The 55,549-nt window shown below is 76.3% G+C and carries 57 protein-coding genes, 2 pseudogenes and 2 riboswitches (2 of these 61 cut by a window edge); of the genes and pseudogenes, 29 read left to right on the forward strand and 30 right to left on the reverse strand.

All coding sequences use genetic code 11. From position 1 onward, the window contains the following. Positions 1-697 carry the 5' portion of a 3-hydroxybutyrate dehydrogenase gene (locus HL054_RS08215; RefSeq protein ID WP_369138409.1) on the reverse strand. The gene continues 53 nt to the left of window position 1, outside the view, so the window shows 697 of its 750 coding nt (coding positions 1-697); its start codon is at positions 695-697; its stop codon lies beyond the left edge, outside the window. 60 nt (positions 698-757) lie between these two features. On the opposite strand from HL054_RS08215, the gene HL054_RS08220 reads away from it, so the two are divergent. From HL054_RS08220 to HL054_RS08245, 6 genes are all read left to right on the forward strand, one after another. Next, complete coding sequence (locus HL054_RS08220) at positions 758-2,104, forward strand: M20 family metallopeptidase (protein WP_369138410.1); 1,347 nt, start codon at positions 758-760, stop codon at positions 2,102-2,104. Next, positions 2,101-3,411: a glucose-6-phosphate dehydrogenase gene (locus HL054_RS08225; protein ID WP_369138411.1), complete on the forward strand. Its 1,311-nt coding sequence runs from the start codon at positions 2,101-2,103 to the stop codon at positions 3,409-3,411. Before HL054_RS08220 ends, HL054_RS08225 begins: the two co-directional genes overlap by 4 nt. Before the next feature lie 115 nt (positions 3,412-3,526). After that, positions 3,527-4,387: an NAD-dependent epimerase/dehydratase family protein gene (locus tag HL054_RS08230; protein ID WP_369138413.1), complete on the forward strand. Its 861-nt coding sequence runs from the start codon at positions 3,527-3,529 to the stop codon at positions 4,385-4,387. 2 nt (positions 4,388-4,389) lie between these two features. Then, complete coding sequence (locus HL054_RS08235) at positions 4,390-4,959, forward strand: histidine phosphatase family protein (protein ID WP_369138414.1); 570 nt, start codon at positions 4,390-4,392, stop codon at positions 4,957-4,959. 89 nt (positions 4,960-5,048) lie between these two features. Continuing rightward, positions 5,049-5,723 (forward strand): DUF4333 domain-containing protein, encoded by a 675-nt coding sequence (locus HL054_RS08240; protein WP_369138415.1) that lies wholly within the window; start codon positions 5,049-5,051, stop codon positions 5,721-5,723. Between the two features lie 174 nt (positions 5,724-5,897). Next, the gene (locus HL054_RS08245; protein ID WP_369138416.1) at positions 5,898-6,068 is read left to right on the forward strand and encodes a hypothetical protein; all 171 of its coding nucleotides are present in this window, start codon (positions 5,898-5,900) and stop codon (positions 6,066-6,068) included. Between the two features lie 49 nt (positions 6,069-6,117). On the opposite strand, the gene HL054_RS08250 is transcribed toward HL054_RS08245, so the two are convergent. Both HL054_RS08250 and HL054_RS08255 read right to left on the reverse strand, forming a co-directional pair. Continuing rightward, entirely contained in the window at positions 6,118-7,203 is a 1,086-nt protein-coding gene (locus HL054_RS08250; protein WP_369138417.1) for a zinc-dependent alcohol dehydrogenase, read from the reverse strand. Continuing rightward, positions 7,200-8,159 carry a Gfo/Idh/MocA family protein gene (locus HL054_RS08255; protein ID WP_369138418.1) on the reverse strand — a complete coding sequence of 320 codons (960 nt, stop codon included), beginning with the start codon at positions 8,157-8,159 and terminating at the stop codon, positions 7,200-7,202. Before HL054_RS08255 ends, HL054_RS08250 begins: the two co-directional genes overlap by 4 nt. 196 nt (positions 8,160-8,355) lie before the next feature. Between HL054_RS08255 and HL054_RS08260 the strand changes: the two genes are divergently transcribed. Then, positions 8,356-9,651, forward strand: coding sequence for a glycosyltransferase (locus tag HL054_RS08260; RefSeq protein WP_369138419.1), 1,296 nt, complete (start codon positions 8,356-8,358; stop codon positions 9,649-9,651). A gap of 7 nt (positions 9,652-9,658) precedes the next feature. On the opposite strand, the gene HL054_RS08265 is transcribed toward HL054_RS08260, so the two are convergent. The 5 genes from HL054_RS08265 to HL054_RS08285 form a co-directional block, all read right to left on the reverse strand. Then, a complete protein-coding gene (locus HL054_RS08265; protein WP_369138420.1) occupies positions 9,659-9,976 on the reverse strand; it encodes a hypothetical protein in 318 nt (105 codons plus the stop codon). Between the two features lie 31 nt (positions 9,977-10,007). Further along, positions 10,008-10,166 carry a hypothetical protein gene (locus HL054_RS08270; protein WP_369138421.1) on the reverse strand — a complete coding sequence of 53 codons (159 nt, stop codon included), beginning with the start codon at positions 10,164-10,166 and terminating at the stop codon, positions 10,008-10,010. Positions 10,167-10,300: 134 nt separating this feature from the next. Continuing rightward, a complete protein-coding gene (locus tag HL054_RS08275) occupies positions 10,301-10,549 on the reverse strand; it encodes a hypothetical protein (RefSeq protein ID WP_369138422.1) in 249 nt (82 codons plus the stop codon). Positions 10,550-10,586: 37 nt separating this feature from the next. Beyond that, the gene (locus HL054_RS08280) at positions 10,587-11,189 is read right to left on the reverse strand and encodes a hypothetical protein (RefSeq protein WP_369138423.1); all 603 of its coding nucleotides are present in this window, start codon (positions 11,187-11,189) and stop codon (positions 10,587-10,589) included. A gap of 13 nt (positions 11,190-11,202) precedes the next feature. After that, the gene (locus HL054_RS08285; RefSeq protein WP_369138424.1) at positions 11,203-12,351 is read right to left on the reverse strand and encodes a zinc-dependent alcohol dehydrogenase; all 1,149 of its coding nucleotides are present in this window, start codon (positions 12,349-12,351) and stop codon (positions 11,203-11,205) included. Between the two features lie 103 nt (positions 12,352-12,454). On the opposite strand from HL054_RS08285, the gene HL054_RS08290 reads away from it, so the two are divergent. Then, positions 12,455-12,724, forward strand: a complete 270-nt coding sequence (locus HL054_RS08290; RefSeq protein ID WP_369138425.1) for a YciI-like protein — start codon at positions 12,455-12,457, stop codon at positions 12,722-12,724. Positions 12,725-12,729: 5 nt separating this feature from the next. Here HL054_RS08290 and HL054_RS08295 read toward each other — a convergent pair whose 3' ends face one another. Beyond that, the gene (locus tag HL054_RS08295) at positions 12,730-13,335 is read right to left on the reverse strand and encodes a hypothetical protein (RefSeq protein WP_369138426.1); all 606 of its coding nucleotides are present in this window, start codon (positions 13,333-13,335) and stop codon (positions 12,730-12,732) included. Between the two features lie 163 nt (positions 13,336-13,498). Here HL054_RS08295 and HL054_RS08300 point away from each other — a divergent pair, with 163 nt between their 5' ends. Continuing rightward, complete coding sequence (locus HL054_RS08300) at positions 13,499-14,857, forward strand: cytochrome P450 (RefSeq protein ID WP_369138427.1); 1,359 nt, start codon at positions 13,499-13,501, stop codon at positions 14,855-14,857. A 22-nt stretch (positions 14,858-14,879) separates the two neighbouring features. On the opposite strand, the gene HL054_RS08305 is transcribed toward HL054_RS08300, so the two are convergent. Next, a complete protein-coding gene (locus tag HL054_RS08305) occupies positions 14,880-15,989 on the reverse strand; it encodes an L-dopachrome tautomerase-related protein (RefSeq protein ID WP_369138428.1) in 1,110 nt (369 codons plus the stop codon). 189 nt (positions 15,990-16,178) lie between these two features. Between HL054_RS08305 and HL054_RS08310 the strand changes: the two genes are divergently transcribed. The 4 genes from HL054_RS08310 to HL054_RS08325 all read left to right on the forward strand — a co-directional run bounded on the left by HL054_RS08310 (position 16,179) and on the right by HL054_RS08325 (position 22,085). Next, positions 16,179-17,396: an esterase-like activity of phytase family protein gene (locus HL054_RS08310; RefSeq protein WP_369138429.1), complete on the forward strand. Its 1,218-nt coding sequence runs from the start codon at positions 16,179-16,181 to the stop codon at positions 17,394-17,396. 182 nt (positions 17,397-17,578) lie between these two features. After that, positions 17,579-18,604 carry a 3-oxoacyl-ACP synthase III gene (locus HL054_RS08315; protein ID WP_369138430.1) on the forward strand — a complete coding sequence of 342 codons (1,026 nt, stop codon included), beginning with the start codon at positions 17,579-17,581 and terminating at the stop codon, positions 18,602-18,604. Further along, the gene (locus HL054_RS08320) at positions 18,601-21,129 is read left to right on the forward strand and encodes an alpha/beta fold hydrolase (RefSeq protein WP_369138431.1); all 2,529 of its coding nucleotides are present in this window, start codon (positions 18,601-18,603) and stop codon (positions 21,127-21,129) included. Before HL054_RS08315 ends, HL054_RS08320 begins: the two co-directional genes overlap by 4 nt. Beyond that, a complete protein-coding gene (locus tag HL054_RS08325) occupies positions 21,126-22,085 on the forward strand; it encodes an NAD-dependent epimerase/dehydratase family protein (RefSeq protein ID WP_369138432.1) in 960 nt (319 codons plus the stop codon). The genes HL054_RS08320 and HL054_RS08325 overlap by 4 nt, the downstream gene beginning before the upstream one ends. A gap of 4 nt (positions 22,086-22,089) precedes the next feature. Here the strand turns inward: HL054_RS08325 and HL054_RS08330 are convergent, their stop codons facing one another. After that, positions 22,090-22,851, reverse strand: coding sequence for a group II truncated hemoglobin (locus HL054_RS08330; protein WP_369138433.1), 762 nt, complete (start codon positions 22,849-22,851; stop codon positions 22,090-22,092). Positions 22,852-22,970: 119 nt separating this feature from the next. On the opposite strand from HL054_RS08330, the gene HL054_RS08335 reads away from it, so the two are divergent. Beyond that, entirely contained in the window at positions 22,971-24,848 is a 1,878-nt protein-coding gene (locus HL054_RS08335; RefSeq protein WP_369138434.1) for a hypothetical protein, read from the forward strand. Between the two features lie 4 nt (positions 24,849-24,852). Here the strand turns inward: HL054_RS08335 and HL054_RS08340 are convergent, their stop codons facing one another. The 3 genes from HL054_RS08340 to HL054_RS08365 all read right to left on the reverse strand — a co-directional run bounded on the left by HL054_RS08340 (position 24,853) and on the right by HL054_RS08365 (position 27,309). Next, positions 24,853-25,578: a DUF72 domain-containing protein gene (locus tag HL054_RS08340; protein WP_369138435.1), complete on the reverse strand. Its 726-nt coding sequence runs from the start codon at positions 25,576-25,578 to the stop codon at positions 24,853-24,855. An 18-nt stretch (positions 25,579-25,596) separates the two neighbouring features. After that, the gene (locus HL054_RS22320; RefSeq protein WP_440347926.1) at positions 25,597-26,712 is read right to left on the reverse strand and encodes a cold-shock protein; all 1,116 of its coding nucleotides are present in this window, start codon (positions 26,710-26,712) and stop codon (positions 25,597-25,599) included. Positions 26,713-26,808: 96 nt separating this feature from the next. Beyond that, positions 26,809-27,309: an Lrp/AsnC family transcriptional regulator gene (locus tag HL054_RS08365; RefSeq protein ID WP_369138436.1), complete on the reverse strand. Its 501-nt coding sequence runs from the start codon at positions 27,307-27,309 to the stop codon at positions 26,809-26,811. 172 nt (positions 27,310-27,481) lie between these two features. Between HL054_RS08365 and hppD the strand changes: the two genes are divergently transcribed. Next, positions 27,482-28,687 carry a 4-hydroxyphenylpyruvate dioxygenase gene (gene hppD, locus HL054_RS08370; protein WP_369138437.1) on the forward strand — a complete coding sequence of 402 codons (1,206 nt, stop codon included), beginning with the start codon at positions 27,482-27,484 and terminating at the stop codon, positions 28,685-28,687. Between the two features lie 80 nt (positions 28,688-28,767). Here the strand turns inward: hppD and HL054_RS08375 are convergent, their stop codons facing one another. From HL054_RS08375 to HL054_RS08415, 8 genes and pseudogenes are all read right to left on the reverse strand, one after another. Beyond that, entirely contained in the window at positions 28,768-29,523 is a 756-nt protein-coding gene (locus tag HL054_RS08375) for a nitrilase-related carbon-nitrogen hydrolase (protein ID WP_369138438.1), read from the reverse strand. Further along, entirely contained in the window at positions 29,520-30,740 is a 1,221-nt protein-coding gene (locus HL054_RS08380) for a pyridoxal phosphate-dependent aminotransferase (RefSeq protein ID WP_369138439.1), read from the reverse strand. Before HL054_RS08380 ends, HL054_RS08375 begins: the two co-directional genes overlap by 4 nt. Positions 30,741-30,766: 26 nt before the next feature. Further along, positions 30,767-31,591 carry an IclR family transcriptional regulator domain-containing protein gene (locus HL054_RS08385; RefSeq protein ID WP_369138440.1) on the reverse strand — a complete coding sequence of 275 codons (825 nt, stop codon included), beginning with the start codon at positions 31,589-31,591 and terminating at the stop codon, positions 30,767-30,769. Between the two features lie 84 nt (positions 31,592-31,675). Continuing rightward, a pseudogene (locus HL054_RS22325) lies at positions 31,676-32,209 on the reverse strand (UGSC family (seleno)protein). Position 32,210: 1 nt separating this feature from the next. After that, positions 32,211-32,492 carry a hypothetical protein gene (locus HL054_RS08400; protein WP_369138445.1) on the reverse strand — a complete coding sequence of 94 codons (282 nt, stop codon included), beginning with the start codon at positions 32,490-32,492 and terminating at the stop codon, positions 32,211-32,213. A 27-nt stretch (positions 32,493-32,519) separates the two neighbouring features. Beyond that, the gene (locus tag HL054_RS08405) at positions 32,520-33,632 is read right to left on the reverse strand and encodes a hypothetical protein (RefSeq protein ID WP_369138447.1); all 1,113 of its coding nucleotides are present in this window, start codon (positions 33,630-33,632) and stop codon (positions 32,520-32,522) included. 208 nt (positions 33,633-33,840) lie between these two features. Further along, complete coding sequence (locus HL054_RS08410; RefSeq protein ID WP_369138448.1) at positions 33,841-34,686, reverse strand: SDR family oxidoreductase; 846 nt, start codon at positions 34,684-34,686, stop codon at positions 33,841-33,843. 27 nt (positions 34,687-34,713) lie between these two features. Then, entirely contained in the window at positions 34,714-35,304 is a 591-nt protein-coding gene (locus tag HL054_RS08415) for a DUF1349 domain-containing protein (RefSeq protein ID WP_369138451.1), read from the reverse strand. 99 nt (positions 35,305-35,403) lie between these two features. On the opposite strand from HL054_RS08415, the gene HL054_RS08420 reads away from it, so the two are divergent. Then, a complete protein-coding gene (locus HL054_RS08420) occupies positions 35,404-36,252 on the forward strand; it encodes a fumarylacetoacetate hydrolase family protein (RefSeq protein ID WP_369138453.1) in 849 nt (282 codons plus the stop codon). 21 nt (positions 36,253-36,273) lie between these two features. Here the strand turns inward: HL054_RS08420 and HL054_RS08425 are convergent, their stop codons facing one another. Continuing rightward, a complete protein-coding gene (locus HL054_RS08425) occupies positions 36,274-36,390 on the reverse strand; it encodes a DUF4287 domain-containing protein (RefSeq protein WP_369139080.1) in 117 nt (38 codons plus the stop codon). A 128-nt stretch (positions 36,391-36,518) separates the two neighbouring features. Here HL054_RS08425 and HL054_RS08430 point away from each other — a divergent pair, with 128 nt between their 5' ends. From HL054_RS08430 to HL054_RS08440, 3 genes are read left to right on the forward strand one after another with little or no spacing between them, the layout of a single operon-like run. Beyond that, positions 36,519-37,589, forward strand: coding sequence for a Gfo/Idh/MocA family protein (locus tag HL054_RS08430; protein ID WP_369138454.1), 1,071 nt, complete (start codon positions 36,519-36,521; stop codon positions 37,587-37,589). A 42-nt stretch (positions 37,590-37,631) separates the two neighbouring features. Then, positions 37,632-38,588, forward strand: coding sequence for a PfkB family carbohydrate kinase (locus HL054_RS08435; RefSeq protein WP_369138455.1), 957 nt, complete (start codon positions 37,632-37,634; stop codon positions 38,586-38,588). Between the two features lie 47 nt (positions 38,589-38,635). Then, positions 38,636-40,288: a Na+/H+ antiporter gene (locus HL054_RS08440; protein ID WP_369138456.1), complete on the forward strand. Its 1,653-nt coding sequence runs from the start codon at positions 38,636-38,638 to the stop codon at positions 40,286-40,288. 55 nt (positions 40,289-40,343) lie between these two features. On the opposite strand, the gene HL054_RS08445 is transcribed toward HL054_RS08440, so the two are convergent. The 4 genes from HL054_RS08445 to HL054_RS08460 are packed head-to-tail and all read right to left on the reverse strand — an operon-like array spanning position 40,344 to position 44,940. Further along, positions 40,344-41,681, reverse strand: coding sequence for an NtaA/DmoA family FMN-dependent monooxygenase (locus tag HL054_RS08445; RefSeq protein ID WP_369138457.1), 1,338 nt, complete (start codon positions 41,679-41,681; stop codon positions 40,344-40,346). A gap of 9 nt (positions 41,682-41,690) precedes the next feature. Further along, a complete protein-coding gene (locus HL054_RS08450; protein WP_369138458.1) occupies positions 41,691-42,887 on the reverse strand; it encodes an LLM class flavin-dependent oxidoreductase in 1,197 nt (398 codons plus the stop codon). A gap of 16 nt (positions 42,888-42,903) precedes the next feature. Continuing rightward, positions 42,904-44,820, reverse strand: a complete 1,917-nt coding sequence (locus HL054_RS08455) for an FAD/NAD(P)-binding protein (protein WP_369138459.1) — start codon at positions 44,818-44,820, stop codon at positions 42,904-42,906. Between the two features lie 24 nt (positions 44,821-44,844). Beyond that, complete coding sequence (locus tag HL054_RS08460) at positions 44,845-44,940, reverse strand: putative leader peptide (protein ID WP_369138460.1); 96 nt, start codon at positions 44,938-44,940, stop codon at positions 44,845-44,847. Between the two features lie 147 nt (positions 44,941-45,087). After that, positions 45,088-45,199: riboswitch (SAM riboswitch) on the forward strand. A 243-nt stretch (positions 45,200-45,442) separates the two neighbouring features. Between HL054_RS08460 and HL054_RS08465 the strand changes: the two genes are divergently transcribed. The 7 genes and pseudogenes from HL054_RS08465 (at position 45,443) to HL054_RS08495 (ending at position 51,574) form a co-directional block, all read left to right on the forward strand. Further along, positions 45,443-45,997, forward strand: coding sequence for a GNAT family N-acetyltransferase (locus tag HL054_RS08465; RefSeq protein ID WP_369138461.1), 555 nt, complete (start codon positions 45,443-45,445; stop codon positions 45,995-45,997). After that, entirely contained in the window at positions 45,994-46,962 is a 969-nt protein-coding gene (locus HL054_RS08470) for an amino acid ABC transporter permease (RefSeq protein WP_369138462.1), read from the forward strand. The genes HL054_RS08465 and HL054_RS08470 overlap by 4 nt, the downstream gene beginning before the upstream one ends. After that, entirely contained in the window at positions 46,959-47,738 is a 780-nt protein-coding gene (locus tag HL054_RS08475) for an amino acid ABC transporter ATP-binding protein (protein WP_369138463.1), read from the forward strand. The genes HL054_RS08470 and HL054_RS08475 overlap by 4 nt, the downstream gene beginning before the upstream one ends. Before the next feature lie 105 nt (positions 47,739-47,843). Then, positions 47,844-48,830 carry an ABC transporter substrate-binding protein gene (locus tag HL054_RS08480; protein WP_369138464.1) on the forward strand — a complete coding sequence of 329 codons (987 nt, stop codon included), beginning with the start codon at positions 47,844-47,846 and terminating at the stop codon, positions 48,828-48,830. A gap of 38 nt (positions 48,831-48,868) precedes the next feature. Beyond that, positions 48,869-49,093: pseudogene (locus tag HL054_RS08485) on the forward strand (FAD-dependent oxidoreductase); the annotation flags it as partial. Next, complete coding sequence (locus HL054_RS08490; RefSeq protein WP_369138465.1) at positions 49,060-49,959, forward strand: FAD-dependent oxidoreductase; 900 nt, start codon at positions 49,060-49,062, stop codon at positions 49,957-49,959. The pseudogene HL054_RS08485 and the gene HL054_RS08490, both read left to right, overlap by 34 nt. A gap of 73 nt (positions 49,960-50,032) precedes the next feature. Continuing rightward, positions 50,033-51,574 (forward strand): HNH endonuclease signature motif containing protein, encoded by a 1,542-nt coding sequence (locus HL054_RS08495; protein ID WP_369138466.1) that lies wholly within the window; start codon positions 50,033-50,035, stop codon positions 51,572-51,574. 43 nt (positions 51,575-51,617) lie between these two features. Here HL054_RS08495 and HL054_RS08500 read toward each other — a convergent pair whose 3' ends face one another. Together HL054_RS08500 and HL054_RS08505 are read right to left on the reverse strand one after the other, a co-directional pair. Then, positions 51,618-52,418 carry a DUF1684 domain-containing protein gene (locus HL054_RS08500; RefSeq protein WP_369138467.1) on the reverse strand — a complete coding sequence of 267 codons (801 nt, stop codon included), beginning with the start codon at positions 52,416-52,418 and terminating at the stop codon, positions 51,618-51,620. A 42-nt stretch (positions 52,419-52,460) separates the two neighbouring features. Further along, a complete protein-coding gene (locus HL054_RS08505) occupies positions 52,461-52,955 on the reverse strand; it encodes a hypothetical protein (protein ID WP_369138468.1) in 495 nt (164 codons plus the stop codon). Here HL054_RS08505 and HL054_RS08510 point away from each other — a divergent pair. Next, positions 52,944-53,405 (forward strand): hypothetical protein, encoded by a 462-nt coding sequence (locus HL054_RS08510; protein ID WP_369138470.1) that lies wholly within the window; start codon positions 52,944-52,946, stop codon positions 53,403-53,405. The genes HL054_RS08505 and HL054_RS08510 overlap by 12 nt on opposite strands. Before the next feature lie 8 nt (positions 53,406-53,413). On the opposite strand, the gene HL054_RS08515 is transcribed toward HL054_RS08510, so the two are convergent. Then, complete coding sequence (locus tag HL054_RS08515; RefSeq protein ID WP_369138472.1) at positions 53,414-54,796, reverse strand: aminotransferase class V-fold PLP-dependent enzyme; 1,383 nt, start codon at positions 54,794-54,796, stop codon at positions 53,414-53,416. 37 nt (positions 54,797-54,833) lie between these two features. Beyond that, positions 54,834-54,946: riboswitch (SAM riboswitch) on the reverse strand. Positions 54,947-55,011: 65 nt separating this feature from the next. Between HL054_RS08515 and HL054_RS08520 the strand changes: the two genes are divergently transcribed. Then, complete coding sequence (locus HL054_RS08520) at positions 55,012-55,509, forward strand: NADPH-dependent FMN reductase (protein ID WP_369138473.1); 498 nt, start codon at positions 55,012-55,014, stop codon at positions 55,507-55,509. A 9-nt stretch (positions 55,510-55,518) separates the two neighbouring features. Beyond that, positions 55,519-55,549, forward strand: partial view of a putative quinol monooxygenase gene (locus HL054_RS08525; protein ID WP_369138475.1) — the beginning only. The gene runs 299 nt beyond the window's last position; only the first 31 of its 330 coding nucleotides appear in the window; its start codon is at positions 55,519-55,521; its stop codon lies beyond the right edge, outside the window.

Below are 55,549 nucleotides of genomic sequence, written 5' to 3' on the forward strand. Positions count from 1 at the left end.
GCGCCGCCGGCGAGCACAGCCACGCCACGGCGTCGGCGACCTCGGCCGGCTCCAGCAGCCGCTTGAGCGCCGCCGGCGCCAGCAGCACCTGGGCCAGCACGTCGTCCTCGCTCATCCCGTGCGCCCGGGCCTGGTCGGCGACCTGGCCCTCGACCAGCGCGGTGCGCACGTAGCCGGGGGCGACGCAGTTGCTGGTCACGCCGTGCGCCGCGCCCTCCAGCGCGACCACCTTGGACAGCCCCTCCAGGCCGTGCTTGGCGGCGACGTAGGCGACCTTGTAGGGCGAGGCCCGCAGCCCGTGCACCGAGCTGACGTTCACCACCCGCCCCCAGCCGCGCCCGTACATGTGCGGCAGCGCGGCGCGCACCAGCCGGAACGGCGTCTCCACCATCAGCTGCAGGATCAGGCCGAACCGGTCCACCGGGAACTCGTGCACCGGCGCCACGTGCTGCAGCCCGGCGTTGTTGACCAGCACGTCGACGTCGACGTCCAGCGCGTCGACGGCGTCGAGGTCGGCCAGGTCGACCCCGACCGCGCTGCCGCCGACGGCATCGGCGACGGCCCGGGCGCCGGCCAGGTCGCGGTCGACGACGACCACGTGCGCGCCCTCGGCCGCCAGCCGCTCGGCGCAGGCCCGCCCGATCCCGGACGCCCCTCCGGTCACCATCGCCCGCCGTCCCGCCAGCATCGCCGCCATGCCGGGCAGGCTAGGCCGTCGGGCACCGGGTAGACACCTGGCCATGAGCCAGGACGCGCCATGAGCCAGGACGCCGGGGACCCCCGCACGCCGCAGCCCGCCGACCGCGCCCACCTCGACCAGCTCCGGGCCGCGACCGAGCGGGCCGCGGCGACCGCCGACCCGCTCGCGTCCGCGCACGCGGGGGCCGCCGAGGAGCTGCTCGCCCGGGCCGAGCAGGCGATCGAGGCCGCCGGCGCGGAGCTGCTCGGGCTCAGCCACGACCTGCACGCCCACCCGGAGGAGGGCTACGCCGAGCACCGGTCGGTGCGGGCCGTCGCCGACCTGCTGGCGGCGCACGGCATCGAGGCGCAGGTGGGCGTGCACGGGCTGGACACCGCGCTGCGGGCGAGCACCGGCAGCGGCGGCCCGACCGTGGCCGTGCTCGCCGAGTACGACGCGCTGCCGGGCATCGGGCACGGCTGCGGCCACAACGTCATCTGCTCCTCGGCGGTCGGCGCCTTCCTCGGCCTGCACGCCGCGCTGGCCGGCGGCGACCTGCCCGGGACGGCGGTGCTGCTGGGCACCCCGGCCGAGGAGGGCGGCGGCGGCAAGGAGCTGATGGCCCGGGACGGCGCCTTCGCCGGGGTGGACGCGGTGGTGATGCTGCACCCCTTCGGCTACGACGCCGCGGTGCAGCCGTTCCTCGGCCGCCGGCAGCTGCGGGTCACCTACCGGGGCATCGCCGCGCACGCCTCCGCGCAGCCGTTCATGGGCCGCAACGCGCTGGACGCCGTGGTCGCCGGGTACCAGGGCGTGGCGATGCTGCGCCAGCACGTCCCGGACACCGACCGGGTGCACGGGGTGATCAGCGACGGCGGGCAGCGGCCCAACGTCGTCCCGGAGACCGCCGAGGCGCTGTACTACGTGCGCTCGGCGACCCCGGAGACGCTGGCCGACCTCTCCCGGCGGATGGAGGCGGTGATGGCCGGTGCCGCGGCGATGACCGGCTGCGGGTACGAGCTGCACTGGGACGAGCTGCCGGCCTACCTGCCGATCCGGGCGAACCTGGAGCTGGCCGCCCGCTGGACCCGGCACCAGGCGCGGCGCGGCCGCACCGCGCTGCCCCCGGGCGTGACGCCGGCGTCGCTGGCCGGCTCCACCGACCTGGGCAACGTGAGCGTGCGGGTGCCGGCGATCCACCCGATGATCGCCATCGCCGGCCCGGACACCTCGATGCACACCACCGGCTTCGCCGCCGCCGCCGTCTCCCCCGCCGGCGACACCGCAGTGCTCGACGGCGCCGTGGGGCTGGCCCTGACCGCCCTCGACGTGCTCGCCGACCCGGCCGTGCTGGCCGCGGCGCAGGCCGAGTTCGCGGCCGCCGGCGGCGTGCTCGACCTCGACGCCGTGCTCGGTCAGCCGTGATCGACCGGTTGCTGCTGCTCGGGGCCACCGGCGACCTGGCCGGCCGGTTCCTCCTCCCGGCGCTGGCCTGGCTCACCGCGGCGGGCCGGGTCCCTGACGACCTGCAGGTCGTCGGGGCCGCCGCGCAGGACTGGGACGACGAGACGTTCCGGGCGCACGTGGCCGGCCGGTCGGCGGCCGCCGGGGAGCTGCCGGACGACGCCGGCCGGGCGCTGCTGGCCCGGCTGCGGTACCGCCGGTTCGACGCCGGCGACCCCGCGACCGTGGCCGCGGCCGTCGCGGCCCTCCCCGGGGACGGCCCCGTCGCCGCCTACCTCGCCCTGCCGCCGGCGCTGTTCCCCGCCACCCTCCGGGCGCTGGGGGCCGCGGGCCTGCCACCGGGCAGCCGGATCGCGGTGGAGAAGCCGTTCGGCGCCGACCTGGCCGGCGCGGTCGCCCTGGACGCGCTGCTGGCCGAGGTGGCCGGCGACGAGCGCGCGGTGACCCGGGTCGACCACTTCCTCGGCATGTCCGTCGTCCAGGAGCTGCTCGGGCGGCACGCGGCCGGCGGGGACCTCACGACCGGGTGGGACCTGGCCACCGGGTGGGACAGCCGGTCGGTCGAGGAGGTCGAGGTGGTCTGGGAGGAGACGCTGGGCCTGGAGGGCCGCGCGGACTTCTACGACCGAACCGGGGCGCTGCGCGACGTGCTGCAGAACCACCTCCTCCAGGTGCTGGTGCTGCTGGCGATGGAGCAGCCCGCCGACGGCGGCGAGCAGGCGCTGCACGCGGCCAAGCTCGACCTGCTGCGGTCGCTGCGGCTGGCCGACCCCACCGACCCCGCCGCGTGCACCCGCCGGGCCCGGTACACCGCCGGCACGCTGGCGGCGGGCGGGGCCTCGGCCGCGGTGCCCGGCTACGCCGACGAGGACGGGGTCGACCCGGCCCGCGGCACCGAGACGTACGCCGAGGTGCTGCTGGCGGTGGACACGCCCCGCTGGGCCGGCACCCGGTTCCGGCTGCGCACCGGCAAGGCCATGCCGGCGTCCCGGAAGGGCGTGGCGGTGCACCCCCGCACGGCGGGGCCGCCGCGGTGGACCCCCCTCGAGGAGCCGGAGCGCGGCACCGGGGCCGCCCCCGGTGAGCTCGCCGCCTACTGCCGGGTGCTCACCGACGTGCTGGCCGGCGGCAGCGTCACCTCGGTCAGCGGGCCGGAGGCCGAGGAGGCGTGGCGGGTCGTCGAGCCGGTCCTGGCGGCCTGGGCGGCCGGCACCGTGCCGCTGCTGGGGCACCCCGCCGGCACGGCCGCCCCGCCGCCGCTGCGCTGACCTGCGTGCGGCGCGCGGACCGGGCAGGCTGACCCCGGCACAGCGGACGACGGCACACCGAACGACGGCACAGCGGACGACGGCACAGCGAGCGAGACGGCAGGGAGAGCAGCACATGGCACGGGTGGCGGTCACCGGCAGCAGCGGCAAGCTCGGCCGGGCGGTGGTCGACCACCTGCTCGGGCACGGCTGGGACGTCGTCGCGCTGGACCGGGTGCCGAGCCCGCGCTCCGACGTGGTGTCCTCGGTGGTCGACCTGACCGACTTCGGCCAGGCGGTGGAGGCGCTGGGCGGGATCGACGACCGGCACAGCGGGGTGGACGCGCTGGTGCACCTGGCCGCGGTCCCGGCGCCCGGGCTGCTGCCGAACGCCGCGACGTTCGCGAACAACATGACCGCGTCCTACAACGTCTACAGCGCGGCGCTCCGGGCCGGCGTCCGGAAGGTCGTCTGGGCCTCCAGCGAGACCGTGCTCGGGCTGCCCTTCGACACCCCGCCCCCGTACGTCCCGGTCGACGAGGAGCACCCGCCGCAGCCGACGACGACGTACTCGCTGGTCAAGACGCTGGAGGAGGAGCTGGCCCGGCAGCTGTGCCGGTGGCACCCGGACCTGTCGATGACCGGGCTGCGGTTCAGCAACGTCATGTACCCCGATGACTACGCCGACTTCCCCGGCTGGGACGCCGACCCCGCGCTGCGCCGCTGGAACCTGTGGGGCTACATCGACGCCCGGGACGGCGCCCAGGCGGTCCGCCGCGCGCTGGAGCACACCGAGCCCGGCGCCGACGTGTTCATCGTGGCCAACGCCGACACCGTGTCGGCCCGGACCGACGACGAGCTGCTCGCCGCCGAGTTCCCGGACGTGCCGCGCACCCGGGAGCTCGGCCCGCACGAGACGCTGCTGTCGATCGACAAGGCCCGCCGGGTGCTGGGGTACGAGCCGCAGCACTCCTGGCGCGACGAGGTGGGTGGCTGACGGTGCAGGTCGTCGTGGTCACCCACCCCGAGGTCGAGGTGCAGCCGGACGTCGCCGTCCCGCAGTGGGGGCTGTCGGCGGCGGGCCGGGCCCGGCTCGCCGCGCTGCTGGCGCAGCCGTGGGTGCCCGGCCTGACCCGGGTGGTGTCCAGCACCGAGAGGAAGGCGGTCGAGACGGCCGAGGCGCTCGCCGCCGCGGTGGGCCTGCCGGTCGCCCGGGACGCCGAGCTCGGCGAGAACGACCGGTCGGCCACCGGCTACCTGCCCGCGGCCGAGTTCGAGGCGCTCGCCGACCGGTTCTTCGGCTCCCCCGACGAGAGCGTCCGGGGGTGGGAGACCGCCCGGGACGCCCAGCGGCGGATCGTGGCCGCGGTCGGCCGGGCGGCGGCCGGGGCGACGGGCGACGTCGCAGTCGTCTGCCACGGCGGCGTCGGCACGCTGCTGCTGTGCCACCTGCTCGGCGTCCCGATCGACCGGCGGCACGACCAGCCGGGCCAGGGCAGCTGGTACGCGTTCGACCCGGCGACCGGGCGGGTGCCGCACGGCTGGCGGCGGCTGACCGCCCCGGACTGAGGCGTCCCGCGCCGAGGCAAGCCGTCGGCAAGGAGACGGCAAGGACGCTGCGTCACGGTGGTGCCCGTCCACACCGGAGGGAAGACACCGTGACCCAGCAGATGCACCCGTCCAGCCCGCAGACCCACGTCCCCGCGAACGGCACCGCGCCCGCCGGTGCGTACCCGCCCCCGGCCCTGCCCGGCTGGCTGTCGCCGCAGTACCCGCCGCCCCCGGCGCCGGCCCCGCCCCGGCGCAGCCGCGGCCGGCTGGTCGGCGCGATCGCCGGCGGTCTCGTCGCCGTCGCCGGGCTGGGCACCGGCGCGCTGCTGCTGTTCGGCACGGCGACGCTGGACACCGACGAGCTCACCGACCGGATCGCCGAGGCGACGCAGCAGCAGTCCGGGGTGGCCCCGACCGCGCTGGAGTGCCCGGCCGACGTCGAGGTCGCCGCCGGCGCCACGTTCGGCTGCACCGCGGAGCTGGAGGGCCAGCCGGTGTCCTTCACCGTCGAGCAGACCGACGACGAGGGCAACGTCCGCTTCGACCTCGACACCCCGTTCGTCGTCGTGTCGGTGGTCGAGTCCTCGGTCGCCGAGCAGGTGGCGGCCGACTACGCGGTGGACGTGACCGCCAGCTGCGAGACCGGCGGCCGCAGCGTCCTCGTCGACGCCGTCGGCGACCCGGTGCCGTGCACGGTCACCAACGTCGACGACGCCGCCGACAGCCTGGCGGTCGTGGCGACGGTCGCCGAGGACGGCACCGTCAGCTACGTCGAGGCCTGACGCCGTGGCCCCCGGTGCCGACGGCGACTCCCTCGAGGCGCTGTTCGGCCTGCTCCCGGCCGACCCGGTGGCGGCGGACCCCCTGCCTCCCGGTCCCCTGCCCCCCGGTCCCCCGCCCGACGCCGCCGCGGTCCTGCCCGGACCGCGCCCGCCCGACCCCCAGGAGGGGACCCCGTGACCCCGCACCCCCTCGGCGTCCCGCAGCGGTGGGCCGGACCGCTGCCCGCCGCCGACGACGAGGCCCGCACCCGGCGGCTGATCGCCGCCCGCCGGTGGCACCGCCGCGCCGAGCAGGCGGCCCGCCGGGCCGCCCGGGCCCGCTCCGCCGGCTGTGCACCCCGCTGACCGACCCGCCCCCTGACCCCGGGCGGGCCGGCCGGCCGGCTCGCTGCCCTCAGCCGACCTCGAAGGCCGCCGAGAGGACGTGCCGCCGCCGCGCGCTGAGGTCGGCGAACAGCTGTGGTGCGTCGTCGAACGGGACGACGTCGGTCAGCAGGTGCGCGCGCACGGCAGCGCCGTGGTCCTGCAGCAGGGACAGCGTCTCGGCCGACAGCCGCCGCCGGTCCCAGGACGGGCCGAGGCCGCGGGGCACCCGGCCGATCTGGGCGGCCCGGACCGACAGCCCGTTGTGGTGGAACTCCTCGCCCAGCCCGACGTCGTCCGCGCCGCCGGTGTAGAACGCCAGGTCGACGACGGTGCCCTGCGGGCGCAGGCAGCGCAGCGCGGTCGCCAGCGCCGCCGCGGTCCCCCGGCACTGGAAGACGACGTCGGCCCCGTGGTCGGCCGCACCGTGCCGCCAGCGGGTCTTGAGCTCGCGGGCGACGTCCGGGGTGTCGTCGACGGCGGTCAGGCCGAGCCCGGTCGCGGCCGCCCGGCGGCTGGGCGTCGGGTCGACGACCACCACCTCGTCGGCGCCGTGCACCCGGGCGAGCAGCCCCACGAGCAGCCCGATCGCCCCGCCGCCGGTCACCACGACCAGCCGGCCGCGGACCCCGGCGGCGAGGTCGGCGCCCCCGACGTCGGCGGCGGCGTGCAGCAGCCCGTTGGCGCAGATCGGCCCGAGGTGGGCGGCGTAGACGCCGAGCACCGGGTCCAGGCCGGCCGGCAGGACCACCACGTGCTGGCCGACCGGGTCGCCGTGCACCACGGTGGAGTGGCCGTACGCCATCGCGACCAGCGCACCCTCGGCGACGGCGGACGTGCGGCTGTCGGTCACCCGCGCGACCTCCATGTAGCCCAGCCGCCGGACCGGGAACGACTGCCGCTCCCCGGCGCCGAACAGCCCCAGCTCGGCGTCCCAGCCGGTGGCCAGGTACGGGCTGGTGCCGCGGTACCAGGTGAGCTCGGTGCCGGCCGACAACCCGGTGTAGACGGTCTCGCCGCGGAACCGGCCCTCCGCCAGCGGCGGCTCGGGCGACTCGTCGACGGCCAGCACCCCGGCCTCCGGGACGACGAGGGTGCGCACCGGCGGCCGCGTCACCGGCCCGCCACCCGCACGGTCGCGCCGGTGCGGGCGGCCTCGGCCACCGCCCAGGCCAGCCGGTGCGTCCGCAGCGCCTCGGCCACGTCGACCAGCCCCGGCGCGGCCGGCCGGCCGGCCAGCAGGTCCACGAACGCCCGGTCGACGGCGGTGCGCGCGTCGACGGTCGGCTCGGCCGTCGACCCGCCCTCCCGGGTCGTGATCTGCACCGAGGACTCGGTGAGGTGGACGACGCGGCCGTCGGCCACCACGTCCAGGCCCGCCGCAGTCAGGGCCGGCAGCACGCAGGAGGTGCTGACCGTGCCCACGGCGCCGGACTCCAGCCGGAGGACCGCCGCCGTGGCATCGGGCACGTCCCGCCCCTCCCGGCCGGACGCCGCCGCCAGGCCGGTCACCTCGGCCACCTCGCCGGCCAGCAGCCGGAGCAGGTCGAGCACGTGGGTGGCCTGCTCGACGACCTGCCCGCCCGAGCGGTCGGCCCGCCCCCACCACGCCGGCGGCGGTGTCGTGCCCCACCAGCGGGCCTGGACCAGCCGGACCGTGCCGCCGTCGAGGGCCGAGCGCGCCGCCGCGACGGTGTCCAGGTGCCGCCAGTGGTAGCCGGTCGCCGTCGGCACCCCGCTGCCGGCCACCGCCCGGGCCAGCTCCTCGGCGGTCGCCAGGTCGGCGGCCAGCGGCTTCTCCACGAAGAACGGCAAGCCGGCCCGCAGCACCGCGCGCTCGGGCTCACCGTGGGCGAACGGCGGCACGCAGAGCCAGACGGCGTCCGGCCGCGCCGCCAGCAGCGCGTCGAGGTCCGCGACCGCCGGCGCCCCCACCTCCGCCGCCAGCGCCTCCCGGCTCCCGGCCACCTGGTCGCAGACGCCGACCAGCTCGACGTCCTCGAAGCCGGCCAGGGTGCGGGCGTGCCGCGCCCCCACCCCGCCGGCCCCGACCAGGCCCACCCGCAGCGTCACCGTCGTCCACCCGGCGCCCGGGCCGTCGCATCCGTCACGCTGCGCATCCTGCCCCGCCCGCTGCCGGACGGCCCGCCGTGGCCGGGGTCCGCCCGGCGGCACCGCCTCCCGTCGCCGTGCGTTCCGCGGCCCGATCGGTCACTGTGACGCCCACGGGCGCGGGGGGCGCCACCGAGCACGACGGAAGGACTCCGCCATGCGCCCAGGCGCCCCGCACCGGACGACCGACCGCACCCGCCCGGCCCGGCCCCGGCCCGTCCTGGGGACGGCACCGACCGCCTCCCGCCGCGGCCTGCGGCTGCTCATGGACGCCGGACCGTGGCTGGCGGTGCCGCCGGAGGGGTACGGCGGGCTGGAGAACGTCGTCGCCACGCTGACCACCGAGCTGCGCCGGCGCGGGCACCACGTCGTGCTCGGCACGGTCGGGGAGAGCACGCTGCCCACCGACGGCCGGGTCAGCGCCTTCGCCTCCGGGCAGTTCCCGGCGCTGGCCGCGCCGTACGCCGACGCCGCCGGCATCGGCGCCACGCACGCCCTGGCCGTCGCCGACGAGGTGCGGCGGCAGGCCGCCGCCGGCACGCCGTTCGACCTGGTGCACACCCACCTGCAGGTGCTCGGCCCGGCCGTGCTGGCCGCGCTCGGCCCCGCGGCCCCGCCGGTGCTGCACACGCTGCACTGGGACCTGCACCGCAACGCGGAGTTCTACGCCGCCTTCGACGGCCGCGACCGGGTCTTCTTCGCCGGCGTCTCGGACTCCCAGGTGGCCCGCGGACCGGCGGCGCTGCGGCGGCAGACCCTGGGGACGGTCCCGCTGGCCGTCCCGATCCCGGCCGGGCCACCGCTGCCCCGGGACGAGCGCGCCGGCCACGTGCTGGTGCTGGGCCGGCTGTGCGCCCTCAAGGGCGCGGACACCGCGGTGCGCGCCTGCCTGGCCGCCGGGCTCCCGCTGGTGCTGGCCGGCCCCGTGGGCCCCTTCCGCGACCAGGCGTCCCTCGACGCGGCGCTGGCCGACCCGGACCACCCGGGACGCGACCACCCCGACGTCCGGTGGTTCGCCGAGCACGTCGCGCCGTCCGTCGACGGGGACCGGGTCCGCTGGGTCGGGACGGTGTCCGGGGCGGCGAAGGACGACCTGCTGCGCCGCGCCCGCGCCCTGCTGACCCCGGTCCGCTGGCCGGAGCCGGGCGGCACCGCGGTCTGCGAGGCGCTGGCCGCCGGCACCCCGGTGGTCGCGACGGCGATGGGCTGCCTGCCGTCCCTGGTCGACGACGGCGTGACCGGGTTCGTCGCGGCGGACGAGGCGGCGTTCACCGCGGCGCTGGCCCGGCTGGACGAGCTGGACCCGGCAGCGTGCGCGGCGGCGGCGCGGCGCCGGTTCGCCCCCGCCGTCATGGCCGACGGCTACGAGCGGCTCTACGCGGAGCTGCTGCGCCGCACGTCGGTGGCGCCGCCCCGGCGACCGGGCCGCGCCGTGCCGGCGCACCGCGGCTGACGGCGGCTCAGCGTTCGGGCACGCGGCACCGGTCGGCGCGGCGCTGGGCGAGCAGTTCGTTCCGGTGCCGCAGCCGGCGGTCCCCGGCGGAGCTGTCCCGGCCGCGGACGCGGTGGCCGCGACGGTCGGCCTCGTCGGAGAGCTGCTTGGCGGCCAGCAGGGTCGCCGACGGCCGGTCCGCTGCCGGCGTGGCGCCGACGACCACCAGGCGGTCGCCGCCGCCGTCGGTCACCGGCTCGGGGACCACGGGCAGGTCGGCACCCGCCGTCGCCGGTCCCGGCACGTCGGGGGTGCCGCAGGGCAGGACGACGGGCGAGCTCAGCACGGTGCGTCGTCCGGGCGTCGGTCCCCCGGGCTCACTGCCCGCTGTCCGGGGCGGGCGCGTCCCGCTGGGCGTCCTCGCCACCGTCGACCGGGGCGTCGGCGCCCACCGGGCGGGCGACGAGCTCGGAGCGCCGGGGCATGTCCCGGGGGTCGGGCCGCCGGGGTGCGGGCGGGCCGTCGGGTGCGGTCATGACCGGTCCTCGGGACCGGTGCCGGACAGGTGCGCAGAAGTGGGGCCCACCAGGGGACCGCCGATCTCCCTCCGCCAGCGGAGGGGCTGAACGCCGGACGACGTCGGGGTGGACGCTACGCGCAACCGCCGGGGTCACGACGCACCGTGCTCCCGCGGCGGCGGGTCGACCTCCCCCAGCGCGCTGACGGCCAGCACCTGCCCGGTCGGCACGAGCCGGACGTCGGCCCCCTCCCCCGTCCCGTCGGCCACGGTCAGCCAGCCGGGCGGACCGAACCGCACGACGCGGCCGGGCAGCTCGACCGAGCTCCCCGGCCGCTCGGGGTCGTGCACCCGGACGGTGGCCGAGTACAGGTGCCGGTCGTTGACGGTGGTGATGTCCATCGGGTCAGCGTCCTCTCCCGGCGGCGGTGCGACCGGGTCAGCCGCGCAGCGCCCGGACCGCCTTCCGCACCCCGAGGAAAGCCACCCCGGCGCCGGCCACCCACGGACCGCCCACCACGAGCGGGTCGAGGAGGTGGTGCCGGCGGTCGGACCGGCCGCTGCGGGCCGAGCCGCTCGCCGACAGCTCGCTGAGCACGCCGGTCTCGGTGACCGGGTTGTCCGGGTGCAGGGAGGCGAAGGAGCGCAGGTGGCTCCCCCACGCGTCGACCCGGTCGCCGGCGATGAGCAGCAGCCAGTGCGCGTTGCGGGCCTCGCTGAAGCGCTCGTAGGCGAACCGCCGGATGGCCCCGGACACCCCGTGCAGCGGCTGCGCGGTGCCGAACGCCGGGGTGACGAAGGCGTGCTCGATCGAGCGCTCCCGCCCCTCGGCCCCGGGCTGCCGGTCCGGGAAGTCCCAGTGGGCGCCGGTCTGCGCCGGGTACTGCAGCTTCGGGTACGAGGGCCGGTCGGCGGGGTCGAGGTCGGCGCCCCAGCCGGGGATGCGCGCCCGCAGCTCCTCCCGGCTCGGCGGCGGCGTGCGCTTGTCCCGGACGTAGGCGCTGGGGACGCCGTCGCCGGTGCTGGTGCTGGACTCGGTCATGGTGGTCGCTCCCTCAGGACGCACTGGGCAGGATCAGCGGCTTGATGCAGCCGTCGAGCTTGGCCGAGAAGACGTGGTAGGCCTCGGAGATGTCCTCCAGCGGGAACCGGTGGGTGACCATGTCCCGCGGCGTCAGGTGGCCGTTGCGGACGTGCTCGAACATCCGCGGCCACTGCCGCTTGACCGGTGTCTGGTTCATCCGCAGCGTGAGGCCCTTGTTCAGCGCGTCGCCGAACTTCACCGCGTTCGGGATCGGCCCGTAGGCCCCGACCACCGAGACGGTGCCGCCCTTGCGGACGCCGTCGATGGCCCAGTTGAGCGCGACCGGGGAACCGCCCTGCAGCTTGAGCTTGGTGCCGGCCACGTGCTGCAGGAAGTTGCCGTCGGCCTCCGCGCCCACCGCCTCGATGACGACGTCCGCGCCGAGGAAGTCGGTCTGCTTCTTCAGCTCCACCACGACGTCGTCGTGCTCGTCGTAGTCGAGGGTCTCGGCGTGGGCCATCGTGCGGGCCTTCTCCAGCCGCTCGGGCAGGTGGTCGACGACGATCACCCGGCCGGCGCCCATCAACCACGACGACTGCGCGGCGATCAGGCCGACCGGTCCGGCTCCCAGGACGACGACCGTGTCCCCCTCGGCGATCTCGCCCAGCTGGGCGCCGAAGTAGCCGGTTGCCGCGGCGTCGGTGAGCAGGACGGCGTCCTCGTCGTGCATCCAGTCGGGGATCTTCACCGGGCCGACGTCGGCGAAGGGCACCCGCACGTACTCCGCCTGCCCGCCGTCGTAGCCGCCGGTGGTGTGCGAGTAGCCGTAGATGCCGCCCACCGCCGTGGCGTTCGGGTTCACGTTGTGGCAGTTGGAGTACAGGCCGCGGGCGCAGAACCAGCACGACCCGCAGAAGATGTTGAACGGCACCATCACCCGGTCGCCGACCTGCAGGTCCTCCACCGACGGCCCGATCTCGTCGACCACGCCGATGAACTCGTGGCCGAACGTGTGGCCGACCCGGGTGTCCGGCATCATCCCGTGGTAGAGGTGCAGGTCGGAGCCGCAGATGGCGGCCAGCTGCACCTTCACGACGGCGTCGTTGGGGTGCTCGATCCGGGGCCTGTCCTTCTCCTCGACCCGCAGCTTGTACGGGCCGCGGTACGTCATCGCGCGCATGGTGCCTCCTGGTGGGACAGCTCGTGGGCTGGCCAGTGCCCGGACCGCCGCCGGGGAAACCGGGTGGCGCCGTTCCGCCCGGCCGTGTGTGAGGGTCGGGGGCATGCACCTGGTCCTCGAGTACGCCCTGGCCGACGACTACCTGGAGCGGCGGGCCGCGCTGCGCGAGGAGCACCTGGCCCTGGCCCGCGCCGCCCACGACCGCGGTGAGCTGCTGCTCGGCGGCGCGCTGCCGCACCCGCACGACCGGGCCCTGCTGGTGTGGACCGCCCCGCGCGAGGTGGTCGAGCGGTTCGCCGCGGCCGACCCCTACGTCGCGCACGGCCTGGTCACCGGCTGGACGGTCCGGGAGTGGGACGTGGTCGTCGGCTGACCTGCTCAGGGCACCTGCACCGTCGTGGTCACCCGGACGACGCTGGGCCGGGGCGGCACCGAGCCGAAGCCGAAGGTGACCGGCGGCCGAACGTCGGTGAGCGCGCCGAGCGGTTCGCCGTCCCAGCTCGCCTGCACCCCGTCCAGGACGTGCAGGTCCTGGACGCCGTACCACTCGGTGCGGCCGCCGCCGGCCGAGCCGCGGGTGCGCAGGCCGGTGGTCAGCCGGGCGGGCCGGTCGAGCAGGCCGACCCAGGCCGGGCTGCGGGCCAGCCGGGGCGGCACCGCCCGCAGCAGCCGGCCGAGCACCGGTCGGCCGCCGGTGCGCACCCGCAGCCGCAGCGGTCCGGCGGCCACGGTCCAGGTGCGGTCGTCGGGCCGGTCGACGGTCACCGGCGTCAGCCGCACCTCGTCGAAGGTGTAGGTGGCGGCGACGAAGTCGGCCACCTCGGCGGTGGGCGCGAGCAGCACCCGGGTGCCGTCGGGCCGCTGCACCATCACGTCCGACATCGGGCCCAGTGGCGAGCGCGGCCAGTGGCCCAGCACCACCCGGGTGCCCGACGTGGTGCCGAGCCCGAGGATCCAGCCGTCGAAGCGCAGGCGGGTGGTCACCTCCCCCCGGTAGCCACCGGCCGCGCGCCCGAACCGGCCGGCGGGCGTTCCGGATGGGGCGCCAGTGACGTGCGCCCGCCCGCGAGGGCGTGGCGGCCTTGATCACCGTCGCCGTGCTGGAGTAAGCAGACACCATCGACCTCGACATCCCGGAAGGGGCCACGTGTTCGGCACCCCGGACCGGTTGCACCGCCAGCGCACCTCCCCCACGGCCCGCCGTCGGCTGCGGGGCCGCCGCGTCGCGCCCGCGGTGAGGTCCCGCGCCCGCGCCTGGGCCGGCCGCGTCCTCGCCCGCCGCATCCAGCGCAAGGGCATCGACCTGTCGGCGCTCACGTTCATCCCGGAGCGGGCCAAGGTGCCGTTGCAGCGGGTCGGCACCGACCCGGTCCCCCGGCTCGCCCAGCTGCGCGCCACCGACCCGGTGCACCGGCTCAAGCTGCCCTTCGACTTCCGGGTGCACCTGGTCACCGGCCACTCCCAGGTGCGCGCCGTGCTCGCCGACCGGGACAGCTACAGCAACGACATCCGGCACCTGCTGCCCGGCACCGGCCCGACCACCGCCGACGACGTCGGCGGCCTGGGCTTCACCGACGCCCCGGTGCACACCCGGCTGCGCAAGATCGTGACGCCGGAGTTCACGATGCGCCGGCTGGCCCGGCTGGAGCCGATGATCGAGCGTTTCGTCGAGCAGCAGCTCGACGAGCTCGAGGCGGCCGGCCCGGGCGCGGACCTGGCCAGGCTGCTGTCCTTCCCGGTCCCGTTCCAGACGATCTGCGCGCTGCTCGGCCTCGACCTGGACGACCGCGACGCGTTCGCCCGCCTCGGCGTGCAGCGCTTCGACGCCACCGGCGGCGCCGCGGGCGCCTTCGGGGCCGTCTCCGAGCAGCGGGAGTTCCTCTTCGACGCCGTCGCCCGGCAGCGCAAGGAGCCCGGCCCCGGGCTGATCGGCCAGATCATCCGGGACGAGGGCGACCTGATCTCCGACGTCGACCTGGCCGGCCTGGCCGACGGCGTCTTCACCGGCGGCTACGAGACGACGGCCGGGATGATCTCGCTGTCGACGATGGTGCTGCTGCGCGACCCGGCGCACGCCGAGCTGGTGCGCACCGGCACCCGCAAGGACGTCGACCGGGTGGTGGAGGAGCTGCTGCGCTACCTGTCGGTCGTGCAGGTGGCCTTCCCCCGCTTCGCCAAGCACGACCTGGAGATCGCCGGCCACCAGCTGCGCGCCGGCGACGTCGTCATCGCCTCGCTCAGCGGCGCGAACCGCGACCCGGCGTCGGCCGGCCCGGACCCGGAGTCCTTCGACCCGACCCGGGTCCCGGCCAGCGGGCACCTGGCCTTCGGCCACGGCATCCACCGCTGCATCGGGGCCGAGCTGGCCCGGATGGAGCTGCGCATCGTGCTGCCCGCGCTGCTGCGCCGGTTCCCGGACCTCGCCCTGGCCGTGCCGCAGGAGGAGCTGAGCTTCCGCCAGCTCTCCTTCGTGTTCGGCATCGACGAGCTGCCCGTCACCTTCTGAGCCGCCCGGCCACGGGCCGACCTCAGCGCAACCGGACCGGACCTGCGTCGATCGGCGTCCGGAAGAGCACGTACGGCGGGCGGCGCTGGTCCGCCCCACCGCGGTACTTGTCCTGCCGGTACAGCTGGTTCGCCGTCACGTACAGGTGCCCGTCCGCCGCGACGGACATGGTGTCCGGCCAGAGCAGCCGCGGGTCGTGGACGACGGTCTCCCACGTCCCGTCGGGCAGCCGGCGGTGGACCGCGTCGTGCTCGCCGTCGGTCACGTACAGCCGGCCATGGTCGTCGGTCTCCAGGCCGTCGCTGACGCAGCCCTTGTCGCCCTCGTCGACGACCGTCGCCGCCACGGCGTCGTCGTCCAGCGAGCGGTCGGTGAGCGCGTCGACGGAGACGCTGTACCAGCGCCGGCCGGCCATCGGGCACCAGAACAGCCGGCTGCCGTCGGCGGTGATCGCGATGCCGTCGGCGCCCATCCGGATCGGCGAGGTGCTGCCGTCCCCGGCCCGCTCGATGAACTCCTGGCCCTCGACCACCATCCGCAGGTCCGGTGGGGTCACCGCCTTGGTCGCCGGGTGCTCGTGCAGCCGCCGCCAGCTCTCCCCCGACGCCAGGTCGACCACGACGACGCCGTTGGGGCCCTGGTCGGAGGAGTCGGTGACGTAGGCCGTGCCGGCCTCGCCCCGGCGCAGGTCGAACCGGACGTCGTTGAGGTAGGTGGTGGGCAGCGCGACGTCGGTCGGGAACAGGATCGTCTGCACGACCGCGTCGGTGGCCAGGTCGACGCAGACCAGCTTCGGGCCGCCGTGCTCGGTCGGCTGGAACACGGGGCTGCCGGTGTCCAGCAGCCACAGCCGGTCGGCCGGGTCGACGACGATGCTCTGCACCGACACCAGCCGCTCCGGGTCGGCGTCCGAGCGGGCGTCGTTGAGCTCCTGGGTCGGGTACGCGACGACCTCGCCGTCGCGCAGCTCCCCGACGGTGAAGACCACCTCGTCGCCCCACTTCGGGTAGCAGACGAAGACCCGGCCGCTGTCGGAGACGCTCACCCCGGTCGGCATCGCACCGGTGAAGAGGTGCACGACCTCCAGCTCTCCGAGGGTCTCGTCGACGGCGGGTTCGGGCACGGTGCTCACGGGACCTCCACGGGGTGGCGCCACGCCCGTCGGGCGCGGTCTCGTCCCGCGCCTACCCGCGGCGACCGCGGGGCCACACGCACGGCGTTCACGGCTGCGTCGCGGAGCGTGCACGCGCCCGCCGTCCGGCGTCCGCCCCCGCCGTGCAGCGTCCTGGACGTCCGCCGTGCACCCCCTGGAGGTCCTCCCGTGCGTCGTCCCCGCCCCCTCCCCCTCGCCGGCGCCACCGCGCTGGTCGGGCTCCTCGTCGGCGGCCTCGCCGTCCCGGCGCTCGCCGGTCCGCCCGCGCCGGAGCCCGCCGGCTCCGGCGTCCAGCAGGCCGAGCTGGTCGGCCGCGCCGTGCTGCCGGCCCTCACCTTCGGCGAGGAGGTCCCCTCCGGGTCGCTGGTGGCCGACGCGAACGGCGTCGACGCGCCGTTCGCCGCCCAGCCCGTCCAGGGCTTCTCCGGGCTGCTGCCGCAGGGCGACGGTGAGGCGCTCGTGCTGTCCGACAACGGCTACGGCACCAAGGCCAACAGCGGCGACTACCTGCTGCGGGTCAACCGGCTGCGCATCGACCCGGTCGGCGGCGAGGTCGCCGTGGTGGGCGGGTTCGGCCTGTCCGACCCGGACCACCTGCTCCCGCAGCCCCTCACCCGCGCGGACCGCCGGCTGACCGGCGCCGACCTCGACCCGGAGTCCTTCCAGCAGCTGCCCGACGGCACGTTCTGGTTCGGCGAGGAGTTCGGCCCCTCGCTGGTGCACACCGACGCCGAGGGCCGGGTGCTGTCGGCTCCCGTCGCCCCGTCCGGCGTCCGCTCCCCCGACGCCCCCGACCTGGCCGGCGGGCAGCCGACGATCGGGTCCAGCAAGGGCTTCGAGGGCATGGCGCTCTCCCCGGACGGCCGCACCCTGTACCCGATGCTCGAGGGCGCGGTGGCCGGTGACGACCCGCAGACGCTGCGCATCTACTCCTTCGACACCCGCAAGGAGGAGTACACCGGGATCAAGGCCCAGTTCCGGCTGGAGAGCCCCGGTGACGCCATCGGCGACCTCGTCGCGCTGGACGACCACCGCTTCCTGGTGATCGAGCGGGACAACGCGCAGGGCCCGGAGGCCCGGCTCAAGGCCGTCTACCTGATCGACACCCGCGACCGCGACCGGGACGGCTTCGCCGACAAGCAGCTGCTGGTGAACCTGCTGGCCATCCCCGACCCGGCGGGCATCGCCGGGGCTCCGGGCTCCTTCCTCACCTTCCCCTTCGTCACGATCGAGCAGCTGGCCGTGCTCGACGACCACACCATCGTCGTGGGCAACGACAACAACTTCCCGGGATCCGCCGGGCGCACCGCCGGGGTGCCCGACGACAACGAGTACGCGGTCGTCCGGGTCGACCAGGACCTCGACGTGCGGGCTCCGCGCCGCTGAGCCGGTCCGCCCGGGTCCGGCCACCGCACCGGACCCGGGCGGGCGCCGCGCGTCCGGGACGTGACGCAGCAGACAGGCAGGTGGCCACCGGGTGGCATACCGGTGGCGGGCCCGGGTACTGGCTGACGGAACAGGGCGGCGTACGTGGAAGAGTCGGCCCTCCCGACGACTGGACCCTGCCCATGAGTGGCAATGCCACGCACCACTTCCGCAACACCAGCATCCTGACCGTCCAGACGGCCGACGCCTCGCAGGTCGTCACCTCCGACGCCCTCGACGACCGCCTGCTGGAGACCTACCAGCGGGTCGGCCTGCGCCCCGGCCTGCTCGAGCGGCTGTGCGGGATCACCGAGCGCCGCTGGTGGGCCGAGGGGGTCACCTTCGTCGACGGCGCGGCCATGGCCGGTGCCAAGGCCATCAGCGAGAGCGGCGTCGACCCGGCTGACATCGGCCTGATGATCAACACCTCGGTGAGCCGCAAGCACCTGGAGCCCTCGACCGCCGTCGCCGTCCACTCCGCGCTCGGCCTGCCGCGCTCCGCGCAGAACTTCGACGTCACCAACGCCTGCCTGGGCTTCGTCAACGGCATGGAGCTGGCCGCCGCGATGATCGACTCCGGGATGATCGACCACGCGCTGATCGTCAACGGCGAGGACCCGCAGACCGCCCAGGAGAACACCATCGCCCGGCTCAACGGCCCGGGCACCACGAGCAAGGACGTGCTCGCCGAGTTCGCCACGCTCACCCTGGGCGCCGGCGCGGCCGCCATGGTGCTGGGCCGCACCGACCGGCACCCCGAGGGCCACCGGATGGTCGGGTCCGTCAGCCGCGCCGCCACCGAGCACCACGAGCTGTGCGTGGGCGACAACGAGATGATGCGCACCGACCTCAAGGGCCTGCTGGACGCCGGGCTCGAGCTGTCGATGGACATGTGGACCGAGGCCGCCGCCGAGTTCGACTGGGCCGGCGGCATGGACCGCTACGTCATCCACCAGGTCTCCAAGGTGCACACCGCGGCCATGTGCAAGCGGTTCGGCATCGACGAGTCCCGGGTGCCCCGGACGTTCCCGACCCGCGGCAACCTCGGCCCTGCGTCGGTGCCGTTCACCCTCGCCGGCGAGCAGGACTCCCTGGTCGACGGCGACCGGGTGCTGCTGATGGGCATCGGCTCGGGCCTGAACGCCTCCTGCCTCGAGATCGCCTGGTGAGGGCCGCCACCACCCTCCCCGCCGACCTCCCCGGGCTCGACCCCGCCTGGTCCCGGCACGTCCCGGTCACCGACGCGACCGGGACGACGCACGACTGGCACCTGCTGGACAACGGCGTCCCCGACCCGGTCGGCACCCTGCTGTGCGTGCACGGCAACCCGACCTGGTCCTACCTGTGGCGCCGCCTGCTCGACGCCGCCCCGGCCGGCTGGCGGGTCGTCGCGGTCGACCAGCTGGGCATGGGGTTCTCCGAGCGGCTGGACGCGCCGCGGTCGCTGGCCGAACGGGTCGCCGACCTCGGCGACCTCACCGCCGCCCTCGGCCTCACCGGCCCGGTCGTCACCGTCGGCCACGACTGGGGCGGGGTCATCTCGCTGGGCTGGGCGCTGCAGCACCGCGACCAGCTGCGCGGCGTCGTGCTGGGCAACACCGCCGTCGCCATGCCCGAGGGCGACCTCGGCCCCGCGCTCATCCGGCTGGCGCACGCCCCCGGCGTGCGCGCCGCGGTCACCGTCGGCACGCCGGTGTTCGTCCGGGCCACCACCGCGCTGTCCTGGCCGCCGCTGCCCGCCGCCGTCCGGGACGCCTTCGCCGCGCCCTACGGGTCGCCGGCCCGCCGCCGCGCGGTGGGTGACTTCGTCGCCGACATCCCCTTCTCCCGCGACCACCCCTCGCGGGCGGCCCAGGAGGCGATCGCCGAGGGGATCCGCGACCTCGACGTCCCGGCGCTGCTGCTGTGGGGCCCGCGCGACCCGGTGTTCGGCGAGCGGTACCTGGCCGACCTGCGCGAGCGGCTGCCGCACGCCTCGCTGCACCGGTACGAGGGCGCCTCGCACCTGCTGCCCGAGGACGCACCGCAGTACGCGGCGGCGATCGCCACCTGGGTCACCGACCTGGACGCCAGCCGGCCGGCGCCCGCCCCCGCCGGTGCCCCGCCCGGCACCCCGTGGGGCGCGCTGGCCGAGCGCGCGGACGACGGCTCCCCCGCCGTGGTCGAGGTCGGCGGCGGCACGGTCAGCTGGGCGCAGCTGCACCGCCGGGTCGAGCACCTGGCTGCCGGGCTGGCCGCCGTCGGCGTCGCGCCCGGGCACCGGGTCGGGCTGCTCGTCGAGCCCTCGGCCGACCTGACCGCCTCGGTCTACGCCGTCTGGCGGGCCGGCGGGGTCGTCGTCGTCGCGGACAAGGGGCTCGGCCTGCGCGGCATGCGCCGGGCGCTGCGCAGCGCCGGCGTCGACGCGGTCATCGGCGGCGCGCCCGGCCTGGCCGCGGCCCGCGCCATGCGGCTGCCCGGGCTGCGGATCGCGGCGGGCACCTCGCCGCGGGCCGCCCGCGCGCTCGGCGCCACGCACACGCTCGCCGAGCTGGAGGAGCGCGGCCGCACCGCGCCGGCACCGGCCGAGGGCCCGGCCGACGCCGACTGCGCCGTGCTGTTCACCTCCGGCGCGACCGGGCCGGCCAAGGGCGTCGTCTACACCCGGCGGCAGGCCCAGGCCCAGCTGCAGCTGGTCCGCAGCACCTACCGGCTGGGGCCCGACGACCGGCTGGTGGCCGCCTTCGCGCCGTTCGCCATCCTCGGCCCGGCCCTGGGCATCGGCTCGGCCGTCCCGGACGTCGACGTGACCACCCCGGGCTCGCTGACGGCGGCGAAGCTGGCCGACGCGGCGGCCGCGGTCGGCGGCACCGTCGTCTTCGCCTCCCCCGCCGCGCTGCGCCGGGTGGTGGCCACCGCCGGCGCGCTGACCGGCGACCAGCGGGCGGCGCTGGGCCGGGTGCGGCTGCTGATGTCCGCGGGCGCCCCGGTGCCGCTGGCCCTGCTGCAGCAGCTGCGCGAGGTGCTGCCGGCCGCGGAGGCGCACACCCCGTACGGGATGACCGAGGCGCTGCCGGTCACCGACGTCTCCGCCACCGAGATCGCGGCGGCCGGGCCCGGGGACGGCGTCTGCGTCGGCCGGCCGCTGGCCGGGGTGGAGGTGCGGGTCAGCCCGCTGTCGCCCGCGGGCGACGCCGACGGCGCGCTGACCGCCGAGCCGGGCACCACCGGTGAGGTCTGCGTCCGGGCCGCGCACGTCAAGGACCGCTACGACGCCCTGTGGGCCACCGAGCGCGCGTCCTCCCGCGACCCCGGCTGGCACCGCACCGGCGACGTCGGGCACCTCGACGCCGACGGCCGGCTGTGGATCGAGGGCCGGCTGCCGCACGTGGTCACCACCGCGGCCGGGGTCGTCACGCCGGTCGGCGTCGAGCAGCGGGTGGAGTCGCTGGCCGGCGTCGCGTCCGCCGCGGTCGTGGGCGTCGGCCCTGCGGGCACCCAGGCGGTCGTCGTGGTCGTCGTCCCGGCCGCCGGTGGGCCGCGGCGGCCCGCGCCGGCCGACCCGGACCTGGCCGACGCGGTGCGCGCCGCCGCCGGGGTCGAGGTGGCGGCGGTGCTGGTCACCGGTGCGCTGCCGGTCGACATCCGGCACCAGTCGAAGATCGACCGGCGCGAGGTGGCCCGGCGGGCGGCGCGGGTGCTGGCCGGCCGATGAGGGTGCTCGTGACCGGGGCCAGCGGGATGCTGGGCCGGGCCGCCGCGACCGCGCTGGCCCGGCGCGGCGACGAGGTCACCGTGCTGCAGCGCCGCAGCGCGGGCCTGCCGTTCCGCGAGGTGCTCGGCGACGTCGCCGACGACGGCGCCGTCGCTCGGGCGGTCGCGGGCCAGGACGCGGTGCTGCACCTCGCCGCGAAGGTCGACGTCACCGGCCGCTGGGCCGAGTACGAGCGGGCCAACGTCGCCGGCACCCGCACCGTGCTCGACGCCTGCCGGCGGGCCGGGGTCGGCCGGCTGGTGCACGTCTCCTCCCCCTCGGTCGCGCACGGCGGCTCGGCGCTGGTCGGTGCGGGGGCCGGACCCGCCGACCCGGCCCGCGCCCGCGGGCACTACTCCCGCTCCAAGGCCGTCGCCGAGCTCGTCGCGCTGGCCGCGGACTCCGCGTCGCTGGCCGTGCTGGCGGTCCGGCCGCACCTGGTGTGGGGCCCGGGTGACACCCAGCTGGTCGCGCGGATCGTCGACCGGGCCCGGTCCGGGCGGCTGCCGCTGATCGGCTCCGGTGCGGCGCTGATCGACACCACGTACGTCGACAACGCCGCCGACGCGCTCGTCGCAGCGGTCGACGCCTGCGGACCGGTGCACGGCGAGGCGCTGGTCGTCTCCAACGGCGAACCGCGGCCGGTGGCCGAGGTGATCGCCCGGCTGTGCCGGGCGGCGGGCGTGCCGGTGCCCACCCGGCACGTGCCGTTCCCGCTCGCCTGGGCGGCCGGCGCGGTGGTCGAGGGCGTGTGGGCGGCGACCCGGCGCCGGGACACCCCGCCGCTCACCCGGTTCCTCGCCGAGCAGCTGGCCACCGCGCACTGGTTCGACCAGCGCCGCACCCGGGCGGCGCTGGGCTGGTCGCCCCGCGTCCCGCTGGACGAGGGCTTCGCCCGGCTCGCCAGCGCCTCCTGAGCGCTCAGCCCTGCCAGGGCGGGGCCACGCCCCAGCCCCAGTGCGGCACCGGCGCGTCGGTCACCACCGCGGCGCCCGGCTGCGAGTTGGTCAGCGCCAGCCGGGTGCCCCACTCGACGTAGCCGACGAACGCCGCCCGGAACTCCGGGTCGTCGGGCAGGCCGGCCTCGTCCAGGGCGTCCGGCAGCAGCGACACCCAGCGGCGGCGCTGCGCCTCGGTGATCCCCTTGCCGAGGTGGTGGCCGAGCATCGCCGGGTAGCCGCCGCGCTCGCGGGTGTACCGGTCCGGCCCGCCGAGCACCTCGGCCAGCCACATCGCCACGTGCCGCGGGTGCTCGTCGTCCATCCCGGCGAACAGCGGGCCGACCACGTCGTCGGCGATCACGTGCCGGTAGAAGACCGTCGTCAGCCGCTCCAGCGCCGCGGTGCCGCCGGCCCAGTCGTGCAGCGAGGGCACCGACGCCCCGGCCCCGCGCACCGGGGTGCGGGCGTAGTGCCGCATCTCCTCGATGTCGCCCACCCAGGGGCGCACCGCGGCCAGGAACCCCCCGAACAGCTCGCCGCCGCGGAAGCCCTGCAGGTGGTCGGCGGCCGACGTCCAGGTGATCCGCAGGACGACGGCGGCGGGCTCCTCGACGCAGCGGCTGAGCTCGTAGTCGACGCACTGGGGCGCCCGGGCCAGCACGGCGGCGGCCCGGCCGTAGCTGGCCAGGAACTGCTCCCACCGGTCTTCGGCGATGCGGTAGCGGACGTACTCGACGACCATGTCGGCTCCTGCCCTCGGCACCACGATTACACCGTTACAGCGGTCGGTGGTCAAGGGTGCGGTGAACCGGCCGCCGACCGGGTACGAAGACCGGGCACGGACGGCGAGAGGAGCGGCAGGTGGACGACGTCGACGCTGCCTTCCGCGCGTTCGTGACCGCCCGGCGGCCGGACCTGCTGGGCACCGCGCTGCTGCTGACCGGCGACCGGGCCGCAGCCGAGGAGCTGGTCCAGCGCGCGCTCCGCCGGGCCCGCCGCTGCTCCCCCGCGGACCGGGACACCGCCGTGCTCCGCAGCCTGGCCGCGGGTGCGACGAGCCGGTGGGGCCGGCTGGCCCGCGCCGAGCAGGTCATCGAGGAGTTCCCCGCGGCCGCCGTCCCCGGGCCGGCCGGCCCCGACCTGGCGACGGCGCTGCGCGGGCTGGCGCCGGTCACCCGGGCGGTGGTCGTGCTGCGCTGGCACGAGGGGCTGGGCGAGGAGCGGACCGCCGCCCTGCTGCACCGCACGGTTCCCGAGGTGGCCGCCGAGGCGGCGCGGGGCCTGGCCCAGCTGCGCGCGGCCCTGGCACCCAGCGTGTTCGAGCGCGCCGGGGCCGAGCGGCCGCTGGAGGAGCGGCTGGCCGGGGAGCTGGCCCGGCTCGCCGCGGCCTCCGGCCGGTGGCGGCTCACCGCCGAGGAGTCCCTCACCGACCTGGCCGTCCGCCGCACCGGTGCCCGCCGCCGGCTGGCCGCCGGTGCCGTCGCCGCGGCGTGCCTGGCCGGGGTGGCCGTCCCGCTGGCCCGCTGGGCGCCCGACCCGCCGGCCGAGCCGGCCACCCTCGCCGTCCCGGCCGTCGCCGCGCCGCGGCCGGTGGAGCCGGCGCTGCCCGCCGTGCCGGTGCTCACCGGCCCGGCCCGCGGCTCGCTGGCCGGCGACGAGCCGCTGCTGGCCGCGCTGCGCACCGTCGGCTGGGGGTCGCTCGAGGCGCCGCCGCCCGCCGAGCGGGAGGTGGTGCTGGCCGCGGACACCCCCCACGGCCGGGTCGCCCTCGTCGTCGGCACGGTGCTGGAGGACTTCCGCGGCGTGTGGCTGACCGGCCCGGTGGGCGCGCGGCCCGAGGAGCTCGTGCCCCAGGTCCCGCGCCAGCTGGGCCGGGGCCGGCCGGTGAGCCTGCTGCTCGGCGGCCCCGGCGCCGCGACCCTCGTCGTGGTCACCGCGCCGGGCGACGTCATCGCGGTGTCACCGCGGCTGATGACCGGGCCGCGCGGGACGGTCGGGCGCACCTACACGCCCGTCGGCACCGCGGACGGCCTCGCGGTGGTGCCGGCGACGACGACCCGGCTGGGCCCGGCGCTGTCGGTCCGGGTCACCCGGGAGGGCCGCGAGGTGTACCGCTCCGGCGTCGACTGGCGTGGCGCGGACCCCGCCGCCGCCTCGGTGCCCGAGCTGTCCTCGGTGCGGCCGGGACCGGGCACGCCCGACCCCCAGGTGGTCGCGGCGGCGCTCACCGACCTCGCGGTGCCGCTCGGCGTCGAACCGGCCGCCCTGCAGCCGGAGCTGCTGTGGTCGGCCGGGCTGCCGCTCACCCGCGGCACCGGGACGGTCGCCGTGCTGGTCGCGCGCAGCCCGGGCGGCGCGCTGGTGGTCACCACCCGGGCCGGCGTGGGCGGCAGCGGCGTCACCTGCGGCACCCAGACCCCGGCCGGGACGACGGAGGTCGCCTCGCTGACCATCGCCCGGGTCTGCGACGTGGCGCTGCCCGGGCTCGGCCAGACCGACGACGGCCGCTGGCTGGTGGTGACCGCCCCGCCGGAGGCCTTCTCCGCGGAGGTGCTCGACGGCGCCGGCCGGCTGCTGGACGAGCTGCGGCTCACCGACGGCAGCGCGGTGGCCTCCGTGCCGGAGGGGGCCCGGACGCTGCGCACCCGCGACGCCGCCGGCCGGGAGCTCCGGGAGACGCCGGTCGCGCCGCCACCCCCCGGCCCCTTCGGCGACTTCGGCACCGGCCCGGCCCGCTGACCGGTCAGCCGAGCAGGCCGCGCAGCTCCTCGGCGTTGCGCACCGCGTGCCCGTGCCCGTCGTTGTTGAAGTAGGCGAACACGTCCCGGCCGCTGCCGGCCCACTCCCGCACCCGGTCGGCCCACCAGCGCAGGTCGTCGGAGGGGTACGACCCGGCGTAGAGGTGCACCGGGTCCGGGCCGTGCAGCCGCACGTAGACGAAGGGCGCCGTCGCCCGCAGCACGCAGGGCAGCCCGGCGCCGCTGGTCACCACGTAGGCCGCGCCGTGCCGCTCGAGCAGCGCGTACACCGCCTCGTCCTGCCAGCTCGGGTGCCGGAACTCGACCGCCACCCGCATCCAGTGCGGCAGCCGCCCGAGGAGGAAGTCGAGCCGGGCGTCGTCCCGCTCGTGCGCGGGGTGCAGCTGCACCAGCAGGACGGCGCGGCGGTCGCCCAGCTCGTGCCAGCTGGCGACCAGCCGGTCGACCCACGCCTCGGGCGCGTACAACCGCTTGGCGTGGGTCAGGCCGCGCGGGGCCTTGACCGAGAGCTGGAAGCCCGGGGGCAGCCGGCGCCGCCAGCTCGCGAACGCCGTCGTCCGGGGCCAGCGGTAGAAGCTGGCGTTGAGCTCGACGGTGTCGAACCGCCGGACGTAGTGCGCGAGCCGGTCGGCCGGCCGGGTGCCGGGCGGGTACAGGACGCCGTCCCAGTGGTCGTAGCTCCACCCCGACGTCCCGACGTGCACCGCCATCCCGGCCGCCCGCTCAGGTCAGAGCGGGTCCACCGAGTCGGCCTGCATGCCGCGGTCGCCCTGGCTGGCGGAGTACTCGACCCGCTGGCCCTCGTCCAGGCTGCGGTAGCCGCCCCGGTCGGCGATCGCGGAGAAGTGCACGAACACGTCGTCGCCGCCGTCGTCGGGCTCGATGAACCCGAAGCCCTTCTCGGCGTTGAAGAAGCGCACCGTGCCCTGGCCGGTGGCGCCGCCGCCGCGGGGTGCGCGGGCGCCCCGGTCGCGCGGGGCCGCAGGCCGGCGGTCGTCGCGCCGGTCGTCGCGGGCCGGCGGCCGGCCGCCGCCGCCGAGGGGCTGGACGTGGTCGGCCTGCATGCCGCGCTGGCCGGGGCTGGCGGAGAACTCCACCCGCTGGCCCTCCTCCAGGCTGCGGTAGCCGCCGTCGTCGGCGATCGCGGAGAAGTGCACGAAGACGTCCTCGCCGCCGCCGTCGGGCTCGATGAACCCGAAGCCCTTCTCGGCGTTGAACCAGCGCACGGTGCCCTCGGCACCGCCGCCGCCGCGGGACGCGCCGCCCCGGGGGGCGCTCGGCCGCCGGTCGTCGCGCCGGTCGTCCCGCCGGTCGTCGCGGGAGGGCGCCCGGCCGCCGCCGAGCGGCTGGACCGAGTCGGCCTGCAGCCCGCGCTGGCCGGGGCTGGCGGTGTAGGAGACGCGCTGGCCCTCGTCCAGGCTGCGGTAGCCGCCGTCGTCGGCGATCGCGGAGAAGTGCACGAACACGTCGTCGCCGCCCTCGTCGGGCTCGATGAACCCGAACCCCTTCTCGGCGTTGAACCAGCGCACGGTGCCCTCGCTGCCACCGCCGCCGCCCCGCGGGGCCCGGGGCGCGCGCACCTGGCGCGGGTCGTCGCGGTGGCCGCGCTCCTCGCGCGCCGGCGGACGGCCGCCGCCACCCAGCGGCTGGATGGAGTCGGCCTGCATCCCGCGGTCACCGGGGCTGGCCGTGTACTCGACCCGCTGGCCCTCGTCAAGGCTGCGGTAGCCGCCGTCGTCGGCGATCGCGGAGAAGTGCGCGAAGACGTCCTGCCCGCCGTCGTCGGGCTCGATGAACCCGAAGCCCTTCTCGGCGTTGAACCACTTGACCGTGCCCTGCGGCATCTTGCTGCTCCTGCACATCTCGACGTCGTCGGCCCCGTGGCGGCACCGATGCGCACCATCCTCCCAGCCCGCGTGCCGTCCGTGCCCGGCGGCGGGTCAGCCGCCGCGGTGACCGGGGGCCCGGGCCGGGGGCGCGCCCGCGGCGGCCAGCAGCGGCAGCACCCGCCGGGGCACCAGTTCCGACAGCGCCACGACGCTGGTCGACCGGACGACGGAGCCGGACCGGCCCAGCTGCAGCAGCGTCTGCTGCAGCTCCCCGTGCGACCGGGCGGCGACCCGGCACAGCACGTCGCCGGAGCCGGTGGTCGCGTGCGCCTCCAGCACCCCGGGCATCGCGGTGAGGTCGGCGGCGACGTCGTCCAGCGCGCCCTGGGCGATCTCCAGGGTGACGAAGGCCTGCACGCCGAAGCCCGCCTCGGCGAGGTCGACGTCCGGGCCGTAGCCGGTGACGACGCCGGAGTCCTCCAGCCGCTGCAGCCGGGCCTGCACCGTGCCCCGGGCGACCCCCAGCCGGCGGGACAGCTCCAGCGCACCGGCCCGCGGGTGCTCGGTCAGCGCCCGCAGCAGGGCCACGTCGAGGGTGTCCAGCGTCGCCATCGCGGTGTCCTCCCGGTGATCGCCGTCACAACCGGCCTCCTTGCACAGTAGGACGGCCGTCCAGGGGGTGCGGATGTACCGGCCGACCAGCTGCTGCCGGGCTGATTGCGCAGCCCCGGGCTGCCGCGGTGTGCTCTGCCTGCACCGGTCCACCCCGATCCGAGGAGCAGCCGTGACCCTCGAGCAGACCCTCACCGACGACGAGCGGCTGGCCTCCCTGAGCCTCGAGGAGCTGCAGCAGCTGGTCGGCCTGGTCGACTACGACGCCTCGCGGGACCCCTTCCCGGTCAGCGGCTGGGACGCGCTGGTCTGGGTCGTCGGCAACGCCACCCAGACCGCGCACTTCTTCCAGTCCGCGTACGGCATGGAGCTGGTGGCGTACTCGGGCCCGGAGACCGGCAACCGCGACCACCACGCCTACGTGCTGACCAGCGGCGCGGCGCGCTTCGTCGTCACCGGCGCCTACGACCCGGCCAGCCCGCTGGCCGACCACCACCGGCGGCACGGCGACGGCATCGCCGACATCGCACTGGGCGTGCCGGACGTCGACGCCTGCATCGCTCACGCCCGGGCCAGCGGCGCCACGGTGCTCAGCGAGCCGCACGACCTCACCGATGACCACGGCACGGTGCGGCTGGCCGCGATCGCCACCTACGGCGACACCCGGCACACCCTGGTCGACCGGTCCCGGTACTCCGGGCCGTACCTGCCCGGCTTCGTCGCCCGCTCGTCGTCGTTCCAGCGGCGGCCCGGGGCACCGCGCCGGCTGTTCCAGGCGATCGACCACGTCGTCGGCAACGTCGAGCTGGGCGCCATGGACCGCTGGGTCGACTTCTACAACCGGGTCATGGGCTTCACCGACATGGCCGAGTTCGTCGGGGCCGACATCGCCACCGACTACTCCGCGCTGATGAGCAAGGTGGTGGCCAACGGCAACCACCGGGTCAAGTTCCCGCTCAACGAGCCGGCGGTGGGCCGGAAGAAGTCGCAGATCGACGAGTACCTGGAGTTCTACGGCGGCCCGGGCGCGCAGCACGTCGCGCTGGCCACCTCCGACATCGTCGGGACGGTCGACGCGCTGCGGGCCGAGGGCGTCGTCTTCCTCGGCACCCCGGACTCCTACTACTCCGACCCCGCGCTGCGGGCCCGGATCGGCGAGGTGCGGGTGCCGGTCGAGGAGCTGCAGCAGCGCGGCATCCTGGTCGACCGGGACGAGGACGGCTACCTGCTGCAGATCTTCACCAAGCCGCTCGGCGACCGGCCGACGGTGTTCTTCGAGCTGATCGAGCGGCACGGCTCGCTGGGCTTCGGCATCGGCAACTTCAAGGCGCTGTTCCAGGCCATCGAGCGCGAACAGGCCGCCCGCGGCAACTTCTGACGAAGGACCCCGGGGCCGAAGATGGCCATCTTCGGCGTGCACAGCAGCCCGGAGATGGCCATCTCCGGGGCCGGGTGGGGTCAGGGGCGGCGGTCGGCGAGGAAGCGGAAGCGGTCGCGGGTGGCGGCGACCTCGGCGGGGTCGACGTCGGCCAGCACGATCGTCTCCACTCCCGACGCGGTGGCCAGCAGCTCCCCCATCGGCGAGACGACGCGGCTGTCGCCGGCGTGGTCGGTGCCGTCGCCGGCCACGCCCACCCGGTTGCAGCCGACCACGTAGGCCTGGTTCTCGATCGCCCGGGCCTGCAGCAGCGACGTCCAGTGGTGCCGCCGCGCCGCCGGCCAGTTCGCCGGCACCAGGAAGACGTCGGTGCCCGGGCCGGCCGCCCAGAACACGTTGGCGAACCGCAGGTCGTAGCAGATGAACGGGGTGACCCGCAGGTCGCCGACCTGCACGGTCACCGGGCCCTCGCCGGAGCGGAAGCGGTCCCGCTCGGACGCGAAGGGGTGCAGCTTCCGGTACCGGTGGGTGCTGCCGTCCGGCCCGGCCAGCACGAAGGAGTTGTACGGCAGCCCGCCGTCGGGGCCCACCTCCGGGCAGGTGCCGGCCACCCACACCCCGTGCTGGGCGGCCTGGCCGGCCAGGAACTGCGCCGACAACCCGCCCTCGGGCTCGCCGATGCCCGGCGTCATCGAGAACCCGGTGGAGAAGGTCTCGCTGAGCAGCACCAGCTCCGCGCCGGCGCCCACGGCCCGGGCGACCTGCGGGGCGAGCCGGTCGAAGTTGGCCGCCCGGTCCTCCCACACGATGTCGTGCTGCACCGCCGCGATCCTCACGCCATCCTCCTCAACCGCGCCACGGCCTCCCCGAGGACCTCCTCGGTCTTGCAGAACGCGAACCGCACCAGGTGCCGGCCCAGCCCGGCGTGCTCGGCTGCGTAGAACACCCCGGCCGGGACGGCGACCACGCCGGCGCGCGCGGGCAGCGCGCGGCAGAACGCCAGCCCGTCGCCGTCGGGCTGCACCGGCCGGACGTCGACCGTGGCGAAGTAGGTGGCCTCGGGGCTGACCACCGGCAGCCCGGCCTCGGCCAGCCCGGTGACCAGCAGGTCGCGGTGCTGCTCCAGGTCGTGCGCCACGTGCCGGAAGAAGGCGTCGGGCAGCCGGAGGCCGGCGGCGATCGCCGGCTGGAACGGCCCGCCGTTGACGTAGGTGAGGAACTGCTTCGCGGTCCGGACGGCGGACACCAGCGGCGCGGGGCCGCAGACCCAGCCGATCTTCCAGCCGGTGGTGCTGAAGGTCTTGCCTCCGCTGCCGACGACCAGCGAGCGGTCCCGCATGCCGGGCAGGGTGGCGAGCGGGACGTGCCTGGCGCCGGTGAACACCAGGTGCTCGTAGACCTCGTCGGTGAGCACCACCAGGTCGGCGCGCTCGGCCACGTCGGCCAGCACCGCCAGCTCGTCCCGGGTGAACACCTTGCCGGTCGGGTTGTGCGGGGTGTTGAGCAGCAGCAGCCGGGCCCGCGGGGTCACCGCCGCGCGCAGCTCGGCCTCGTCGAAGGTCCACGGCGCGCTGCTGACCTCGCCGGCGGCGACCGGCGGCGGGCGCAGCGGCACCGGGCGCAGCACGCCGCCGGCCATCGCCACCGCGGCGGCGTAGCTGTCGTACATCGGCTCGAACAGCACGACCTCGTCGCCGGGCTCGAGCAGGGCCAGCAGCGCGGCGGTCAGCGCCTCGGTGGCGCCGGCGGTCACCAGCACCTCATCGGCCGGGTCGTAGACCAGCCCGGTGAACCGCTGGTGGTGCTCGGCGATCGCCGCCCGCAGGTCGGGCTGCCCCGGGCCGGGCGGGTACTGGTCGTGGGCGGTGCCGATCGCGGCGCGGGCGACGTCGAGCACCTCGGCCGGCCCGGGCCGGTCCGGGAAGCCCTGCCCGAGGTTTATCGAGCCGGTCGCCACCGCCAGCGCGCTCATCTCGGCGAACACCGTCGTCCCGAAGCCCTGCAGCCGGGACGCCAGGTGGGGGGCGGACGCCGGGGCCGGCACGCTGGTCACCGGGCCATCCTGCCGTGGCCGGGGGCTCACAGGCGGTTGCGGGTGCCTGCGGCCCCGCCCACCAGCCGGAGCTCCCCGGTCAGCGCGGCCGCGGTCCGCTGCAGCGCGGCGATGCTCTGCGCGCGCCGGGCCCGCACCGACTCGCGGTTGCTGTGGCTGGCCAGGTTGAGCGAGGCGACGACGTCGCCGTCCGGCCCGTGCACCGGGACGGCGATGGAGGTGACGCCGTCCTCGAGCTCCTCGTCGACGGCGCACCAGCCCTGGTCGCGGGCCTCCTCGATCCGCTGCCGCAGCGCCTCCCGGTCGGGCACCGTGTGCCGGGTCCGAGGCTCGAGGCGCACCCGCGCGAGGAAGGACTCCAGCTCGGCCGGCGGCAGCGCGCCGAGCAGCACCCGCCCGTGCGAGCTCAGGTGGGCCGCCCCGCGGGTGCCGACGGCGATGCCGGCGCTGAACGTGCGGCGGACCGGCACGTGCGCGACGTAGACGATGTCGTCGCCGTCCAGCACACCCAGGCTGGTGGTCTCCCCCAGCTCGGCGGTCAGCTCGACCAGCCGCGGCCGGGCCAGCTCCGGCAGCGACAACGTGGACAGGTAGGTGAAGCCCAGCTCGAGCACCGCCGGCCGGAGGAAGAACCGCCGGTCGGCGGTGACCCCGACGTAGCCGAGGTCGAGCAGGGTCAGCAGGAAGCGCCGCGCCGCGGCCCGCGGCATGCCGGTCGTGCGGGCGACGTCGCTGACCGACAGCTCGGGCTGCTCCGGGCTGAACGCCCGGATCGTCTCCAGCCCGCGGGCGAAGGTCTTGGCGAAGTGGTCCCCGGGCTCCCGGGGCTCGTCCTCGTCCGTGTCGGTCACCTCGTCGGCCGGTGGTCGGGCATCACGGCCCAGGATCCTCCCCCCGGCACCGGCCGGTGCCGGGGGGAGGTCCCTGCGCGCCGCTCAGCCGGCGGCGAGGATGCCCACGAGCCGCGGCAGCACCGCGGAGATCCGCTCGCTGATCTGCTGCTCGGACAGGCTCGCCAGCGGGTGCGGGACCGTGACGAACTGGTAGCCGGGGAAGCCGTAGGCCTTGGCCATCGCCTCGCCCGGGATCTGGAACGCGTCGGTGCAGATGCTGACTGCGGGCATCCCGGCCCGCTCCAGCAGGACTCCGTCGGCCACACTGGCCGCGCTGCAGGAGCCCTAATCGCCGATCCCGGCGACGACGAAGTCGCAGTTCTTCAGCATCTGCTGGATCTGGCTCTCCTCGACCGGCGTGCCGAAGTAGCCCTTGACGTACGTGGTCACCTCGCCGATGTCGTGGTCGCGGCGCAGCTGGCGGGCCACCTCGGCGAGCACGACCGACGCGTTCGGCTTGGTGTTGTCGAGCAGGCCGATGCGGGCGCCGCGCAGGCTGCGCCGGCGCGGGGCCAGCCCGGTGTCGCCGGCCCCGTCACCGCTGCCGGTGGGGTCGAGCAGGAGTTCGCGGGTCATGTCACTTCGCCCCGGCCGGCAGCTCGACCCGGGCCACCGTGTACGGCGTCGACGTCAGCGCGTCGGTGAGGATCGACTGCATCACGGCCTCCGGGACCAGGCAGTCCTCGCAGGCGCCGTCGCCGGCCACGACCCGGACGACGAGGTCGGTGCCGCCCTGCCGGGTCCAGCCCAGCTCGTAGCCGTCGGCGGCCAGCACGGCCCGCAGGCCCTGCAGCGCGTCGTCCACGGCCTGGTCGTCGCCGGCCGCCGGCGGCGCTCCGGTGGTGTCCACGGTGCTCATCGCGGGGTTTCCTCTCGGGTGGGCGGTTCAGGGACGGGGTGCGGCCACGCGGGCGATCGCGGGTGCGTCGCCGCGCGGGCCGAAGGTCTCGACGACGGCGGAGACGCCGGCGTTGTTGGCGCCGGCGACGACCACCAGCAGTGCGTCGGGCGAGTTGAGGACGTGCACCCGGTCGCTGCCGGCCTCCGCCGCGCGGTCCGGGACGGCGTCGGGGTGCTCGGCGGGCACCCGCCAGCGGGTGCTGCGGGAGACCGCGTCCTTGCCGACGGCGACCAGGTCGGCGCGGCTGTTCCAGGCCCGCTCGTGCACCGCCTGCCGGACGTCGGCCTTGCTCCAGCCGTGGCTGGCGAAGAGCTGGGCGTGCTCGGGACCGAGCACCAGGCAGCCGCTGATCGTCTCGTGGATCAGCGCGCCGGTGCGGGACAGCGTGCCGGCCAGGTCCAGCGCCAGCTGCTCGGGGACGACGGTGTGCCGGGCCTCGATGTGCAGCACGGAGCGCACCACCATGCCGGTGACCGCGCTGTCGGCCGGGTCCATGCCGTGCTCGACGTGCAGCGGGGCCCAGGGGCTCAGCTCCTCGTTCTCCGCGATGCAGGCGGTGTACTTCGCCGGCGTCCCCTGGGTGGCCTGGTCCAGCTCGTGCGGACGCAGGCCGAAGACGTTGATCGCGGTCAGCCGGATGGCCCGGCCGATCGTGGCGTTGGCCCGGAAGCCGGAGCCGAAGACGTTGCCCCGGCTGTTGAGCCCGATCCGGTCGCGCACCGGCCCGTTGACGATGAGCAGCGGGGCGGTGCCGGTGGTGCTCTGCCAGATGCCGCGCACCGGGTAGCCGTCGACGGTCAGCGCCGCCCAGGCGGCGAGGACCACCGGGAAGTACTCGGGCAGGCAGCCGGCCATGGCCGCGTTGATCGCCGCCGCCCGCACCGTGCAGGTGCGGCGCAGGTGCGGCATCTCGAACACGACGTCCGAGGGGTCCTGGTCGGTGGTGGCCAGGAACTCCGCCAGGTAGCTCTCGGTCACCGGCATGACCGGCAGGCCGTCGCTCCAGCCCTTGGTCGCGTAGTGCTCGAGGGCCCGGCGGACGTCGTCGATGTCGACGTCCACCTCGCCGGGCGCACCGGTGCCCGCCAGCGCGGTCACCGCCGGGGTCCCGGGCAGGACGACGGGACGCCCCGCGGCTCGGGGTGCGGGGACGGTGAGGTGTGCACGGACGGCTCCCAGACCCGGGGCCCGCTCGGGCTCCGTTGTGCGATATCTGAACAACTGGTGGAATGTCGCACACCGAGCATGTTCCTGGGTGCCCGCACCGTCAAGCGCTGCCGGGGCGTGGCGCGCCCGCAGCGCGGTCTCAGGCCGGCCGGAGCACCTCGGCGAGCGTGCGGGCGGGGTGCCCGGTCAGGTCTGCGACGGCGGTGGACACGGTGGCCAGCTCCCCCGCCGCGATGGCGGTGTAGGTCGACACCCAGGCGTCCACCTGCCAGGGCGGCGCGCCGTAGGGGGCTCGCGACGCGTACGCCTCCTCGAGCGTCTCCTCGGCGTACCGCACGGGCCGCCCGGTGACGGCGGTGATCGTCTCCGCCACCTCGGCCATGCTGAGCGCCGTCGGGCCGGTCAGGTCGTAGGTCGCGCCGGCGTGCGGGACGGGGTCCCGGAGCACCGCGACCGCGGCGTCGGCGACGTCGTCCTGCGCCACGGCGGCCACCCGCCCGTCGCCGGCCGGACCGCGGATGACGCCGTCCTCGCCGGTGAGGGCCGGGAAGAAGTCGGCGTAGAGCGAGTCGCGAAGGAAGGTCGCCCGCAGCCCGCGCGCCCGGACGTGCTCCTCGGTGGCCCAGTGGTCGCGGGCCAGGGTGAAGGTGGCGTCCGGGGCCGCGCCGAGGAACGACGTGTAGACCAGGTGCTGCACCCCCGCGTCGGCCGCGGCGTCGACGAAGGTGCGGTGCTGACCGACCCGGTCGGGGTGCTCGGCGGCGGACACCATCAGCACGGTCGACAGCCCGGCCAGCGCCGCCCGCAGCGCCGCCGCGTCGTCGTACGCCGCGACGGCCACCGTGCTGGCGGGCAGCTGCGGCGCCCGTGCCGGGTCGCGCACCAGCAACCGCTGGGCGACGCCGGCGGCGGCCAGCCGTCGCGCGATCCGGCTCCCGAGGTGGCCGGTGGATCCGGTGATGCCGAGGGTCACGGTGTCGTCCACCGGACGATCATCGCCCGGCCCGGGGCGTCAGTGCAGCGTCGCGTCCGCGGGGCCGGTCGCCCAGTGGCGGAACCGGACGACCAGGCCGGCGCGGGTGGGTGCGCAGCAGTAGGGCCCGGCCCCGACGACGGCGTCGGCCGGGAACGGGGCGAGCCGGACGAGCCGGAACGGCTCGTCGTCCACCCGCGCCCGGACGGTCACCGCGTCCGCGCTGCGGCTGGCGCGCACGGTGACCCGGCGGCCGGCCCACTCCGGCACCGGCGCCACCGACCAGTCCGAGCGGCCGAGGGTGACGACCGCACCGACCTGCGGGACGCCGTCGGAGACCTCGACGCCGGCCTTGAGCCAGGTGTCGGCGCCGGCACGCAGCACCAGCCCGGCCTGGTCGAACTGGCGGTCCCACCCCAGGTCGAAGGTGACCTCCACCGCCGCGGGGGACGGCAGGGGGGCCAGCAGCGCATGGGCGTCGTCGTGCACGAACCCGTAGCTGGTGTGCCGCCAGGCGTCGCTGCCCTCGATCGCGGTGACCAGGAGGTCCGGTCCGTCCTCGGCGACGTCGGCCGGGGGCACCGTCCAGTCGCCCCCGTGCCAGGGCTGCACCCGCAGGTCGTCGTCCATGCCGGCACGGTAGGTGACCGGTCGCGCTGCCCCGGCGGCGAGCAGGCACGATGACCGACGCGAGGTGCCCCCGGCGCACCCCGCGGAGGGAGACCGGGCATGAGGATCGTCGGCATCCGGCGGGGCGACGGCGTACAGGTCGCCACGCTGTCCGAGGACGGCACGGCCGTGACCGTGCTGGCCCCGCTCGAGGACTTCTGGGCCGCACCCGCCGCGCACGTGGACCGCGAGCCGGCCGGGGCGGCGGTCGCCGCCGCCGAGGTCGAGTTCGTGCCGCCGGTGCTGCCCGGCGCCCGCGTCGTCTGCATCGGGCTGAACTACCTCAAGCACGTCGCCGAGGGGTCCTACGCCGCCGAGGGCGTGCCGCCGTACCCGACGCTGTTCGCCCGCTGGACCGCCTCGCTCACCGTCGACGGCGCCGAGGTGCCCGTCCCGGTCGACGAGGACGGCCTGGACTGGGAGGGCGAGGTGGTCGCCTGGGTCGGGCAGACCCTGGTCGACGCCACGCCTGACGAGGCGCTGGCCGCCGTCGTCGGCTACTCCACCTTCAACGACCTGACCGCACGGCGGGCGCAGAAGCTCACCAGCCAGTGGACCCTCGGCAAGAACGGCGACCGCTCCGGCCCGCTCGGGCCGATGGTCCCGGCCGCCGAGGTCGGCGACCTGCGCGACGGGCTGCGCGTGCAGACCCGGGTCAACGGCGAGACCGTGCAGGACGGACGGACCGACGAGATGGTCTACACCGTCGGCGACACCCTCTCGCTGATCTCGCGCACGTTCACCCTGCGGCCCGGCGACCTGCTCGCCACCGGCACGCCCTCCGGTGTCGGCTACTCGCGCACGCCCCCGTGGCTGATGCAGCCCGGCGACGTCGTGGAGGTCGAGGTCGAGCGGCTCGGCGTGCTGCGCAACACCGTGGTCGGCAACGAGGTCCGCCGGGGGCGGTGAGCCCGCTCGGCGGAGCCGTGCTCAGCCCTCGGCGAGGGTCGCGGCGACCAGCGCGTTGGCGTGCCCGTGGCCCATGCCGTGCTCGGTCTTGAGCCAGCTGACCAGCTCCATGTGCTTCGTCAGCGGCGAGGCCCGGATGAGGTCCTGCCACTAGCTGACGGGGCGGCCGTACTTCGCCTCGATGGCCGGGAAGTAGCTGGCCGGCCCCTTCGGTGCATCGGTCATGCGGGCCATGCTGCCAGGACCGGCTGCCCTAGCGTGGGAGCGTGACCACTCCCTTCATCGCCCGCCCCGAGCTGCTCGACGCCGACCCGCGCACCGCCACCGGGCGGCCGGTCCGCTGGGGCGTCGTGGCCACCGGCGCGATCGCCGCCACGGTGACCGCCGACCTCGCCCTGCTGTCCGACGCCGTCCTGCACGCGGTCAGCTCGCGCCGGGCGGACCGCGCCGCGGCCTTCGCCGGGCAGTTCGGCTTCGCCACGTCGTACTCCGACACCGACGAGCGCCTGGGCTACGAGGCCCTGCTGGCCGACCCGGACGTCGAGGTGGTCTACGTCGCCACCCCGCACGCCCAGCACGCCGAGGTGGTCCGCGCGGCACTGACCGCCGGCAAGTCGGTGCTGGTGGAGAAGCCGGTGACCGTCAACGCCCGGGAGGCGCAGGAGCTGGTCGACCTGGCCCGCGAGCGGGGGCTGTTCCTGATGGAGGCGGTCTGGACCCGCTTCCTGCCGGCCTACCAGCGGGCGCTGGAGATCGCCGCGTCCGGTGAGATCGGCACCGTGCACTGGGTGGCCGCCGAGGTCGCCTTCCCCGCGCCGCAGGACCCGACGGCCCGGATCTGGGCACGCGCCGACGGTGGCGGCGCGCTGCTCGACCTCGCCGTCTACCCGCTGCTGTGGGCGTGGGGCACCCTGGGGCTGCCCGACGAGGTCACCGCGGTGGGGACGCTGAACGCCGAGGGCGTGGACGCGCAGAACGCCCTGACGCTGCGCTGGGACTCCGGCGCGCAGGCGCAGCTGACCACCTCGCTGCTGGCCCGCTCGCCGCACACCGCGCTGGTCTGCGGCAGCGAGGGCTGGGTCCGCAGCACCGGGCCGGACTCGGTGTACCGGCCGACCCGCCTCGACGTGCAGGTGGGCGACGCGGAGCCGCGCACCGAGGAGTTCGCGCTGATCGGCTCCGGCTACGTGCACGAGCTGCGCGAGGTCACCCGCTGCCTGCAGGAGGGGCTCACCGAGAGCCCGGTCGTGCCGCTGGAGCACTCGCTGGCCACCATGCGGCTGCTCGACGGCGTCCGGGCCCAGCTGGGGGTCGTGTACCCGAACGACGAACGCTGACCGTCCCCGGCGGCGCCACCGGGCCGCAGCTACGGTGTGGCGGTGATCACCGTGTGCGGCGAGCTCGTGGTCGACCTGATCCCGGTGGCCGGCGCCGGGAGCACGGGGGCCCCGCAGTACACCGCCTTCCCCGGCGGCAACGCGCTCAACGTGGCCGTCGCCGCGGCCCGGCTGGGCACCGAGGTGCACCTGATGTCCCGGGTCGGGCCCGGGCCGTTCGGCACGCTGCTGCGCGCACACGCCGCTCGCAACGGGGTGGCCACCGACGCCATGGTCGACGCCCCCGAGCCGGTGAGCCTGGCGGTGGTGGAGCTGCGCGACGACGGGTCGGCCGGCTACTCCTTCCACACCGTCGGCGCCGCCGACTGGCAGTGGACCCCGGCCGAGCTGGCCCGGGACTGGCCGGCCGGCACGCGGATCGTGCACGTCGGCTCGATCTCCAGCTGGACGCCGCCGGGGTCCGACGCCATCGCCGACCTGGTGCGCCGGGTCCGGGCCGAGGGCAGCGCGCTGGTGAGCTTCGACCCGAACGTCCGCGCCTCGCTGGTCGCCGACGCGGACGCCGTCCGGGCGCGGATCGGTGAGCTGCGCCGCACGGCGGACCTGGTCAAGGTCAGCGCCGAGGACCTGGCGTGGCTGGAGCCCGGCGCCGACCTCGACGAGGCGGCCGTCCGCTGGGCCGCCGAGGGCCCGGCGCTGGTCGTCGTCACCGACGGCGGGGGCGCGCTGCGCGCCGCCCGGCCGGGCCGGCCGCTGGTGCGCCGGCAGCCCCCGGCGGTCACCGTGGTCGACACCGTCGGCGCCGGCGACACGCTGGCCGCGGCGCTGTTCGCCGGCCTGGTGCGCACCGGCACGCTCGCGCACGACGCGCTCGCCGGTCTGCCGGACGACGAGCTCGCCGCACTGCTGGACGACGCCGCCCTGGCCGCGGCGCTGGCCTGCACCCGCCCGGGCGCCGACCCGCCCACCGCCGCCGAGCTCGAGGCCGCCCGCGCCTGACCCGGGCCCACCCCGGGACCGGCAGCAGGGTCGGGAAGACTGGTGCGGTGAGCGCCGAGACGATGCTGCTGCTGGTCCTCGGCGCGGTGGCGGTGATCGTCGCGGTGCGCTGGGTCGCCGAGCACACCGGGCTGCCGGCCGCCGCGCTGCTCACCCTGCTCGGCATCGCCTACGCGCTGCTGCCCGGGCCGAACGTGAGCCTCGACCCGCACCTGGTGCTCACCCTGGTGCTCCCCCCGCTGCTCTACAGCGCCGCCCTGGACGCCTCGCTGGGTGCGATCCGGCGGAACCTGCGCACCGTGGTCAGCCTGTCGGTGCTGCTCGTGCTGGTCACCGCCGTGCTCATCGGCGCCGGCTTCGCCCTCTTCGTCACCGGCGCCACGCTGGCGGCCGGCATCGCCCTCGGTGCGGCCGTCGCGCCCCCGGACCCGGTGGCCGCGCTGTCGGTGGGCCGGCGGGTCGGCCTGCCCCCGCGGCTGATCACCCTGATCCAGGGCGAGGGGCTGCTCAACGACGCCACCGCGCTCACCCTGCTCACCGTCGCGGTCGGCGCCGCGCAGGGCGAGGGGTTCTCCACGCCGGCCGCCGTCGGCGAGTTCGTCATCGCCGCCGCCGGTGGGGTCGTGGCCGGGCTGGTGGTCGCCTACGGCGTCCGGCCGCTGCGCCGGCTGCGGCGCGACCCGCTGTCGTCCAACGCGATCTCGCTGGCCACCCCGTTCGTCGCCTACCTGCTCGGCGAGGCGGTGCACGTCTCCGGCGTGCTCGCCGTCGTCGTCGCCGGGCTGGTCATCGGGCACAACGCCCCGTACTGGACGTCGGGGGCGAGCCGGCTGCAGACCGACGCCGTCTGGCGGCTGGTCGACTTCCTGCTCGAGGGCATCGTCTTCCTGCTCATCGGCCAGCAGCTGCCCACCGTCATCCGCGGGCTGGGCCAGTACGACACCTCGACCATCGTCGTCGCCGCGTCGATCACCGTGGGCGTGATGCTCGTCGTCCGCCCGCTGTGGTTGCTGCTCACCGAGTCGCTGCCCCGGTCGCTGCACACCCGGCTGGGTGGTCAGGACGTGCGCGAGGGAGGCGTGGAACCGGCGGAGAGCGACCGGCTGACGATCCGCGAGATCGTGGTGCTCAGCTGGGCCGGCACCCGCGGGGTGATCAGCCTGGCCGCGATCTTCACCCTGCCGGTCGTGACCGACAGCGGGGCGCCGTTCCCCGACCGCGACCTGCTGCTGTTCTGCGCCTTCCTCGCCGTGCTGGTGACCCTGGTCGGCCAGGGCATCACCTTCGCCCCGCTGGTGCGGGCGCTGGGCTGCTACGCCGACCAGGCCGACGAGGCGCGGCTGCGCAACCAGGCGCGGATCGCGGCCGCCGAGGCCGGCCTGGCCCGGCTGGAGGTCATGCAGTCCGAGGAGCACGACGACGTCGACGAGCAGGCGCTGGTCACGTTGCGGGCCCAGCTGCGCACCCGGCTCGACCGGTACCGCACCCGCCTGGACGTGCTGAACGCCGCCGAGGGCGGCGACATCCCGCTGTCGCCCACCTACGAGGCCGCGCTGCGGCTGCGCCGGGCCGTGATCGGCGCCCAGCGCGAGGAGCTGCTGCGCTGGCGGGACGCCGCCCGGCTGCCCGACGAGGGGCTGCGGATCCTGGAGCGGGAGCTGGACCACGAGGAGGGCCTGCTGCCGGCCCGCGGCCGCTAGGTCACCGGAGCCCGGCAGCCCAGCACCCGGGCCCGGTGGCGGCCGGGCGGGGCGGTCAGCCCAGCGGCGGCAGCCCCAGGTTGTCCCGCAGCGTCGTCCCCTCGTAGTCGGTGCGGTACACGCCGCGCTCCTGCAGCAGCGGCACCACCTGGTCGACCAGCGGGTCCAGCCCGCCGGGGGTGATGTGCGGGACCAGGATGAAGCCGTCGCTGGCATCGGACTGCACCAGGTCGTCCATCTGCGCGGCCACGGTCGCCGCGCTGCCGACGAAGTCCTGCCGACTGCTGATCTGGATCATCAGCTCGCGGATCGACAGGCCCTTGGCCTCCGCCTGCTCCCGCCAGGCCGCCGCCACCGCCATCGGGTCGCGGTTCATCCGCACGCTGGCCCGACCGCGGGCCACGGTGTGCTCCCCGATGACCGGGTCGACGTCGGGCAGCGGGCCGTCGGGGTCGTAGCCGGACAGGTCGCGGTTCCAGACCTCCTCCAGCTTGCGCAGGGCCGTGGAGCCGGACACCTGCTGCTTGCGCACCTCGGCGGCGAGGTCGGCGGCCTCCGCGTCGGTGTCGCCGATGACGAAGGTGGCGGCCGGGAGGATCAGCAGGTCCTCCTTGCGCCGGCCGTACCTGGGCAGCCGGCCCTTGACGTCGCTGTAGAACGCCTGCCCGGCCTCCGACGTGGCGTGCCGGCTGAAGATCGCGTCGGCCGCTGAGGCGGCGAACTCGCGGCCCTCCTCGGAGTCGCCGGCCTGGAACACGACCGGCCGGCCCTGCGGGCTGCGCGGCACGTCGAAACGGCCGGCGATGTCGAAGTGCGCGTCGGCGTGCGCGAACGACCCGGCCGCCGGGTCGGCGAGGAAGACGCCGGACTCCTTGTCCGCCACCACCTCGTCGCCGTGCCAGGAGTCCAGCAGCTCGGTCACCGTCTGCAGGAAGGTGCGGGCCCGCTCGTACCGCTGGTCCTGGGCCAGGAAGCCGCCGCGGCGGAAGTTCTCCCCGGTGAACGCGTCCCAGGAGGTGACGACGTTCCACGCCGCCCGGCCACCGGAGAGGTGGTCAAGGGTGGCGAACTGGCGGGCCACCTCGTAGGGCTCGTTGAAGGTGGAGTTGATCGTCCCGGCCAGCCCGAGGTGCTCGGTGACCGCGGCGAGGGCGGACAGCACCGTGAAGGTGTCCGGCCGGCCGACGACGTCCAGGTCGTAGATCGCGCCGTTCTGCTCACGCAGCCGCAGCCCCTCGGCGAGGAACAGGAAGTCGAACTTCCCGCGCTCGGCGGCCTGGGCGAAGCGGACGAAGGAGCTGAACTCGATGTGGCTGCCGGCCGCCGGGTCGCTCCACACGGTGGTGTTGTTGACGCCGGGGAAGTGGGCGGCGAGGTGCACCTGCTTGGGCATGATCGGCTCTCAGACGGTCGCGTAGCGGTTGGCGGGGCGCGGGAGCCCGAGCAGGCCGCGCAGGGTGGTCGCCTCGTAGGCGGTGCGGAACAGGCCGCGGCGCTGCAGCTCGGGCACCAGCCCGGTGGTGACCTGGCGGAGGTCGTGCGGCAGCGTCGCCGGCCGCAGCCGGAAGCCGGTGAGCCCGGCCTCCGCCCGGTCGGTGAGCAGGTCGGCCAGCTCGGCGGGGGTGCCGGCGAAGACCTGCGCGTCGCTCTCGTACGGCGCCCCGGCGCGCTCGTCGAGCCGGTCCCGCCGGGCGCGGGCGGTCGCGGCGTCGTCGTCGAGGAACACCACGACGTCGCCGAAGACGTGCACCGTCTCCGCCGCGCGCCCGGCGGCGGCCTGCGCCGACCGGACGGCCCCGACGATGCGGCGGGCGTCGGCGGTGTCGGTCGGGGTGACGAAGCCGACGTCGGCGCTGCGGCCGACCAGCTCGAAGGGCACCTGCTGGTGGGCCAGGGCGGTCACCAGCGGCTGCCCCTGCGGCGGCCGCGGGGTGATCGAGGGGCCCTTGACCGAGAAGTGCCGGCCCTCGAAGTCGATGTAGTGCAGCTTCTCCCGGTCGACGAACCGGCCGGTCGCCACGTCCCGGATCTCGGCGTCGTCCTCCCAGCTGTCCCAGAGCCGGCGGAGCACCTCGACCCAGTCGGCGGCCTCGTCGAACAGCTCGCGGACGGCGGCCCGGCCGGCGGCGTCGTCCTCGGCGAGGGTGCCGACGTCGGGCAGCCGGCGGCGGCCGAGGTGGGCGGCCTCGGCCGGGCTGGCGCCCACCTTGACCCGGACGCCGGCCCGGCCGGTGCTCACGTAGTCCAGGGTGGCGATCGCCTTGGACAGGTGGAAGGGCTCGGTGTGGGTGACCACGGCGGTCGGCACGAGCCCGATCGAGCGGGTCAGCGGGGCCACCCGGGCGGCGACCTGGACGGCGTCGAGCCGGCCGCGCACCTGGTCGGTGCGGTCGTCGGGGCGGTACCGGTCGGCGGACTGCAGGGACAGCCCGTCCTCGAGGGTGACCAGGTCCAGCAGGCCGGCCTCCGCCTCGCGGACCAGGTCGACCCAGTAGGCGGGGGTGAGGAGCTCGGCCGGGCGGGCGTCGGGCTCGCGCCAGGCGGCGGGGTGCCAGCCGGCGCCGTCGAGGGCGACGGCGAGGTGCAGGTGGGTGCTCATGGACGTCTCCGGGGGTTCAGGCGGCGGACGCGGCGACGGCGACCGCGGCGGGGACGAGCGACTGCCACAGCCGGCGGGCCAGGGCGTCGTTCTGGCGGAAGAACGGCGCGTTGGTGCGGGGCCGGGCGAAGGCGGCCACCTGCGCACCGGAGGTCCAGAAACCGACCGCGAACAGCCGGTCCTGCGCCTGCCCGGTCGCGCTGACCACCCGCTGCCCGGTGTCGACCGCCAGCCGGCCCGTGCCGAGGCCCCCGGCGACCGTCTTCTCCGCGGCGACGCCGCGGGTGACCAGGGCGGTGACCAGCGGGTCGGGGGTCGCCTGCACCGCCGGGGCGGGCACCCGGGCCTCCACCATCGCCCGGGCGGTGACGACGGCGTCGACCGACACCGACCGGGCGCGGAACACCCCGGCGTCGGCGTCGAGCTCGAAGCGGGAGTCGGCGCCCAGGAAGCGGACGACGCCGGCCTCGGACAGCGCCAGCAGCTCGGCCAGCCGCGGCGCGGGCGGGCCGCTGGCCAGGTAGCTGAACAGGTTCATCCACCAGCCGGCGACGTCCTCGGCCTCCGACCGCGGGGTCAGCCGGCCGGCGCCGACGAGCCCCGCGATCGTGCCGTGGCAGAACAGCAGGGCGGTGAAGACGGCGGCGTCGGTGCTGTGCGCCGGGTCGGCGGACCGGGTCAGGTCGGCGCGCACCAGCGCGCGCACCGCGTCCTGCAGCTCGTCGGCGGTGTCGAAGCGCGCGCCGGCCAGCGGCCGGTCGCGGGCGGCCAGGTCGAACCGGTCGGCCGGGTCCGGCACGGCGCGGGCCACCAGGTCGCCGACCGCCGCCGGGTCGTCGGTGGTGGCGTACCCCGCGGCGAACTCCGCCCAGGGCAGCGCGATCCGCTCCGGGTGGGCGGCGAACAGCTCGGTGTAGTGCGCCCACCCGAGCTCGCGGGCGATCACCGGGGCCAGGTCGGTGCGCAGGTCCAGCGGCCGGTCGGGACCGAAGGCGGCGTCGAGCGCCTCGGGGGTGAAGAAGCGCAGCGGCACCGGGGGGCCGGGCCAGGCGTAGCCGAGCTTGGCCTGGTACGGCACGCCCCGCCGCGACCCCACGTGCAGCACCGGCTCCTGGCCCGAGGGCAGGTAGCGCAGCCGGTCGCCGTCGGGCTCGAACCGGCCGCCCCGGCCGCTGGTGAGCAGCACCATCAGGTCGACGAAGGCCAGCCCGGCGCCGCGCACCAGCACGTCCTCGCCCGGGGCCAGCCCGGCCAGGTCGAGGTCGGCGGTGTAGCCGGTGGGCACGTAGACCAGCCCGGCGTCGTCGGCCAGCCGCAGCACCTCGCGCTCGGCCGGGGTGGCGTGCGCGTCGAGGTGGCCCTGCGCCAGGACGGCGAGGTCGCTGCGCAGCACCCGGCCGTCGGCGAGCTCGACGGCCACCCCGTCCGGCCGCACGTCGACGTCGACGACCCTCGTCTCGTGCAGGTGCACGTCGGCCCACGGGCGGGCCGCGGCGACCACCTCGGCGAGCACCCAGCCCAGGTAGGCGTTGACCAGCGGCCGGGACGGGAACGACGTCGGCGTCACCCGCCGCGCCTCCTCGCCCACCGGGTCGTCGGCGGGCAGCGCGCGGCCGACCGCCTCGACCCACTGCCAGAGCGTGGTGCCCTCGCCCACCGGGCCCTCGACGGTCACCGACGCGTCGGGCAGCACGGTGACGTCGGCGGTCAGGGAGTTGGCCCACAGGAGCGCGGGCTGGGCTGCGCGCCACACACGGCCCCCGCCGGGCGGGTGCGGGTCGACGAGGTGCACCTGCAGGCGGGTGCCGTCGGTGAACTCGGGCGCGCTCGCGACCAGCCGCTCGAGCAGGCCGATGGCGGTGGGGCCGGCACCCACGACGACGATCGAGGGGCCGGCGCGGCGGGCGTGGTGTGCGGGGTCGGGCAGGGACAAGCGGGGCTCCCGGAGAGGGGGCGGTCAGGGACGCGGGTCGGCGGGTCCGGGCCGACACTGCGCGCTCGCCGTCCGCAGGAGGTCGACGTGGCGGCGGCTGACCAGGGCGGTGCCGGGCACGGGCGTCTCCTCTCTGCGGGGCTGTCCACTCGGGGAACCGACGGTGCGGGCCCGGGTGTTCCCGGTCCGGCGTGTCGGTGCAGGGATATGTCTACCAAGTCGATCGTGTTTGACGGCAGGTGGGGTGGGGCTCTACTGTCCGCCGCAGGTCCTGAGCGCCAGCACCAAGCCCCGGCTCGCTGGCCGGCAACCCTCCCTGCGACGGGGTGCCCCGGGTGACGACCTGGCCGTGCGCATCCGCGCCCGGCAAGCAGCGGCCCCCTCCCGAGGGGACGAACGAGGAGCCACACCCGTGAGAGAGACCAGCACGCGCTCGGTGCGCGCCGTCTCCGTCGACAGCGTCGTCTCGGTCCACCTGGTCGGCCGGCCGACCGTCGACCTCCTGCGCACCGACAGCGCGCTCTGTCGCTGACCGCGGCACACCCCTCCTCCCTCCCCCGCACCCCGTCGCCGTCCGCGGCGACCGCCGGCGCGCCCTCCTCCGCCCAGGAGTCCCTCCCGCATGTCCACGTCCCTGTCCCGTCCGCCCCTGGACCAGTTCCGGGTGCTGAGCGTCTCCCCCGACGACCCGCTCGCGGCGCCGCTCTTCGCCGAGCTCGCCGTCGAGTACGACACCCGCTACGGCGACCTGTTCGGCGGCGCCGCCGAGGAGCTCACCCGCTACCCCGCCAGCACCTTCCGGCCCCCGGACGGCGACTTCGTGCTGCTGACCGACGGCGGCGTGGCCGTGGCCGGCGGCGCCTTCATGCGGCACCCCGACCCCGGGACGGCGGAGGTGAAGCGGATGTGGACCGCCGCGTCGCACCGCCGCCGCGGGCTGGCCCGCCGGGTGCTCGCCGAGCTGGAGCAGCGGGCCGCCGCCCACGGCTACCGGCGGATGTACCTCACCACCGGCCCGCGCCAGCCCGAGGCGCGCGACCTCTACCTCGCCGCGGGCTGGACGCCGCTGTTCGACCCGGCCGTCCCCCGCCCCACCGACACCGAGACGCTGCGCGCCCTGCCGGTCGCCCAGCGCCTCTACGCCTTCGACAAGCAGCTCCCGGGAGACCCGCGATGACCACCCTGGAGACCCGACCCGCGGCGGCCGCGCCGCCGGGCGGCACGCCGTACGACCAGCTCGAGGTGGTGCCGGCCCGGCACCCCGGCCGCTGGGTCGCCACCGCCGTCGTCGCCGTGCTGCTGGCGATGGTGCTCAACAGCCTGGTCACCAACCCGCGGTGGGAGTGGGACGTCGTCGGCGCCTACCTCACCGAGGAGTCGATCGTCCGCGGCGTGCTCACCACCGTCCAGCTGACCGCGATCACCGCGGTGCTCGGCTTCGCGCTGGGCACGGTGCTGGCGCTGATGCGGCTGAGTCGGTCGCCGCTGCTGCAGGCGGTCAGCTGGGGCTACACCTGGGTGTTCCGCTCGGTGCCGCTGATCCTGCAGCTGCTGCTCTGGTACAACCTCGCCTACCTCTACCAGAACCTGGACCTGGGCATCCCGTTCGGCCCGTCCTTCGCCAGCGTCGAGACGCTCTCGCTGATCGACAAGTTCGGCGCCGCCGTGCTCGGGCTGGGGCTGCACCAGGCCGCCTACTCGGCGGAGATCGTCCGCGCCGGGATCCTCTCGGTCGACCAGGGCCAGCACGAGGCCGCTGCCTCGCTGGGCATCCCGCGGCGCCGGCAGACCACCCGGATCGTGCTCCCGCAGGCGATGCGCACCATCGTGCCGACCGCGGTCAACGAGGTGATCGGCCTGTTCAAGGGCACCTCGATCGTCTACGTGCTGGCCCTGGGCGAGCTGTTCTACACCGTCAGCGTCATCTACGGCCGCACGCAGCGGGTGCTCCCGATGCTGGTCGTCGCCGCGATCTGGTACATCGTGCTCACCACGGTGGTCACGGTGGTCCAGTACCACGTCGAACGGCACTACGCCCGGGGCGCGGTCCGCACGCTGCCCCCCACCCCGGTCCAGCGGGTGCGCGCCGAGCTGCGCGCCGTCCTCTCCCGCTTCGGCGCCCCGCGCGGGGCCACCCGATGACCGCGGTGACCGCCCGCCCAGGGCGGGTCGAAGTGCACGGCGTGCACAAGTCCTACGCGGGCGTGGAGGTGCTGCACGGGGTCGACCTGGTGGTCGAGCCGGGCACGGTGACCGTCGCCCTGGGCCCCTCGGGCTCGGGGAAGTCGACGCTGCTGCGCAGCATCAACCACCTGGAGAAGGTCGACCGCGGATTCATCGCCCTGGACGGCGAGCTGGTCGGCTACCGCCGCAAGGGCGACAAGCTCTACGAGCTGCACGAGAAGGACGTGCTGCGGCAGCGGACCCGGTTCGGGTTCGTGTTCCAGTCCTTCAACCTCTTCCCGCACCTCACCGCGCTGGACAACGTCGTCGAGGCGCCGGTGTCCGCGCAGGGCCGCCGCCGCAGCGAGGTGGAGGCCGAGGCCCGCGAGCTGCTCACCCGGGTCGGCCTGGGCGACCGGGCCGGCGCCTACCCCCGGCAGCTGTCCGGCGGGCAGCAGCAGCGGGTGGCGATCGCCCGGGCGCTGGCTATGCGCCCGGCCGTCCTGCTGTTCGACGAGCCGACGTCGGCGCTGGACCCGGAGCTGGTCGGTGAGGTGCTCGCGGTGATCGAGGGCCTGGCCAGCACCGGCACCACGATGATCGTCGTCACCCACGAGATCGGCTTCGCCCGCCGGGTCGCCGACCAGGTCGTCTTCATGGACGAGGGCCGGGTGGTCGAGCAGGGCCCGCCCGAGCAGGTCCTCGACGCCCCGCAGCACGACCGCACCCGCGCCTTCCTGGCCCGGGTGTTGTAGCCCCCCACTCCCACTCCGCACACCTCGGACGGCGCACCCGCGCCGTCCGGCGATGGCACGCGCCCAAGGCCGCCTGACCACCCTGACCCCCGAGAGGCACCCCCGATGACCCGCACCCGCAGGACCCGTCCCCGCCCGGCCCTCCCCGTCACCAGCGCCCTGCTGCTGTCCACGGTCACCCTGCTGTCGGCGTGCAGCAGCTCGGCCGACATCGAGGCGGAGGCGCAGGCCGAGGCCGGCGCCACCCAGCAGCTCACCGTGGACACCAGCCCGGAGCAGGCCGACCGCGCCACCACCGACGAGGACCCCGACGCCGCGGCGCTGGTGCCCGACGCGATCGCCGAGGACGGCCGGTTCACCGTCGGCATCGTGGGCGCCGGCGACCCGCCGCTGGCCTTCCTCTCCGACGACAACAGCACCGTCGTCGGCAGCGAGGTCGACATCGCCTCGCTGGTCGCCGAGTCGCTCGGCCTGGAGCTCGAGGTCCGCAACATCTCCTGGGAGCAGTGGCCGCTGTCGGTGCAGAGCAGCGACGTCGAGGCGGTGTTCAGCAACGTGGGCGTGAACGCCGAGCGGCTGCAGCTGTTCGACTTCGCCACCTACCGCCAGGGGATCATGGCCTTCACCGCCGCCCCGGACAGCGACCTGTCGATCGCCGAGGCTGCGGACATCGCGGGGCTGACCCTCGCGGTCGGTTCGGGCACCAACCAGGAGCGCATCCTGCTGGACTGGAACGCGGAGAACGAGGCGGCCGGGCTGGAGGCCGCCACCCTGGACTACTACGCCAACGCCGCCGACGCGCTGCTGGCGATCAAGTCCGGGCGGGTCGACGCCTACCTCGGGCCGAACCCGAACGCGGTGTACCAGGAGAGCAAGGAGCAGGTGGCTGTCGTCGGCACCGTCAACGCCGGGTGGCCGAACACCACCTACGTCGCGGCGACCACGCTCAAGGGCAACGGGCTCGCCGCGGCCGTGCAGGCCGGCCTGCAGCACGCCTTCGACGACGGCAGCTACACCGAGACCCTGGAGCGCTGGGGGCTCACCGACGAGGCCGTCGAGGAGCCCGTCGTCAACCCGACGGTGGCGTCCTGACCACGGCCGGCCCGGCCACCCCGCGTCGTACCGACGTGGTGGTGGTCGGCGGCGGGGTGATGGGGTCGGCCACCGCGTGGGCGCTGGCCCGGCGCGGCGTGGACGTCGTCCTGCTGGAGCGGTTCGGTCCCGGCCACGCGCACGGCGCCTCGCACGGCCGTGCCCGGATCTACCGCAGCAGCTACGCCCAGCCGCACCACCAGTCGCTGGTGGCCGAGGCCCGGGCGCTGTGGGGCGAGCTCGAGGCGGAGGCCGGCGTCCGGGTGCTGCACCGGCTCCGGGCGTCGCCACCGCGGCTCCGGCGGGTCTGGGCCGGCTCCGCGAGATGGCGGCCGCCGGCGTGCCGCACGAGTGGCTGGCCGCGGCCGAGGCCGAGCAGCGCTGGCCCGGGATGCGCTTCCCCGGGCCGGTGCTGCACGAGCCGGAGACCGCCGGCCGGGTGGACGCCGACACCGCGGTGACCGCGCTGCAGTCGGCGGCCGCCGCGCACGGGGCGGTGGTCCGGCACCACCGGCGGGTCACCGCGGTCGAGGCCGACGGCGCCGGCGTGCTGGTGCGCTCGGCGGCCGGCGCGGTCGTCCGGGCGCGCACCGCCGTCGTCGCGGCCGGCGCGTGGACCGCCGACGTGCTGCCCGGGCTGCGGCTGCCGCCGCTGCGGGTGACCCAGGAGCAGCCGGCGCACTTCCGGCCGCTGGACCCCACGGCCGGGTGGCCGGCGTTCACCGCCGACCCCGACCCGGCCGAGGGCTGGCCCAGCGGGGTGTACGGGCTGGCCAGCCCGGGCGAGGGCGTGAAGGTCGGCTTCCACGGCACCGGGCCGGAGGTGCACCCGGACCGGCGGGACCACCTGCCCGAGCCCGGCCGGCTGGCGCAGCTGCAGGAGTACGTGCGCCGGTGGCTGCCCGGGCTGGACGCCGACACGCCGGAGCCGGTGTCGTGCACCTACACCAGCACGCCGACCGGGGAGTTCGTGCTCGACCGGGTCGGGCCGGTGGTGGTGGCCGCGGGGTTCAGCGGGCACGGGTTCAAGTCCGCCACGGCGGTCGGCCGGGTGCTGGCCGACCTGGCCGTCGGTGCCCCGGTCGACGCCGCGCCGTTCGGCTTGGCGGCACACGCGCTGCTCGCCTGACCAGCGCAGTCACCTGTCCACAGGCCGTCGTCCTCGCTGGTGAGCGACGCGTCGAGCCGGTATGATCGAACACGTGTTCGACTCGACGAGCGTGCTGGACCGGCCGACCGACGGCTGGGCCGACGAGGCGTTCGCTCCGCTGCGGGCAGAACTGGAGAACGGCCACCTCGCGCTCGACCTCCTCCGCGAGGAGCAGCAGGTCATCGGCACGTCGCAGGCCTACCGGGCACGCTGGATCGCCGACTTCTGCCGCGCCCGGCCGGCGTCCGGCGACCGACCGGACACCGAGGTCGGCGCCGCGGCAGCGGCCACCCGTGCCGCTCGGTCGTCCGTGCTCGTGAGCGTCAGCGAGTGGGCGGTCGACGAGGTCGCCACCGCCCTCTGCCTCACCGCTGCCCGCGCCGAGTCCTGGATGGTGCAGTCGCTCCAGCTGGTCCACCTGCTGCCCGCCACCCTGGAGGCGCTCGCCGAGGGTCGGCTGACGTGGGAGCACGCCACGGTCCTGTGCGACGTGGTCGCCCCGCTCGACGACGAGATCCGCGCGGATGCCGAGGCCCGGCTGCTCGCCAGGCTGGGGCACAAGACCCCTCCGCAGCTGCGCGCCGCAGCCCACCGGGTCGTGCAGCGCCTCGACGGCCAGGCCATCGGCCGCCGGGTGACCGCGGCGCTGCGCGAACGCGGCATCACGGTGCACCCGACGGGTGACGGGCTGGGCACGCTGTCGGTCACCGACCTGCCGCTGCCGGTCGTGCGCGCGATGGAGGACGCGCTGCGGCAGTACGCGGACGCGGCAGCAACCCCGGACGACGGCCGGACCCGCCAGCAGCGGATGGCCGACTGCCTGGTCGACCTGGTGCTGCGTCCCGGCGAACACGGGCTGGCCCCGGTGCAGGCGCAGCTCACGATCATCGCCACCGTGCGCACACTGCTCGGCGGGGACGACCCGGGCGAGGTGGCCGGCGACGTCGTGCCCGCGGAGATGCTCCGGGCGCTCGCCCGTGCTCTCGGCCTGCTCCCCACCGAGCGACCCACCCGGTCAGCACCACCCGAGGACCCGACCGACGCCGCCGACGCGACCGACACTGCCCGGTCCGGCCTGGCCGGCCTGCTCGCCACCCGCAACCTCTCCGGTACCGCGCTCGCCGACCGGCCGCAGATCGCGCTGGTCGACGAGCTCACCGGGCAGCTGCTGGGGCTGACCGACGCCGCCGGGCTGCGCGCCGGCTCGGCCCTGGGTCCACCACCCACCGCGGCCTACGCGCCCACCGGGGCACTGCGCCGGCACGTCCAGCTCCGCGACCGCCGCTGCCGCTTCCCGGGCTGCCGGCGCCCGGGCACCCGCTCGGACCTGCACCACGTCGTGCGCTTCCCGGAAGGGCCGACGTCGGCCGGCAACCTGTGCTGCCTGTGCCGGCACCACCACCGGCTGGTCCACCAGGCACCCGGCTGGCGGCTGGACGCGGTGGCCGGCGGCGGCCTGCGCTTCACCACCCCCACCGGGTACGAGGTGACGACCCACCCCGGCGGCCTGACCGACGGGAGCGACGGCCTCTCCCCGCCGGGCACCGATCCACCGGACGACCCGCCACCGGACGACGACCCGCCACCGTTCTGAGAGGTGCGGTCCCCGGTGGCCGTCGACCACCGGGTGACCGCCGTCAGCCGAGCGGCTTCTTCTCCCCCGCCTCCACCGCGACCGGCAGGTGGTTCTCCGCCGGCGCCAGCGGGCAGGTGGCGAACTCGGTGTAGGCGCAGGGCAGGTTCGTGGCCCGGTTGAAGTCCAGGGTCACCGTGCCGTCGGGTGCCGGTGCGTCCACCGCCACCGACCGGTTCGCCGCGTACGTGGTCACGCCGGACGTCCGGTCGGTGAACAGCACGAACAAGCTGCCCGGGGTGGGCCCGTTGAAGGCGGTGAGCGACAGCGGCTGCCCGTCGAGCTCGAACTCGATCCGGCCGGGGGCGTCGTAGACGTGCTGCAGCCCCTCGACCACGGCGCCGACCGTCGTCGGCCGCGGCTCGTCGAAGGCCACGTACCGCCCGGTCACCGCCCACCGCGGGTCCGCCGGGTAGGCCGGCGTCCCCGGGTACCCGACGAGCACCGGGTTCGAGGGATGCCGCGGCCGGACCACGTCCGAGCCGCCCCGGCGGGCCACCTCGACGACGGCGTCGCCGTGCACCGGGCTGACGCCGCCGCGCTCGGGGAGCACGCCGAACGAGTGCTCGCCGTGCACCGGCGCCCCGTCGACGACGAGCTCCTCGCCCTCGCCGAGCCGCACGACGACGCCGTCCGGCCCGGTCGACCACTCCCCCGGTGCGCCGGGCACCCGCTGCGGCTCGCCGGTCAGCCAGTGCAGGCCGGTGATCGCCAGGAACCCGTGCGGGTCGGCCCGCCGGGCCTCGTGCTGCTCGTGCCAGGCCGCCCAGTCGGCGGCGAACGTGTCGGTGTCGGTGACGGTCACGGGTCTCTCCTCGGTGTCGGCGGGGTCAGGTGTGGGCGCAGGTCAGGTGCGGGCGGCGCTGCGGGAGCGGAAGTCCCCGCGTCCGGTGTCGCCCTTCCAGTCGGCGAAGCTCTCGCCGGTGAGCTCCTCGAGCAGCTCGATGTCGGGCAACAGGGTGCTGAGCACCTCGCGGCGCACCTCCACCGGCAGCGTCGGCCGGGGCGCGCGGCCGGCGTGCAGCGCGGCGACCAGCGGCCGGCCGGCCTGCCGCCACACCTGCGGCGGCGCGTACGCGCCCAGCGCCGCGCCGGCCCGGGCGAGCCGGGCCAGCAGCCGGTACCGCGGGGTGTCGGCGACGAACGGCTTGACGTTCTCCGGGGCCACCGTGTGCGCCACCCCGGGCGGCACGCCGAGGAACTCGCTCACCCGGTCCAGCGTCTGCCCCGGGGTGTCGACCAGCTGCCGGTACCGCAGGAGGAACACCCGCTCCCGCGGCACCTGGACGTAGAGGCCCCGCAGCTGGGCGCCGTAGGTGCCCAGGACCCGGTGCTGCGGCACGACGGCGCGCAGTGGCACCTGTGGGCCTCGGTGCACCCGCTCGACGACCCCGCGGCCACCGACCGGATGACCACCGAGCACGCCACCAGCCCGGACGGCGTGGACTGGACCTGGCAGGGCACCGCGCTGGCCGGCACCCCGGGCAGCTGGGACGCCCGCGGCGTCCGCATCGCGACCGTGGTGCTCGACGGCGACCGGAGCTGGGCGCTCTACGACGGCCGGGCCACCGCGGCGGAGAACTGGGAGGAGCGCACCGGGCTGGCCGTGCAGGACGGCGCCGGCACCTTCACCGCGGCGGACGGCGGCCCGCTGCTGCAGAGCCCGCACCCGCCCGGCGGCCTGCGCTACGCCGACGTCGTCGCGCTGCCCGGCGGCGGCGCCCGCTGGTTCTACGAGGCGACCCGGGCCGACGGCGCCCACGAGCTGCGCACGGTGCTGCTGGCGCACTGAGCGGCCGCTCACCGCTCCGCGGGCCCGCAGCCGGCACCCCGGACGGCGGCGGCCAGCTCGGCGGCCCGCGGGTCGTCGGCCGGCTGCCACCGCCCTTCCACCCGGGCGTAGGCCACCTGCGGGCCGGCGGAGAGGAAGGCGTCCAGCGCGGTGAGCAGCCGGTCGACGTCGTCCAGGGTGCAGCCCACCCCGACGCTGGCCCGCAGGGCGCCGGCGGGCACGCCGAGCCGGGCCAGCAGCGGGTGGGCGCAGAACCGGCCGTCGCGCACCCCGATGCCGTGCTCGGCCGACAGGTACGCGGCCACCAGGCCGGGGTCGGCGCCGGCCACGGTGAACGACACCACGCCGGTCGGCTCGGCCGAGTCCGCCCAGATGCGGAGCACCCGGACGCCGGGCAGGGCGCCCAGCCCGGCGACCAGCCGCTCGCGGAGCGCCCGCTCGTGGTCGGCCAGCGCGCCGGCGGGCAGCGCGGCGAGCGCCTCGCAGGCCGCCGCCAGCGCGACGGCGCCCAGCACGTTCGGTGAGCCGCCCTCGTGCCGGTGCGGGGCGGCGGCCCAGCTGGTCTCCTCCACCGTCACCTCCTGGACCGCGCCACCGCCGGCCAGGTACGCGGGCGCGGCGTCCAGCCAGTCGCGCCGGCCGACCAGCGCGCCGGAGCCGAAGGGCGCGTGAGTCTTGTGCCCGGAGAAGGCGACGTAGTCCGCGCCGGAGGCGGCCAGCGAGAACCGCCGGTGCGGCACCAGCTGCGCGCCGTCCACCAGCACCCGGGCGCCGGCCGCGTGCGCGAGCTGCACCACCTCGTCCAGCGGCAGCGCCTCGCCGGTGACGTTGGAGGCGCCGGTGACCGCGACCAGCGCGTAGCGGGCGGCGACCAGCTCGGCGCCCAGCGCCCGCAGCGTCTCGACCACGGTCGGCGCGGTCGGCAGCACGGTGACCGGTCCGCGCTGCTGCCAGGGCAGCAGGTCGGCGTGGTGCTCGCAGTCCAGCACCAGCACGGCGCCGCCGTCGGGCACGCAGCCGGCCAGCAGGTTCAGCGCGTCGGTGGTGTGCCGCACCAGCACGCAGACGTCGTCGGCGCGGGCTCCCACGAAGCCGGCCACGGTGGCCCGGGCGTCCTCGTAGAGCGCCGTCGAGACCTGGGAGAGGTAGCCGGCGCCGCGGTGCACGCTCGCGTACAGCGGCAGCGCCTCGGCGACCCGGGCGGCGACGGACTCCAGCGCCCGGCTGCTCGCCGCGGTGTCCAGGTCGACGTAGCGGGCGGTGCCGCCGGCGACCAGCGGCACCAGGGTGTCGGCCCCGACCACCGGCAGCAGCGGGACGGCGCCGGCAGCGGGGGCCGAGGTGGCTGGGGCGGAGTCGGTGACGGGGGCGCAGAGGACGGCGCTGGACATGGAGGTGCTCCTTCGGGCCGGGGACCCGGGGCACGGGTCCGCGCTATTGCGGCTGCGCAACTGCAGCCGCCAGGTCGTCACCCGGGGCACCCGCTCGCGGAGGAGGGTTGCCGGCCAGCGAGCCGGGGCTTGTCGCTGGCACTCGTGACCTGCCACGAGGGTGGCAGACGACCCCCAAAGACGTCAAACTCCATCGACATGGTGGACTTTGTGTCGTGAGCACGATCGCCGTGGTCGGCAACCCCAAGCCCCGCTCCCGCACCCGCGCCGCCGCCGAGCTGGTGGTGGAGCGGCTGACCGGTGCCCCGCCGGACCGGGTCGTCGACGTCGTCGACCTGGGCGCCGGCCTGCTCGGCTGGGGCGACCCCGCGGTCGCCGACGCGGTGGGCGCCCTGCGCGAGGCCGAGGTCGCCGTCGTCGCCAGCCCCACCTACAAGGCCACCTACACCGGCCTGCTCAAGCTGTTCCTGGACCAGGTCGGCACCGGTGACCTGGTCGGCGTGGTCGCCGTCCCGCTGATGCTGGGCGCCGGCCCGGGGCACGCGATGGCCCCGGACCTGCTGCTCAAGCCGGTGCTGGTCGAGCTCGGCGCCACCACCCCCACCCGCGGGCTGTACCTGCTGGACAAGGCGTGGGACTCCCCCGGCGCGCTCGACGACTGGCTGGTCGCCGCCGGTCCGCAGGTCGCCGCCGCCCGGCGGCGACCGTCCTAGGCTGGCCGGGTGATCCTCATCGTGGTGAAGTGGCCGGTCC

This window comes from Modestobacter versicolor (assembly GCF_041028285.1).
Taxonomy (GTDB): Bacteria; Actinomycetota; Actinomycetes; order Mycobacteriales; family Geodermatophilaceae; genus Modestobacter; species Modestobacter versicolor_A.

What these genes read in the sequence shown, in the direction of transcription:
- HL054_RS08340 (WP_369138435.1), bottom strand. Translation starts at nt 25,578, where the DNA reads ATGGCGGTGCACGTCGGGACGTCGGGGTGGAGCTACGACCACTGGGAC.
- HL054_RS08330 (WP_369138433.1), bottom strand. Translation starts at nt 22,851, where the DNA reads ATGGTCGTCGAGTACGTCCGCTACCGCATCGCCGAAGACCGGTGGGAG.
- HL054_RS08365 (WP_369138436.1), bottom strand. Translation starts at nt 27,309, where the DNA reads ATGGCGACGCTGGACACCCTCGACGTGGCCCTGCTGCGGGCGCTGACC.
- HL054_RS08470 (WP_369138462.1), top strand. Translation starts at nt 45,994, where the DNA reads ATGACCACCCTGGAGACCCGACCCGCGGCGGCCGCGCCGCCGGGCGGC.
- HL054_RS08450 (WP_369138458.1), bottom strand. Translation starts at nt 42,887, where the DNA reads ATGAGCACCCACCTGCACCTCGCCGTCGCCCTCGACGGCGCCGGCTGG.
- HL054_RS08270 (WP_369138421.1), bottom strand. Translation starts at nt 10,166, where the DNA reads ATGACCGCACCCGACGGCCCGCCCGCACCCCGGCGGCCCGACCCCCGG.
- HL054_RS08280 (WP_369138423.1), bottom strand. Translation starts at nt 11,189, where the DNA reads ATGACCGAGTCCAGCACCAGCACCGGCGACGGCGTCCCCAGCGCCTAC.
- HL054_RS08465 (WP_369138461.1), top strand. Translation starts at nt 45,443, where the DNA reads ATGTCCACGTCCCTGTCCCGTCCGCCCCTGGACCAGTTCCGGGTGCTG.
- HL054_RS08515 (WP_369138472.1), bottom strand. Translation starts at nt 54,796, where the DNA reads ATGTCCAGCGCCGTCCTCTGCGCCCCCGTCACCGACTCCGCCCCAGCC.
- HL054_RS22320 (WP_440347926.1), bottom strand. Translation starts at nt 26,712, where the DNA reads ATGCCGCAGGGCACGGTCAAGTGGTTCAACGCCGAGAAGGGCTTCGGG.
- HL054_RS08400 (WP_369138445.1), bottom strand. Translation starts at nt 32,492, where the DNA reads ATGAGCACCGTGGACACCACCGGAGCGCCGCCGGCGGCCGGCGACGAC.
- HL054_RS08275 (WP_369138422.1), bottom strand. Translation starts at nt 10,549, where the DNA reads ATGGACATCACCACCGTCAACGACCGGCACCTGTACTCGGCCACCGTC.
- HL054_RS08220 (WP_369138410.1), top strand. Translation starts at nt 758, where the DNA reads ATGAGCCAGGACGCCGGGGACCCCCGCACGCCGCAGCCCGCCGACCGC.
- HL054_RS08315 (WP_369138430.1), top strand. Translation starts at nt 17,579, where the DNA reads ATGAGTGGCAATGCCACGCACCACTTCCGCAACACCAGCATCCTGACC.
- HL054_RS08230 (WP_369138413.1), top strand. Translation starts at nt 3,527, where the DNA reads ATGGCACGGGTGGCGGTCACCGGCAGCAGCGGCAAGCTCGGCCGGGCG.
- HL054_RS08285 (WP_369138424.1), bottom strand. Translation starts at nt 12,351, where the DNA reads ATGCGCGCGATGACGTACCGCGGCCCGTACAAGCTGCGGGTCGAGGAG.
- HL054_RS08415 (WP_369138451.1), bottom strand. Translation starts at nt 35,304, where the DNA reads ATGGACGACGACCTGCGGGTGCAGCCCTGGCACGGGGGCGACTGGACG.
- HL054_RS08290 (WP_369138425.1), top strand. Translation starts at nt 12,455, where the DNA reads ATGCACCTGGTCCTCGAGTACGCCCTGGCCGACGACTACCTGGAGCGG.
- HL054_RS08260 (WP_369138419.1), top strand. Translation starts at nt 8,356, where the DNA reads ATGCGCCCAGGCGCCCCGCACCGGACGACCGACCGCACCCGCCCGGCC.
- HL054_RS08480 (WP_369138464.1), top strand. Translation starts at nt 47,844, where the DNA reads ATGACCCGCACCCGCAGGACCCGTCCCCGCCCGGCCCTCCCCGTCACC.
- HL054_RS08420 (WP_369138453.1), top strand. Translation starts at nt 35,404, where the DNA reads ATGAGGATCGTCGGCATCCGGCGGGGCGACGGCGTACAGGTCGCCACG.
- HL054_RS08325 (WP_369138432.1), top strand. Translation starts at nt 21,126, where the DNA reads ATGAGGGTGCTCGTGACCGGGGCCAGCGGGATGCTGGGCCGGGCCGCC.
- HL054_RS08475 (WP_369138463.1), top strand. Translation starts at nt 46,959, where the DNA reads ATGACCGCGGTGACCGCCCGCCCAGGGCGGGTCGAAGTGCACGGCGTG.
- HL054_RS08445 (WP_369138457.1), bottom strand. Translation starts at nt 41,681, where the DNA reads ATGCCCAAGCAGGTGCACCTCGCCGCCCACTTCCCCGGCGTCAACAAC.